62 protein-coding genes, 2 tRNA genes and 2 pseudogenes (2 of these 66 cut by a window edge) are annotated in these 57221 nt (G+C 37.6%); 38 read left to right on the plus strand and 28 right to left on the minus strand.

What is annotated here, in order from left to right; genetic code table 11:
- Positions 1 to 219 carry the beginning of a peptide-methionine (S)-S-oxide reductase MsrA gene (gene msrA / locus EZY12_22670; protein ID QSX67471.1) on the minus strand. Its footprint begins 447 nt before the window's first position, so the window shows 219 of its 666 coding nt (coding positions 1-219); the start codon lies at positions 217 to 219; its stop codon lies beyond the left edge, outside the window.
- 805 nt (positions 220 to 1024) lie between these two features.
- Entirely contained in the window at positions 1025 to 1720 is a 696-nt protein-coding gene (gene lipB, locus EZY12_22675) for a lipoyl(octanoyl) transferase LipB (protein QSX67472.1), read from the minus strand.
- Positions 1721 to 2279: 559 nt separating this feature from the next.
- Between lipB and raiA the strand changes: the two genes are divergently transcribed.
- Positions 2280 to 2924: a ribosome-associated translation inhibitor RaiA gene (gene raiA, locus EZY12_22680; protein ID QSX67473.1), complete on the plus strand. Its 645-nt coding sequence runs from the start codon at positions 2280 to 2282 to the stop codon at positions 2922 to 2924.
- 98 nt (positions 2925 to 3022) lie between these two features.
- On the opposite strand, the gene EZY12_22685 is transcribed toward raiA, so the two are convergent.
- Entirely contained in the window at positions 3023 to 3484 is a 462-nt protein-coding gene (locus EZY12_22685; GenBank protein QSX67474.1) for a peroxiredoxin, read from the minus strand.
- A gap of 126 nt (positions 3485 to 3610) precedes the next feature.
- On the opposite strand from EZY12_22685, the gene EZY12_22690 reads away from it, so the two are divergent.
- Positions 3611 to 4741, plus strand: coding sequence for an acyltransferase family protein (locus tag EZY12_22690; protein QSX67475.1), 1131 nt, complete (start codon positions 3611 to 3613; stop codon positions 4739 to 4741).
- Positions 4742 to 4815: 74 nt separating this feature from the next.
- Here the strand turns inward: EZY12_22690 and EZY12_22695 are convergent, their stop codons facing one another.
- The 6 genes from EZY12_22695 to EZY12_22720 all read right to left on the minus strand — a co-directional run bounded on the left by EZY12_22695 (position 4816) and on the right by EZY12_22720 (position 9167).
- Positions 4816 to 5400: a Uma2 family endonuclease gene (locus tag EZY12_22695; protein ID QSX67476.1), complete on the minus strand. Its 585-nt coding sequence runs from the start codon at positions 5398 to 5400 to the stop codon at positions 4816 to 4818.
- Between the two features lie 53 nt (positions 5401 to 5453).
- A complete protein-coding gene (locus tag EZY12_22700; protein QSX67477.1) occupies positions 5454 to 6437 on the minus strand; it encodes a hypothetical protein in 984 nt (327 codons plus the stop codon).
- Positions 6385 to 6765: a hypothetical protein gene (locus EZY12_22705; protein ID QSX67478.1), complete on the minus strand. Its 381-nt coding sequence runs from the start codon at positions 6763 to 6765 to the stop codon at positions 6385 to 6387. The genes EZY12_22700 and EZY12_22705 overlap by 53 nt, the downstream gene beginning before the upstream one ends.
- Before the next feature lie 94 nt (positions 6766 to 6859).
- Entirely contained in the window at positions 6860 to 7897 is a 1038-nt protein-coding gene (gene obgE / locus EZY12_22710) for a GTPase ObgE (GenBank protein ID QSX67479.1), read from the minus strand.
- Positions 7898 to 8044: 147 nt separating this feature from the next.
- Complete coding sequence (locus tag EZY12_22715) at positions 8045 to 8419, minus strand: four helix bundle protein (GenBank protein ID QSX67480.1); 375 nt, start codon at positions 8417 to 8419, stop codon at positions 8045 to 8047.
- Positions 8420 to 8492: 73 nt separating this feature from the next.
- A complete protein-coding gene (locus EZY12_22720) occupies positions 8493 to 9167 on the minus strand; it encodes a nitrogenase (protein ID QSX67481.1) in 675 nt (224 codons plus the stop codon).
- A 349-nt stretch (positions 9168 to 9516) separates the two neighbouring features.
- On the opposite strand from EZY12_22720, the gene EZY12_22725 reads away from it, so the two are divergent.
- Positions 9517 to 10620, plus strand: a complete 1104-nt coding sequence (locus EZY12_22725) for a glutamate--cysteine ligase (GenBank protein QSX67482.1) — start codon at positions 9517 to 9519, stop codon at positions 10618 to 10620.
- Here the strand turns inward: EZY12_22725 and EZY12_22730 are convergent.
- From EZY12_22730 to EZY12_22740, 3 genes are all read right to left on the minus strand, one after another.
- Complete coding sequence (locus EZY12_22730; GenBank protein QSX67483.1) at positions 10605 to 10898, minus strand: hypothetical protein; 294 nt, start codon at positions 10896 to 10898, stop codon at positions 10605 to 10607. The genes EZY12_22725 and EZY12_22730 overlap by 16 nt on opposite strands.
- Positions 10899 to 10930: 32 nt before the next feature.
- Positions 10931 to 12757, minus strand: a complete 1827-nt coding sequence (locus EZY12_22735) for a penicillin-binding protein 2 (protein ID QSX67484.1) — start codon at positions 12755 to 12757, stop codon at positions 10931 to 10933.
- A 284-nt stretch (positions 12758 to 13041) separates the two neighbouring features.
- The gene (locus EZY12_22740; GenBank protein ID QSX67485.1) at positions 13042 to 13707 is read right to left on the minus strand and encodes a hypothetical protein; all 666 of its coding nucleotides are present in this window, start codon (positions 13705 to 13707) and stop codon (positions 13042 to 13044) included.
- Between the two features lie 252 nt (positions 13708 to 13959).
- Between EZY12_22740 and EZY12_22745 the strand changes: the two genes are divergently transcribed.
- From EZY12_22745 to EZY12_22765, 5 genes are all read left to right on the plus strand, one after another.
- Positions 13960 to 14202 carry a hypothetical protein gene (locus EZY12_22745; protein ID QSX67486.1) on the plus strand — a complete coding sequence of 81 codons (243 nt, stop codon included), beginning with the start codon at positions 13960 to 13962 and terminating at the stop codon, positions 14200 to 14202.
- A gap of 285 nt (positions 14203 to 14487) precedes the next feature.
- Positions 14488 to 15156, plus strand: coding sequence for a glutathione S-transferase family protein (locus EZY12_22750; protein ID QSX67487.1), 669 nt, complete (start codon positions 14488 to 14490; stop codon positions 15154 to 15156).
- Positions 15157 to 15221: 65 nt separating this feature from the next.
- On the plus strand, positions 15222 to 15536 hold the full coding sequence (locus EZY12_22755) for a hypothetical protein (GenBank protein QSX67488.1): 315 nt from the start codon (positions 15222 to 15224) through the stop codon (positions 15534 to 15536).
- Positions 15537 to 15797: 261 nt separating this feature from the next.
- Positions 15798 to 18089, plus strand: a complete 2292-nt coding sequence (glgB, locus tag EZY12_22760) for a 1,4-alpha-glucan branching enzyme (GenBank protein QSX67489.1) — start codon at positions 15798 to 15800, stop codon at positions 18087 to 18089.
- Between the two features lie 800 nt (positions 18090 to 18889).
- A complete protein-coding gene (locus EZY12_22765; protein QSX67490.1) occupies positions 18890 to 20116 on the plus strand; it encodes an SAM-dependent DNA methyltransferase in 1227 nt (408 codons plus the stop codon).
- Here EZY12_22765 and EZY12_22770 read toward each other — a convergent pair.
- A pseudogene (locus tag EZY12_22770) lies at positions 20113 to 21658 on the minus strand (reverse transcriptase N-terminal domain-containing protein). The gene EZY12_22765 and the pseudogene EZY12_22770 sit on opposite strands and share 4 nt — an antisense overlap.
- A gap of 551 nt (positions 21659 to 22209) precedes the next feature.
- Here EZY12_22770 and EZY12_22775 point away from each other — a divergent pair.
- From EZY12_22775 to EZY12_22795, 5 genes and pseudogenes are all read left to right on the plus strand, one after another.
- Positions 22210 to 23289 (plus strand): annotated as a pseudogene (locus EZY12_22775) (N-6 DNA methylase).
- Positions 23290 to 23521: 232 nt separating this feature from the next.
- On the plus strand, positions 23522 to 24451 hold the full coding sequence (locus tag EZY12_22780) for a DUF4351 domain-containing protein (protein ID QSX67491.1): 930 nt from the start codon (positions 23522 to 23524) through the stop codon (positions 24449 to 24451).
- An 81-nt stretch (positions 24452 to 24532) separates the two neighbouring features.
- Positions 24533 to 24850, plus strand: coding sequence for a hypothetical protein (locus tag EZY12_22785; protein QSX67492.1), 318 nt, complete (start codon positions 24533 to 24535; stop codon positions 24848 to 24850).
- Positions 24843 to 25262: a type II toxin-antitoxin system VapC family toxin gene (locus EZY12_22790; protein ID QSX67493.1), complete on the plus strand. Its 420-nt coding sequence runs from the start codon at positions 24843 to 24845 to the stop codon at positions 25260 to 25262. The genes EZY12_22785 and EZY12_22790 overlap by 8 nt, the downstream gene beginning before the upstream one ends.
- Positions 25262 to 26071: a restriction endonuclease subunit S gene (locus EZY12_22795; protein QSX67494.1), complete on the plus strand. Its 810-nt coding sequence runs from the start codon at positions 25262 to 25264 to the stop codon at positions 26069 to 26071. Before EZY12_22790 ends, EZY12_22795 begins: the two co-directional genes overlap by 1 nt.
- 24 nt (positions 26072 to 26095) lie before the next feature.
- On the opposite strand, the gene EZY12_22800 is transcribed toward EZY12_22795, so the two are convergent.
- Positions 26096 to 27394: an IS4 family transposase gene (locus tag EZY12_22800; GenBank protein ID QSX70789.1), complete on the minus strand. Its 1299-nt coding sequence runs from the start codon at positions 27392 to 27394 to the stop codon at positions 26096 to 26098.
- Positions 27395 to 27907: 513 nt separating this feature from the next.
- Here EZY12_22800 and EZY12_22805 point away from each other — a divergent pair.
- The 6 genes from EZY12_22805 (at position 27908) to fba (ending at position 34064) form a co-directional block, all read left to right on the plus strand.
- Positions 27908 to 28084 carry a type I restriction endonuclease subunit S gene (locus tag EZY12_22805; GenBank protein ID QSX70790.1) on the plus strand — a complete coding sequence of 59 codons (177 nt, stop codon included), beginning with the start codon at positions 27908 to 27910 and terminating at the stop codon, positions 28082 to 28084.
- Between the two features lie 14 nt (positions 28085 to 28098).
- Positions 28099 to 28329, plus strand: coding sequence for a type II toxin-antitoxin system Phd/YefM family antitoxin (locus EZY12_22810; GenBank protein ID QSX67495.1), 231 nt, complete (start codon positions 28099 to 28101; stop codon positions 28327 to 28329).
- Positions 28330 to 28405: 76 nt separating this feature from the next.
- Positions 28406 to 28633: a hypothetical protein gene (locus EZY12_22815; protein QSX67496.1), complete on the plus strand. Its 228-nt coding sequence runs from the start codon at positions 28406 to 28408 to the stop codon at positions 28631 to 28633.
- A gap of 314 nt (positions 28634 to 28947) precedes the next feature.
- Entirely contained in the window at positions 28948 to 29187 is a 240-nt protein-coding gene (locus tag EZY12_22820; protein ID QSX70791.1) for a putative toxin-antitoxin system toxin component, PIN family, read from the plus strand.
- A 22-nt stretch (positions 29188 to 29209) separates the two neighbouring features.
- Positions 29210 to 32236, plus strand: a complete 3027-nt coding sequence (locus tag EZY12_22825; protein QSX67497.1) for a type I restriction endonuclease subunit R — start codon at positions 29210 to 29212, stop codon at positions 32234 to 32236.
- A 754-nt stretch (positions 32237 to 32990) separates the two neighbouring features.
- Complete coding sequence (gene fba, locus EZY12_22830; GenBank protein QSX67498.1) at positions 32991 to 34064, plus strand: fructose-bisphosphate aldolase class II; 1074 nt, start codon at positions 32991 to 32993, stop codon at positions 34062 to 34064.
- A gap of 83 nt (positions 34065 to 34147) precedes the next feature.
- On the opposite strand, the gene EZY12_22835 is transcribed toward fba, so the two are convergent.
- Positions 34148 to 34363, minus strand: a complete 216-nt coding sequence (locus EZY12_22835; protein ID QSX67499.1) for a hypothetical protein — start codon at positions 34361 to 34363, stop codon at positions 34148 to 34150.
- A gap of 109 nt (positions 34364 to 34472) precedes the next feature.
- Complete coding sequence (locus EZY12_22840; GenBank protein ID QSX67500.1) at positions 34473 to 35270, minus strand: hypothetical protein; 798 nt, start codon at positions 35268 to 35270, stop codon at positions 34473 to 34475.
- A 141-nt stretch (positions 35271 to 35411) separates the two neighbouring features.
- Between EZY12_22840 and cobU the strand changes: the two genes are divergently transcribed.
- The 4 genes from cobU (at position 35412) to EZY12_22860 (ending at position 36813) form a co-directional block, all read left to right on the plus strand.
- Positions 35412 to 35954 (plus strand): bifunctional adenosylcobinamide kinase/adenosylcobinamide-phosphate guanylyltransferase, encoded by a 543-nt coding sequence (gene cobU, locus EZY12_22845; GenBank protein ID QSX70792.1) that lies wholly within the window; start codon positions 35412 to 35414, stop codon positions 35952 to 35954.
- Between the two features lie 137 nt (positions 35955 to 36091).
- On the plus strand, positions 36092 to 36313 hold the full coding sequence (locus EZY12_22850; GenBank protein QSX67501.1) for a type II toxin-antitoxin system HicA family toxin: 222 nt from the start codon (positions 36092 to 36094) through the stop codon (positions 36311 to 36313).
- Positions 36313 to 36531: a type II toxin-antitoxin system HicB family antitoxin gene (locus EZY12_22855; protein QSX67502.1), complete on the plus strand. Its 219-nt coding sequence runs from the start codon at positions 36313 to 36315 to the stop codon at positions 36529 to 36531. The genes EZY12_22850 and EZY12_22855 overlap by 1 nt, the downstream gene beginning before the upstream one ends.
- Before the next feature lie 30 nt (positions 36532 to 36561).
- Entirely contained in the window at positions 36562 to 36813 is a 252-nt protein-coding gene (locus EZY12_22860) for a hypothetical protein (protein QSX67503.1), read from the plus strand.
- Positions 36814 to 37019: 206 nt separating this feature from the next.
- Here EZY12_22860 and EZY12_22865 read toward each other — a convergent pair whose 3' ends face one another.
- A complete protein-coding gene (locus EZY12_22865; protein ID QSX67504.1) occupies positions 37020 to 37451 on the minus strand; it encodes a DUF29 domain-containing protein in 432 nt (143 codons plus the stop codon).
- A 185-nt stretch (positions 37452 to 37636) separates the two neighbouring features.
- Positions 37637 to 37861, minus strand: a complete 225-nt coding sequence (locus EZY12_22870) for a hypothetical protein (GenBank protein ID QSX67505.1) — start codon at positions 37859 to 37861, stop codon at positions 37637 to 37639.
- Positions 37862 to 38060: 199 nt separating this feature from the next.
- On the opposite strand from EZY12_22870, the gene EZY12_22875 reads away from it, so the two are divergent.
- The 4 genes from EZY12_22875 (at position 38061) to EZY12_22890 (ending at position 40018) form a co-directional block, all read left to right on the plus strand.
- Positions 38061 to 38567, plus strand: a complete 507-nt coding sequence (locus EZY12_22875) for a hypothetical protein (GenBank protein QSX67506.1) — start codon at positions 38061 to 38063, stop codon at positions 38565 to 38567.
- 31 nt (positions 38568 to 38598) lie between these two features.
- Entirely contained in the window at positions 38599 to 39156 is a 558-nt protein-coding gene (locus EZY12_22880) for a hypothetical protein (protein QSX67507.1), read from the plus strand.
- Between the two features lie 351 nt (positions 39157 to 39507).
- The gene (locus tag EZY12_22885; GenBank protein ID QSX67508.1) at positions 39508 to 39750 is read left to right on the plus strand and encodes a CopG family transcriptional regulator; all 243 of its coding nucleotides are present in this window, start codon (positions 39508 to 39510) and stop codon (positions 39748 to 39750) included.
- Positions 39740 to 40018, plus strand: coding sequence for a type II toxin-antitoxin system RelE/ParE family toxin (locus tag EZY12_22890; protein ID QSX67509.1), 279 nt, complete (start codon positions 39740 to 39742; stop codon positions 40016 to 40018). The genes EZY12_22885 and EZY12_22890 overlap by 11 nt, the downstream gene beginning before the upstream one ends.
- Positions 40019 to 40247: 229 nt before the next feature.
- Here EZY12_22890 and EZY12_22895 read toward each other — a convergent pair whose 3' ends face one another.
- From EZY12_22895 to EZY12_22905, 3 genes are all read right to left on the minus strand, one after another.
- Complete coding sequence (locus EZY12_22895; protein ID QSX67510.1) at positions 40248 to 41051, minus strand: inositol monophosphatase; 804 nt, start codon at positions 41049 to 41051, stop codon at positions 40248 to 40250.
- Positions 41052 to 41116: 65 nt separating this feature from the next.
- Entirely contained in the window at positions 41117 to 41671 is a 555-nt protein-coding gene (locus tag EZY12_22900) for a thermonuclease family protein (protein ID QSX70793.1), read from the minus strand.
- A 40-nt stretch (positions 41672 to 41711) separates the two neighbouring features.
- Positions 41712 to 42080 (minus strand): 2Fe-2S iron-sulfur cluster binding domain-containing protein, encoded by a 369-nt coding sequence (locus EZY12_22905; GenBank protein ID QSX67511.1) that lies wholly within the window; start codon positions 42078 to 42080, stop codon positions 41712 to 41714.
- A gap of 159 nt (positions 42081 to 42239) precedes the next feature.
- Here EZY12_22905 and EZY12_22910 point away from each other — a divergent pair.
- The 3 genes from EZY12_22910 (at position 42240) to EZY12_22920 (ending at position 44373) form a co-directional block, all read left to right on the plus strand.
- Positions 42240 to 42326, plus strand: a tRNA-Ser gene (locus tag EZY12_22910).
- Positions 42327 to 42981: 655 nt separating this feature from the next.
- Complete coding sequence (locus tag EZY12_22915) at positions 42982 to 43692, plus strand: NYN domain-containing protein (protein ID QSX67512.1); 711 nt, start codon at positions 42982 to 42984, stop codon at positions 43690 to 43692.
- 357 nt (positions 43693 to 44049) lie between these two features.
- Positions 44050 to 44373 carry a hypothetical protein gene (locus EZY12_22920; GenBank protein ID QSX70794.1) on the plus strand — a complete coding sequence of 108 codons (324 nt, stop codon included), beginning with the start codon at positions 44050 to 44052 and terminating at the stop codon, positions 44371 to 44373.
- Between the two features lie 348 nt (positions 44374 to 44721).
- Here the strand turns inward: EZY12_22920 and EZY12_22925 are convergent.
- Positions 44722 to 44794 (minus strand) — tRNA-His (locus EZY12_22925).
- Positions 44795 to 45343: 549 nt separating this feature from the next.
- Here EZY12_22925 and EZY12_22930 point away from each other — a divergent pair.
- The 6 genes from EZY12_22930 to EZY12_22955 all read left to right on the plus strand — a co-directional run bounded on the left by EZY12_22930 (position 45344) and on the right by EZY12_22955 (position 49894).
- The gene (locus EZY12_22930; protein QSX67513.1) at positions 45344 to 45724 is read left to right on the plus strand and encodes a DUF4359 domain-containing protein; all 381 of its coding nucleotides are present in this window, start codon (positions 45344 to 45346) and stop codon (positions 45722 to 45724) included.
- A 149-nt stretch (positions 45725 to 45873) separates the two neighbouring features.
- The gene (locus tag EZY12_22935; protein ID QSX67514.1) at positions 45874 to 47226 is read left to right on the plus strand and encodes a GUN4 domain-containing protein; all 1353 of its coding nucleotides are present in this window, start codon (positions 45874 to 45876) and stop codon (positions 47224 to 47226) included.
- A gap of 145 nt (positions 47227 to 47371) precedes the next feature.
- Positions 47372 to 48190 carry a 16S rRNA (adenine(1518)-N(6)/adenine(1519)-N(6))-dimethyltransferase RsmA gene (gene rsmA / locus EZY12_22940; protein ID QSX67515.1) on the plus strand — a complete coding sequence of 273 codons (819 nt, stop codon included), beginning with the start codon at positions 47372 to 47374 and terminating at the stop codon, positions 48188 to 48190.
- Between the two features lie 49 nt (positions 48191 to 48239).
- On the plus strand, positions 48240 to 49184 hold the full coding sequence (locus EZY12_22945) for a 4-(cytidine 5'-diphospho)-2-C-methyl-D-erythritol kinase (protein ID QSX67516.1): 945 nt from the start codon (positions 48240 to 48242) through the stop codon (positions 49182 to 49184).
- A 212-nt stretch (positions 49185 to 49396) separates the two neighbouring features.
- Positions 49397 to 49720 carry a DUF3082 domain-containing protein gene (locus EZY12_22950; GenBank protein ID QSX70795.1) on the plus strand — a complete coding sequence of 108 codons (324 nt, stop codon included), beginning with the start codon at positions 49397 to 49399 and terminating at the stop codon, positions 49718 to 49720.
- Between the two features lie 21 nt (positions 49721 to 49741).
- Positions 49742 to 49894: a hypothetical protein gene (locus tag EZY12_22955; GenBank protein QSX70860.1), complete on the plus strand. Its 153-nt coding sequence runs from the start codon at positions 49742 to 49744 to the stop codon at positions 49892 to 49894.
- A gap of 7 nt (positions 49895 to 49901) precedes the next feature.
- Here the strand turns inward: EZY12_22955 and EZY12_22960 are convergent, their stop codons facing one another.
- Complete coding sequence (locus EZY12_22960) at positions 49902 to 50777, minus strand: response regulator (protein ID QSX70796.1); 876 nt, start codon at positions 50775 to 50777, stop codon at positions 49902 to 49904.
- A gap of 1176 nt (positions 50778 to 51953) precedes the next feature.
- On the opposite strand from EZY12_22960, the gene EZY12_22965 reads away from it, so the two are divergent.
- A complete protein-coding gene (locus EZY12_22965; protein QSX67517.1) occupies positions 51954 to 52175 on the plus strand; it encodes a HetP family heterocyst commitment protein in 222 nt (73 codons plus the stop codon).
- 151 nt (positions 52176 to 52326) lie between these two features.
- A complete protein-coding gene (locus tag EZY12_22970) occupies positions 52327 to 53202 on the plus strand; it encodes an indole-3-glycerol-phosphate synthase (GenBank protein ID QSX67518.1) in 876 nt (291 codons plus the stop codon).
- 21 nt (positions 53203 to 53223) lie between these two features.
- Here EZY12_22970 and rfbB read toward each other — a convergent pair whose 3' ends face one another.
- The 5 genes from rfbB to EZY12_22995 all read right to left on the minus strand — a co-directional run.
- Positions 53224 to 54246 carry a dTDP-glucose 4,6-dehydratase gene (gene rfbB / locus EZY12_22975; GenBank protein QSX67519.1) on the minus strand — a complete coding sequence of 341 codons (1023 nt, stop codon included), beginning with the start codon at positions 54244 to 54246 and terminating at the stop codon, positions 53224 to 53226.
- A gap of 8 nt (positions 54247 to 54254) precedes the next feature.
- On the minus strand, positions 54255 to 55256 hold the full coding sequence (locus tag EZY12_22980) for a glycosyltransferase (protein ID QSX67520.1): 1002 nt from the start codon (positions 55254 to 55256) through the stop codon (positions 54255 to 54257).
- 324 nt (positions 55257 to 55580) lie between these two features.
- Entirely contained in the window at positions 55581 to 56219 is a 639-nt protein-coding gene (locus EZY12_22985; protein QSX67521.1) for a hypothetical protein, read from the minus strand.
- A 393-nt stretch (positions 56220 to 56612) separates the two neighbouring features.
- On the minus strand, positions 56613 to 57134 hold the full coding sequence (locus tag EZY12_22990) for an FKBP-type peptidyl-prolyl cis-trans isomerase (protein ID QSX67522.1): 522 nt from the start codon (positions 57132 to 57134) through the stop codon (positions 56613 to 56615).
- A gap of 79 nt (positions 57135 to 57213) precedes the next feature.
- A protein-coding gene (locus tag EZY12_22995; protein QSX67523.1) for a phasin family protein crosses the window boundary here: on the minus strand, positions 57214 to 57221 show its end. It continues 316 nt past the right edge of the window; the window shows 8 of its 324 coding nt (coding positions 317-324); its start codon lies off the right edge, out of view; the stop codon is at positions 57214 to 57216.

A 57221-nucleotide genomic window follows, 5' to 3' on the forward strand; every position in this document is an offset into this window, starting at 1 on the left:
CGTGGTGTAAACTCCTGATAGTTGCCAGAATTTGCGTTCTGCACCCCAAAAACAGCCTAAACCAAACATAGCGGTTTCTAAGCCTGCGGGAAAAGGTGCTTTGAGGGGGTTTTTATTCACGTAATGATGTGCTGGCACTCGCATTATTTCTTCCCGTCCTTGTAAAGCTTGCTCTGGTGTAGGTAGACCCGACTTTTTACCAAATCCGAATATTCCCATGGTTTTTAATGTGTATTATCTATGATTGCTATTCCTATCTATTGTAAAGATTTTTGTAGCTAGTCGGAAGTTGCTGTCTAAATCAGGATGTCCACCGATTTAAGGATTAACAGGATTATAGCGGTATGCACTTAGATGAGATACAGTCATCAAACTACAAACCTTGTAGGGGCGGGGTTTCCCCGCCCTTAATTGTATTTCGTCCGACCGAGAACCGCTATAACACTGGGATTTTATTACCAATTACCAATTCCCATTACCAACGTCAACTAGATAACTAGCAACTTGGGTTAGCTTAATCAGCAGAAGCCCCACGTCTCACTATACCGGAGCGTGGGGATGCCAGTCGCCTGCGACGGGAAACCCGTCTACAACGCTGGCTCATGAATGCGCGTGAGTTGAGTTGCGTAGCCACAAATTGTATTTGAGCGTAGCGAAAACAAAGAAGGCTACAGCGACGAAACGTAGCTTGCTTCTCGCCCTGGGAGTACAAAATATTGATTTTATGTGATTATGACCAGAGTAGGTGTAGTCCAATTAAATGCTCCAAATGCAGCCTACAAAACAAAAAACAAATCCCAAAACCAAAGAACCGTGGGGCGCACGGTGTAGGGGCGTATTGCAATACGCCCCAAATCAGTTAATGTCCGGATTAGGAGTCACGCTCGTTGCCCACACTCACCTGAAAGGGAGTGTGTGGAGTACGTCACCTAGTCGTAGGATGTTTAAATTTAAAAGATAATTACTGCTAGGTTATGGATCAGTATTTATTCCTGATTTGTTTCTGGGCGCACGCCGTTCGCCCCTACTTGATGAAGTCTACTATATTATGATTATTAGCATCTACTAAATTTACGCCAAATACTTCTGCGAAGCATTGACTTACAAAATAACTCACTTGCTTACAGGTAAGATCGGGAATCCATGCGGCTAAACTACTGACTGGTTTATCAGCAATACCACAGGGGATAATTTGCTCAAATCCGGTCATGTCTGGACAAACATTTAAGGAAAAACCGTGCATGGTAATCCATTTGCTGACTTTTATCCCTATGGCTGCAACTTTGTATCCTTCTAACCAAACACCAGTAAAACCAGGAATCCTTTCTCCTTTCAAGTCATAATTTGCTAAAACGCGAATTAATACTTCCTCAAGCTGACGCAAGTACCAATGTAAATCTTGACGATAACGGCGTAAGTTTAAAATCGGATAACCTACTAATTGTCCAGGACAATGATATGTAACTTCACCACCTCTTTCAATGCGATGTACATCATAGTCACTTTTGTCAAGATTAAATTTTATAAATTCTGGGTTTGCTCCTTGTCCCAAGGTATAGACAGGGGGATGTTCTAGTACAATTAACACATCCTCTAATTCTGGGTTGTTAATTCGCTCTGTAACGAGCGATCGCTGCCACTGATGAGCAGTTTCATAAGGCATTAACCCAGGATTATATAGTAAACAACGATACTGATTAGATTGAGTGCTATAAATCATCAGTAATTAGGTAGTAGGTAATTGTCAAGCTATGCAAAGGATCTTAAAGGAACATCAAGGGAATATATTTTAGAATCCATAAGGTGCTAGTTTAAATATATAACCTCAATGGTGTTGAAAGGAGTTCTCTAAAACAAGCATTAAGGTAAAACAATACAAATTAATTTACTGATTGATGGCAGCTTAACAATTTGTTGGCATTAATCAGGAGCAAATTTTCCAAAAAGGTTGTATCCTCTATACAATAGTTAATAGGACAACAGAGGTAAAAAAAAGCAAGCATTCCTATTTTGGTAAAGTTCCATAGAAGTAGGCATTTAAAAGAACCACAAAAGCCTAATTCAAGGGTTTTGCTTGAATAGCCAATTGTTTGGCAAACAGTTGGAAACAATGATGGATAGTGCAATCTTTAAGATGCAAGAAGTGTTAAAAATGCTAAAAAGCAGTTTCTTAAGAATAGGTTACGATTTGTGTTGGTGGCAGTGATAGGCCTGACCGAAATTTCTATTCCTATCTGAAACATCACACATCATATATAATATTGAGCGGGAGAGTTTACATGAAGCTTGTCATCCACGGTAAAAATATTGAAATCACTGATGCAATTCGCGAATATGTACATCAGAAGATTGAAAAAGCAGTTAGTCACTTTCAGAACATCACAAATCAAGTGGATGTCCATTTAAGCGTAGCTCGCAATCCCCGAATAAGTACCAAGCAAGCAGCAGAAGTAACTATTTATGCTAATGGTAGTATTATCCGTGCAGAGGAAAGCAGCGAAAGCTTATACGCAAGTATTGACCTGGTTGCAGATAAAATTGCTCGGCAATTACGGAAATATAAAGAAAGAAGGCAGGATCATAAAACTCAACCTATATCAACTAACGAAGCAGTAGCACCAGAGATTGTTGCAGCGGATTTAATAGGCGATCGCACCGCTGAATTACCCGAAGAGGTTGTTCGCACCAAATACTTCTCTATGCCGCCAATGACACTAGCAGAAGCGCAAGAACAACTGCAACTGGTGGGACATGACTTTTATATGTTTCATAATGCAGAAAGCGGAGAGATTAACGTTATTTATGAACGTAATCACGGTGGTTATGGAGTAATACAACCCCGCAGTAACGGTAATTCTAACGGTAGGAATGGCAAAACAGCCCAGGGTAATGTCAGTGTTGCCGAAAAATCTCACTCTAAGTAAAGTCTGATTAGATTTTTTATCGGTAGAGACGTGACCTGGAACGTCTCTACTCGGCATATCTAATGTTATCTATGCAGATGTAATTTTTGGGGAATATCTCATTTCGTGGCTAGTTGTTGCAATGTTTTCAATGCTTCCTCAACGTGGCCTTTAAAGTTCAGCATGGAATCAAAAACATACTGAACCACACCGTTTTGGTCAATCACATAAGTTACTCGTCCAGGGATAAAACCAAAAGCGGTAGTTGCACCATATTGTTTTCGCACTTGGTCGCCTTGATCACTCAATAGTGTAAAAGGTAAATTGTATTTATTTGCAAACTTTTGGTGGGAGTCCCTAGAGTCACCACTCACACCAATCACTTCAGCGCCAGCGGCTTGAAATACTTCATATTGATCTCGAAAAGCGCAAGATTCCACAGTGCATCCTGGGGTGTCATCTTTAGGATAAAAATAGAGGACAACAGATTTTTGACCCCGAAAGTCTCTCAGGCTGATATTTGCACCATTTTGGGCGGTTAGGTTAAAATCAGGCGCGGTATCTCCAACTTTGATAGCCATAATTAAAAAATTTACTATTCAAACATTACTTAATAAAATTTTACCTTGTAACTTAGGTTATCAATTTTTCTTGATAAAGTGCATCGGGAGGAGTAAGGTGAGATTCTCAAATAAGATATTTTGTCTATGCGTCTGAGTTCACTTGATGTGTTTCGTGGTATTACCATCGCGGCAATGATTCTTGCTAATATGGCAGGAGTCGCAGATGATGTTTATCCTTTCCTCAGTCATGCCCAATGGCACGGTTGTACACCCACTGACTTAATATTTCCCTTCTTTTTATTCATTATTGGTGTGGCCATGACTTTTTCTCTGTCAAAATATACAGCAGAGAACAAACCCACCAAAGCAGTTTACTTGCGCGTCCTGCGCCGCGCTGCGATTCTGTTTATTTTAGGTTTACTGTTAAATGGTTTTTGGAATAAAGGTGTTTGGACTTTTGATTTAAGTAGTATCCGCTTGATGGGGGTATTACAACGGATTGCTTTAACTTACTTGTTTGCATCTTTGATTGTTTTAAAATTACCCCGCAAAACTCAATGGTTAGTAGCAGGGGGATTACTCATTGGTTATTGGCTGACAATGATGTATATTCCTGTTCCTGAATATGGTGCGGGAGTGCTGACGAGAGAAGGTAATTTTGGCGCATTTATTGACAGATTAATTATTCCCAAAGTACATCTTTATAAAGGTGATGGGTTTAATTTTATGGGAGATCCTGAAGGACTTTTCAGCACGATTCCGGCAATAGTTAGTGTTTTGGCTGGTTATTTTACTGGGGAATGGATTAAAGATAAAAAACAAGCTACTTCACACACCAGCATGGATTTAGTCTTATTTGGTTTGTGTTGTTTGGTAATTGCAATTATTTGGGATGTGGCTTTTCCCATGAATAAGAAAATTTGGACGAGTTCCTATGTTTTATTTACCTCTGGTTGGGCGTTAATGTTATTAGCAGCTTGTTATGAGTTGATAGAAGTGAGATTAATTAAACGCTGGAGTAAACCTTTTGAGATAATGGGCTTAAATGCGATCGCTCTTTTTGTAGCATCTGTATTATTAATCAAAATCACCGCAAAAACCCAACTTGGTACAGGTGAAACTGCCATTAGTATCTATAATTGGATTTATCAAAATATCTTTGCATCTTGGTCAGGAAAATTCAACGGCTCATTTTTATTTGCACTTGTGACGCTGTTATTATGGTACGGTGTTGCGGTATTGATGTATCAGAAACGCTGGTTTATTAAAGTGTAAATAAAACTCTTGTGGGACGGGCATCTTGCCTGTCCAAATTCTGTAAATTCATTAATGAAACCTTTTCACAGGATTCATTCTTTCGCTGCAAAATTAACTTTATTATAGATATCTTCCAGCGAAACTTGACAAGCAATTGAAGCTAAATTTAAAGAATCCTGACTATTTGAATATTCTGAAAAAATCCATTTGTTATGATCAGTTTTGGAATATTGTTCAACGTGCATTGTGTATTGGTCAATTAAAATATATTCTTGAAAACTAGGAATAGTTCGATAAGCAGCAAACTTTTCATCTTTATCATAGCTTTTAGTTGAATTTGATAACACCTCAGCAATCATCACAGGATTAGTAATAGTGTCTTTTCTACCTTCTTCAAAAACCAAGGGAGTTTGGACAACCATAATATCAGGATAAGTGTGAATGCGTCTATTAGGAATCCAAAGTCGTTGATCTGTAACAAAGACTTGATAAGGTTGACGTTTAAGCGCAAAATTTAGCACAGCATAAAAATTGCCAGCAACTTGGTTGTGATCTGGTGTTCCACCTGTCTTATGTATAATCAATCCATCAATATATTCATGTCGTATATCTGAATTTACTTCAAATTCTAGATATTCTGCGGGTGAATAGTAGCGTGTTTCCTGTGCAATAGTCATAATATTTCAACTCCCAAGGCTACATCATAGATTGTGTTGGAATGTGAGAAAATCTATCTTTTTGGACGTTTTACACCACCAGGGCGTTTTACCCCAAATCCATACATATAAATTTCAGGCATATTAACACGCTTATCAGAACGCCTGTCAATAATTCCCAGTTGTAGCAAATATCGCATAATTTCCTCCGGGTTTAAAGTGGGTGGTTGTTTTCCAAGTTCTTCACTCCATGTTGTATTTTTAAGTTTATCTAGAAAAATTTCTTCTGCAACAGGAACTTTCAAGCCATTCAAGCTGTTCTTCAGAGGTGCTAACCAAGGATATTCATCTACTAATTCTCCAATTCTATATTTGGAAATATCAACAAGTGCGCCTTGTAAATCAGAAGGAGTTAGGAGGGTATCTCCAGTTAAATTTGGTATATCAGATTCATCTATTCTCCTCTGTGCTGGTAATGAAAACAGCTTTAAAAATGCGCGGGGATAAATTCTTCCTCCAGCATCTTTAAGATGATTAGGAATCCAAAGATGTGTATATCCCTTTCTAGGATTATCACCCATAAATCTACTAATTATTCTGCCGATCATAAATTCGTGAGAAAGTTCATTGGCAGTGATAATTATTCCCAAAGGTGTGTTAGTTTCTTTGAGAAAATTTGGTGATATACTACGCAAATATTCAGCCATTTCGTGACCAGAATTTGCTAATCTCTTGAAAAGTAGTTGATATAACCATGAATCTTTCCATTCCAAATTAATCTGGTAAGCTTTTAACTTAGAAGCATCAGGAAAATTTAAAAAATCTTCTCGAAAAAGATCGGTACGTAAAAAAATCTTGGGTCTAATTCTTTCCCAACGCCGCCAATTATCTAACCAAAAAGCTAAAAGTTGACGAATAGGAGCAGCTAATTGATGATATGAAGATCCTAATCTATCTAATTCATCATAAGTGATAAATAACCATTCATCTGATTCAATTAATTTTTTATCTAACCTTGCTGTTTCTCGCACACTGGGAGACATAGCATGAACTAGCATAGCGTCGCTCTGGATGATTTCGACTTAGGATAGTTCCCTGTATTCGAGAAGTTGGAAGTTGCATATCAAGCACCGGATACATTAAGCGTAGCCTATTCATTGCTTTACCTTGAAGTTTTTTTAAATCATGACCATGGGTTTTTATTTCTTCTATATCTTCAGAAAGATATACTGTAACTAATACCTTAAATGAACATTCAACGACATAACCAGCTAGATATACTGCATTATCCAATCGTTCCTCTCGTTCCTCATTCAACACATTCAACAAAATTTTTGCATCATGTAAATGCCTTGCTGCTGCTTGTGGAAAAGACGCTTCTAACAAAATTATTCCTTACTTATTGTTTTCCAAAAACTACAAAAATCCTAAAAATGAGTCCGCATTCGCGGACTTTTATTCAACAGAATCAACCCATCAATTAAACCGCAATCTCCGCAGCTTCCGTAGCTTCTAAGGCATTAATCTCATCTAAAATCCGCCAAATTTCCTGCATCATTGCATCTAAACCAGTGCGAGTTACAGCCGAAATTATGAAAACAGGTGCTAAAGCCAGATGATTTAATTGAGTAGCTAAAGCCTCCAAATCAACAGTTTCTCTATCAACAGCATCTATTTTATTCAACGCCAAAACTTGCGGACGTTTAGTTAAACCCCGTCCATAAGCCTTGAGTTCTTCTTGAATAGTATGAAAATCAGCAATGACATTTTCACTTGTCGCATCAATTAAATGTAATAAAACCCTAGTCCGTTCAATATGACGAAGGAAATCATAACCTAAACCAGCACCATGAGAAGCACCTTCAATTAAACCGGGAATATCCGCAAAAACAGTACCATCACCCGTGGGTTTTTTCACTACACCCAAATTAGGAATTAAGGTAGTAAAAGGATAATCAGCAATTTTTGGACGTGCAGCCGATAAAGAAGAAATCAAAGTGGATTTACCCGCATTTGGTAAACCAATAATTCCCACTTCTGCTAACAATTTCAATTCTAAACGTAAGACCTTTTTTTCACCTTCTAAACCAGGAAGTGAATATTCAGGAACGCGGTTACTGTTACTTAAAAAATGTTGATTTCCTAACCCACCTTTACCACCTTTAGCAACTTGAAAGCTTTGTCCAGGTTCAACTATATCGCATAGCAAAGCACTTGTTTGCCCGTCATAAACAGCAGTACCACAGGGAACTTCAACAATTAAATCTTTTCCACCTGCACCAGTGCAATTATTTGGACCGCCACGTTCTCCATTTTGGGCCTTAAACAGATGTTTATAGCGAAAATCTAGCAAGGTTTGGAGGTTAGAATCACCGACAAAAATGATTGAACCACCTCTGCCACCATTTCCACCAGATGGACCACCTGCTGGGACATATTTTTCTCTGCGGAAAGCAACAATACCATCACCTCCGTCACCTGCTTCTACTTCAATTATTGATTGGTCTATGAATTGCATAATTTAGTTATTAGTCATTAGTTATTAGTCATTAGTCATTAGTCATTAGTCATTAGTCATTAGTCATTAGTCATTAGTCATTAGTCATTAGTCATTAGTCATTAGTCATTAGTCATTAGTCATTAGTCATTAGTCATTGGTTATTGGTTATTGGTTATCTGAAACATGACCGATGGATTTTAGGTAGGCGTTTAATTGGGGTGCTAAGTTATTGATGGTAATTTTCAGGGTGACTACTTGTTCATCTGTTAACAGATTACGTGTATACGCTCGTCTTAGCCAGTGTTGAGTTTCATATAATGACCCTCTAGCTATTCTAACAAATCGCCGATTGTCTTGATAACTACCTCTTCCTACGCCCTCTGCTATATTCGCACCAATGCTGTCTGCTGAACGGATTATCTGTTTACCTAATGTATTTTTTGGTAATGACTCCCATTGGTTAACAATTTTCCAAATATCATCAGCCAATTTTTCTGACAATTGATATACCCGTAATTCTTGAAACCTCCCACCACTCATTATCTCACCTCACCTAATTAATGACCAATAACTAATGACTAATGACCAATGACCAATAACTAATGACTAATGACTAAATATAAGGTGTAACATCCTCACCACAATCATCTGCTAGGTAGGAGAGGGCGCGGAAGCGTAAGCCTACCATTTGTTCATAAAGGGGGTTGATTTTACACATCGGTGGGATATGGACAATTTTCCGTCCAAATAGAGTTACATCTCTTTCAAAGGGACACTGGGAAGGAATCATCTTACACAAAAATCTGGCAACTCTGGGATCTTGAATATCTAACCCGTCTAACCAGTGACGCAAGGGAGTTAAAGCGTCTGGGTGTGGGGCTTGAAGTCCAGTAGCGGAAAAATCGTTTGTTTGTGCGGTATCTTGTAGGGTCTGACGTAAGGCCGTGAGTAAATTCTCTTGCAGTTCTAATTTTTGACACAATTGCTGAAGCAGATCATCCTCACTAGGAGAATATATACCATCAGCGATCGCTACCATTACCGCTGTCCGTAAGAAATTTTCCGCTACAGGCGTACCTTTACCCAATATGGCCGCTAGTTCATCAGGTTCAATTATCTCTAAAGAATTCCAGTCAATAGCAGGGGCTAATTCATCTTTGGTAAGATTAGTAATTACTTCCTGTTCTTGAGTATCAAAATTACCATCAGCCCAAGCAATAGTCAGTAATCCCCGTAACCAAGCAATAATTTGTTCGCTACTGTAAGGAGTTTGAGTAGTAGTTGTCATAAAAACTCAGGCCTTGTAATTTTTATTAGTCAATATTAAGTTATCTTGAAAATAATTAAACTTCTGTATATTTAATCCATTCAGATCCCCAACTTATTCATATCCCCGACTTCTTTAAGAAGTCGGGGATCTAAACCTCATCCATTTTGAAACCTGAAGTAATGCGAGCATCTTGCTCGCTACTTAACAGCAGGGAGCTTAACAGCAGGGAGCTTAACAGCAGGGAGCAAGATGCTCCCACTACTTTCAATAACTATGGTTTTCATCTTAGACGGGGTTTATCTCTATCTCCAAGATTATTGAAAATAGATATAATTGATGATATTTATCATTAACTAAGGGATAAAGTATGTTTTGCTTTGGGATTGAACATGAAGTTGCTTTTCTCAATCATCAAGGAAAGTTTGCAGATTTCCATAATACAAAATTTGCCGATTTTCAGCAAATTATTGACAAATTACCTATCTATTCCACTGATTACCCACAATTAAGAGTTGGTGATGCTGGGATTAAAAAAAAGCGTTGGTATATTGAAGGATTTGAAAGATTTAACGAATCTGAAGAAGTAATTGACTGTGTAGCTAAAGGCATCGAAATTAGAACAACTATCCACTCTAGCATTCAAGGAGCAATTGATGAATTAACCGCAAGTTTTATTTTATTAAAAGAGGTTGCTGCTAGTTTTGGATTTTCGCCTGTTTTAGCCAGTTTTAACCCCTATACTTGCGTATTTAAACCACAACCTCCATTAAATAATTTTGAAATTAAGCAATTACAAGCTTATCCAGATGAACAAACTGCTCATATCTATATGGTTTCCTATGGCCCAGATTTAAATATTTCCCTAGCAAATTTGTCTACTGAAAAATTAATTGATATTGGTAAAAAGTTGACTTACTATAGCCCTTACATCATTCCTTTTAGTTATAGTTCTCCTTTTTATAATGGTGATTTATGGGAAGGTTTATCAGTAAGGACATTTATCAGAACCGGAAAAAGATCCGCAACATTAGTTTTTTTGGAAAAAACAGAAGAACTAATCAAAAGTGTGCCTTCATTAACTAAAATTGCCCGCATTCCCTCGGAAGTAGGACGAATAGAATTTAAAGCTTGTGATAGTTGTGATAATTTCTCTATTTATGCAGGTTTATTAGCTTTACTAAAAGGTTTAGTGTTAGATGAAACCTTACCAGGTAGAGCAATTATACCTGATGCTGATTTACACCAAGTTTCTGCAAAATACGGTTTTGAAAATGAAGATATTTTTGTTAATACAACCAAAATTTTCCAATCTGCTGAAATCGCCCTGAAAGATGATCCTGATATTGAATTTTTAACCCCATTAAAAGTTATTTTATCAGAGCAAAAAACCAAATCTCATGAATTAATTAAGTTGTTCCAAAATTTAGGTTCAATTGAAGCCACACTCAAACAAACTTATAATAGGGAATAGGGAATAGGGAATAGGGAATAGGGAATAGGGAATAGGGAATAGGGAATAGGTAATAGGTAATAGGTAATAGGTAATAGGTAATAGGTAATAGGTAATAGGTAATAGGTAATAGGTAATAGGTAATAGGTAATGTAATAGGTAATAGGTAATAGGTAATAGGTAATAGGTAATAGGTAATAGGTAATAGGTAATAGGTAATAGGTAATAGGTAATAGGTAATAGGTAATAGGTAATAGGTAATAGGTAATAGGTAATAGGTAATAGGTAATAGGTGACAATTGACCAATGACTACTGACCAATGACCAATGACTACTCCTTTTCCTTATTTACAGTTGGTGGAATTTGTTCAATAGGAATGAGTGCTTCCATGACAGTCTTAACAATTGGTGCAGCTACTGTAGAACCATAGGCATTTTCTCCCTTTGGTTCATCGACAACTGCAAAAACTACATAACGGGGAGATTCCACTGGCAAAATAGCAACAAAACTGGTAATTCTTGCACCTTTAATATATCCACCATTAGGACTAGCTTTTTGGGCTGTTCCTGTTTTCCCACCAATTCGATATCCAGAAATTCTAGCCGCTTTCCCAGTACCTTGACTTACCACTGTTTCCATCATTTCCACAACTTTTTGGGTGGTTGTAGCTGAGAAAATTTGCCGTGGTTCTGGGAGAGTAATTGAATAATGCATTCCCCCTTCACTATCAATTAGTCCTCGGACTACGTGAGGTGTAACTAATTTGCCCCCATTGGCTAATGCACCATGTAGTTGTACCAGTTGTAATGGAGTCAGAGAGAACCCTTGTCCAAAAGATGTAGTAGCTGGTTCAATAGCTGAAGAGATAAATTGTTCTTGACTTTTGAGTTGACCTCTGACTTCAAAGGGTAAATCCGTCTCAACTTTTTGTCCTAGCCCTAAACGTTCTAGCCAGTTGTAATATATGGATGGTTTTAATCGTTGAATGATTCTCACCATACCAATGTTACTAGAAGTTTGTAAAATCTCAGGAATAGTTAACTGGCGATAACCTGTTTTTTCCGCATTTTTGATAGTATGTGTACCGATTTTAATAGAACCAGGATCTGTAAATGTATCATCTGGTTTAATTGCACCATTTTCTAGAGCGATCGCCACATTCACAGGTTTAAAAGTGGATCCCGGCTCATACAAATCAGCTACAGTCCAGTTTTTAAACAGGGAAATATCAGATTTAGAATATTGATTCGGGTTATAAGTAGGTTGAGAAACCAAAGCCAATAAAGAACCATCAACTGCATCCATGACAATCACTGCGCCCCGTTTGGCACTAAATTTAGTCATCTGTTCTTTTAACGCCGCACGAGCAATCCGTTGCACACGGCTATCAATAGTTAATTGCAGTTTTAAATCATCAAAATGCAGAAATCCCTCAGTCGCATAATCCGGCATTAACGACCCATTACCAGATTTACTCATCCGAACTGTTTGTCCAGAACGTTCTAGCAACTTCTCCTGACTATATTCCACACCAGCTTGGCCACGACGGTCAAGATTAACATAGCCCACCACATCAGCCACCAAATCATCTTGGGGATAGAATCGGGAGTATTTTTGGATAAACTCGAACCCATTCAAGCGGAGTGATATCAACTTATCAGTAATATCTTCAGAGATACCCGAAGCTAGTAAAATTCCACTCCGTTTACTTTGGAATATTTTGACTAGATCAGCCTTTTCTTTGCCGATAATTGGACCAATTGTCTCGGCAATTTCCTCTTGAGAATGATCAAACAACTTGGGATGGCTATATACATTATAAACAGGACGGTCAATAGCCAAGACATTATTACCCCGATCTACTACCGGACGACGAGGCATATAAGGGCGTAAATTGACCATTTGCTGGTTTCGCGCCCTCTGAGTCAGCTTTTTTCCCTGAACAATTTGTAACTGATATAAATTAAATGCCAACCCTACCATAGCAATCATTAGCACACCCCACACAGCAAACAGTCGTAATCGAATGTTGGGTGAGTTTTCTGGTGTTTTTGAATCAATGCTTCCTGGTTCAGCTTGTCTAGAAAACTTGCGTTGTCGTTTGAATTCTAAATTACGTAAATTTCTGAGTTTTGTTTTAATTGATGACTTCAGCATGAGAGCAACATATAGTTAGGGTTTGCATCAAAGAAAGCAAAAGCGTTGATAAACAAAGGTTTACAGAGTTTTATCAGCAAACAAGTGCCAGATTATTGACAATAGATGTTAAAAACCCTTGCATTCTAACTAAAAATAACCGCGCAAATTCGAGGGCTAATTGCCCAACTCTTCTCTTCCTTCCTTCTTCTTCCTTCCTTCTTCTTCCTTTCTTCTTCTTGCTTCTTGCTTCTTGCTTCTTCCTTCTTCTTTCTTTCTCCTGACTCGGTGACTCGGTGACTCCTTTAATATCCCAGTGGAGAAGGTGGTTCTGGTTGCGATTCTGGTTGAGAAGTTGAGAATGACGACTTGGGATAATTATTAGATGTTGGTGGTAAGAAAATTGTCCCCTTAGAAGTCGGTGATACCAATTCAGTACCAGGCTGTTCTGCTTCCTGTGCCATTTTGCTAGTCAGTGTCGCATTGGCAGTATTTAACTGTCGCTCATGACGTTGCAGGCTTTGTAGTTTGCGGTAAGAATCACTCCAAAGCTCTTGCGAATATACTGTCCAACCATAAACTATTAATGTCGCTGCTACTAATAAAAATACTAAAATTGACGAATAGCGATTGAGTATATACATACGTAGCAACCATACAGGCATGATTGAAGTATCGTTCATTCTATGTATAGAAGTATTTAATTGTCTATTAATATCAGTAGTTTGTTTTTTACCTGCTTCTAAGTTTGAGGTACGAACTGCTGTCTTATTTCTGCGAGAACCTAAAAAATTTAGCCAAGCATTCCGGGGACTAGGCGATTTAACTGCTATCGGTTCACTATGCAGTCGGGAGGAACTCTGTGTTTTTTTATTCAGACTTCGAGAACGTCGTCTAGTGAATGAGAAGGGAGACTTGCCCCCAAACCAAGTATTTTTTGCGGAAAATGCTGATTTACGTTCAAAAACCATGATTTTATTGATAATAAATACTGTATTTTTGACTTGATAAGATCTTGCCTCAAGTTACATTTTCAGATCAAGAATTGAAGCCATTCTAACCCTTAATCATGATCTATTCGTATTACATATAATCTACAAAAATGTTACAAGTGGACATGGGTTGAAATAAGTAATCAGAAAACCCTAAAAAAAAATCAATAAATAAGGTATCTTATTCAACAGGTGAAAGATTTTATTACCACAATTGGTGAAAGAGGAGTTATGAAGACAAAAATTTTTGGTTTGGCTCTAATGTTAAGTTTGGCTACCATGCTTGGAGCTTGTGATGGTGGTAGTGAACCAGCGGGTACTACAAGTTCTCCAGCCGCAACAACAGGTGGCGAACCAGCAGATACTGGTGCTACCCCTGCGGCTACAACCTCCCCTAAAGCGACAACCTCTCCTGCGGCGACAACCTCTCCTGCGGCGACAACCTCTCCCGCAGCGACTCCCAAAAAGCCATAGTATAGGGCTATATATCTCCCCTCATGGGTAATTGACATCTTTGAAAATTATTTTCTACAAAACTCTACTGAGAAAGTTAGGATAATTTGTAGCTAAAGACTAAAGATTCAACTACCTAATGTTGTCAAGTTGGGTAAAAACAGGAACATTCATCAAGTTTTGCTTCTGGGCTAGATTCAGTTCTCGCCCAGCTTGATTTTTTAATTCTTGTCCTTAGAATCTGAGTGACTTGGTTTCCTGAAAGTGTCAAGTTGGTTTTGTCAGTAACCAAATTAATATCAATGTATGTTGTTACTGCAATTTAGTACATCTCATTATTGTCGCAAAGCCAGATTAGCCTTGGGTTATAAGGGAATTAGTTATCAAACTGAAAATCTAACTCCAGGGTTACATATTTTGAAGGTAAAGCCCTTAACTGGGTTAACAACATTACCTGTTCTATTACCCCAAATTGTCGGACAACCTCAATCTGTTGCTGATTCTACGGAAATTTTTAAATTTTTAGAAAGCTATCAACCCGAACCTGCTTTATTTTTACCCAATTTAGAGCAGCAAACTCAAGCGGCGATGTTAGAAGATTGGTTAGATGAAAGTATAGGGACTGCTACCAGGTTTGTATATTATCAATTTCGCGCTCATGAGGGTAAAGTAATTGACCCCTCATTCCCAAGCCAAATGGTGATTAAAGTAGTCAGACAACAATATGGAATTAATGATACTACCGTTGAATTAGCGCGAAAGAGACTCGCCAATGCTTTGTTAATATTATCAGCATATTGGCAAAAAAGTGACTATTTAGTGGGTAGTCGCTTGAGTATAGCTGATATTACCGCAGCGGCTTTGTTGAGTCCTTTAGCACTGATTCCTGATTATCGTCAGCAATATCCACAGGTTTTTGAACGGATTATCAATATTCATCAGCTATGCGCTGAAACATTACCACCAGGACTTTAGACTTTAGAATTTAGAATTTAGAATTTAGAATAAAAAAACAGGACTGATAACTTCAACAGAAATTAATGAAACGGATACTGCTGATTATTTTGAGTGTTACCACTAGTATTTTAGTGGGGTTAAGTGGTCAAAGTGGTAAAGCAGTGATAGCATTACCACCACAAGCAGATATACCAGAGGAGATATTGCGGACAGAGATTATTCTAACAGCGCGATCGCCTATTGATGGTAAAGTCCTTACACCCGCAGAATATGCCGAATTGCAAGCACAAATACAAATAAGTCCACCTCCACGCCTAAGCTCTGGTATCCGCGATAAAATATTCTTGCTGCAACTACGCAAAACGTTATTACAACTTTTCCCCTTTTTAAACATTTAGTCAGTTATCCGTTGTTCAAGAAAAGGAAATGACTATTAGACATCTGGTGGAATGAATGTAGAGACGTTCCAGGTCACGTCTCTACAAGGGTTTCCAATCACGCATATTTAATTTTCACCAGATGACCAATGACCAATGACTAATGACCAATGACCAACGACTAATAACTAATATAGGATAACGGTGGCGACAAAGATGCAAGAATATAACATAGATAAAAAGTAGATTTAGTCAATCATCATATATCACATAGGTAGCTTCATGTCCATAACCACGGTCGCCCCTGAACAGGTTAATCGCATCATTCACAATCAACATCACGATCCGTTTGAAATCCTGGGTTCTCATCTCATCGAGCAAAATGGCAAAACGGTTTGGGCAGTGCGAGCCTATCTACCAAATGCAAGTGCTGCATGGGTAGTAGTGCCAGAGGAACGGAAAGAATATCCAATGGACACAGTGCATGATCCTCATTTTTTTGAATGTACTATTGAAACCGCAGAACTGCAAAACTATCAGTTACGCATTAAAGAAGGGGAACATGAGCGGGTAGTCAATGATCCCTACGCTTTCCGCTCTGCCCACTTAACAGAATTTGATCTACATTTATTTAGTGAAGGCAACCATCACCGCATTTATGAGAAATTAGGAGCGCACACCACAGAAGTTGATGGTGTCAAAGGAGTTTATTTTGCCGTTTGGGCGCCTAATGCCCGCAACGTTTCCTTATTGGGAGATTTTAACCTGTGGGATGGACGCAAGCACCAAATGCGGAAAGGACACACAGGAGTTTGGGAATTATTTATTCCGGAGATAGGTGTAGGAGAACATTACAAATACGAAATCAAAAATATTGAAGGGCATATTTATGAAAAATCTGATCCTTATGGTTTCCAGCAAGAACCACGTCCCAAAACAGCATCTATAGTTACTGACTTAAATTCCTATACTTGGAATGACGCAGACTGGATGGAAAAGCGGAGACATAGTGATCCTCTCAGCCAACCTATCTCCGTATATGAAGTGCATTTAGGATCTTGGTTGCACACTGCTAGTGCTGAACCTGCCAAATTACCCAATGGAGAAACTGAAGCTGTAGTTGTGGTTTCCGAACTCAAAACCGGCGCACGATTTCTGACTTACCGGGAACTAGCAGATAAACTCATTCCCTATGTCAAGAAATTAGGATATACCCATTTAGAACTTTTACCAATTGCGGAACATCCCTATGATGGTTCTTGGGGTTATCAAGTAACTGGTTACTATGCTCCTACTTCCCGTTTTGGCACTCCCGAAGACTTCATGTATTTTGTGGACGAATGCCATAAAAACGATATTGGCGTAATTGTAGACTGGGTTCCTGGTCATTTCCCTAAAGATGGTCACGGTTTAGCCTTCTTTGATGGTAGTCACTTATACGAACACTCTGACTCCCGCAAAGGTGAACATAAGGAATGGGGGACTTTAGTATTTAACTACAATCGCCATGAAGTCCGTAATTTCTTGGTAGCCAATGCCCTGTTCTGGTTCGATAAATACCACATTGACGGAATTCGCGTTGATGCGGTTGCTTCCATGATCTACCTTGACTATTGCCGAGAAGCAGGAGAATGGTTGCCTAATGAATACGGTGGTAGAGAAAATTTAGAAGCTGCGGATTTTTTACGTCAAGTTAATAGCTTGCTGTTTAGTTATTATCCTGGTGCGCTTTCCATTGCGGAAGAGTCCACATCTTGGCCAATGGTATCTTGGCCTACCTATACAGGTGGATTAGGTTTTAACTTAAAATGGAATATGGGCTGGATGCACGATATGCTGGACTACTTCAGCATGGATCCTTGGTTTCGTCAGTTCCATCAAAATAATATTACCTTTAGTATGTGGTACAACCACAGCGAGAATTTCATGTTAGCTCTGTCCCATGATGAAATAGTCCATGGTAAGAGTAATATGATTGGTAAGATGCCGGGTGATGAATGGCAGAAGTTAGCTAATATTCGTTGTTTGTTCGCTTATATGTTTGCCCACCCAGGCAAAAAAACCATGTTTATGAGCATGGAATTTGGCCAGTGGAGTGAGTGGAATGCTTGGGCTGATTTGGAATGGCATCTATTACAGTTTGAACCACACCGACAGTTAAAGGATTTTTTCCAGTCTCTTAACCATTTTTACCGTTCTGAACCAGCTTTATATACTCAAGATTTTGACCAAGCCGGGTTTGAGTGGATTGACTGTACTGATAACCGCCATAGCGTAGTTTCTTTTGTCCGTCGTGACAAGAATTCTGATGAGTTTATTGTCGTGGTTTGTAACTTTACCCCTCAACCCCATTCTCATTATCGCATTGGTGTGCCAGAAAAGGGCTTTTATACTGAGATATTCAACAGTGATGCCCGTCAGTATGGCGGTAGCAACATGGGCAATTTAGGTGGTAAGTGGACTGATGATTGGTCTTTACACAATCGTCCTTATTCTTTGGATTTGTGTTTACCTCCTTTGGGTGTGTTAATGCTCAAGTTGGATAAACAAAAGTCTGCACAGGTGATGGAATAGGCTAAAACGCACCTACAGCGATTTCCAATCATATAAGGTACATCTTAGCCCCCTCATCGCTTGCGGGGAGGGGGTTGCTGACAGGTGTAGGTTTTTAATATTCTCTGTAAAGGCAAGACCAGGAAGACAAGGAGGGATAGTAGACAAGGAAGATTTTATCCATAAAATACCCAATTTATGGTTTGTTTTATGACCAATCATCCATTTCTTGTCCGGTTTTCCTCCCTTGTCACCTTGTCTGCCTTGTCTTCCAAGTCCTGTCCTCACCCAATTGTAAAAAACCTACACCTGTCAGGGAGGGGGTTGGGGGTGGGGTTCTTGTTCCAGGTTTGATGACAATTTGCTGTAATTTAAATATTCGGGCGGGCAAGATGCCCACCCCACAATATTTAGACTCCTAACGGGTTATACAATTTAAATGCCCAATAGCTTAATAGTTTAGGGTAGGCATCGCTTACCTGTATTGGACTAGACTTGTAGTGAGATTGTCCTTGGTATGGCGTTATACCAATTGACGAAAATTGTGATACTTATAGATTTATCCTAGGGGTAAAGCAAGAGCTTCATTGGTGTCAACTTAACGTAAAACCCATGGACCCCCTGGAAATGATAGCGAAGCGTGGCGTAAGCCATAATTCATTTCTGGGCGGGTGTGGAAGCTAACAGATAAGTAGGGGCGTATTGTAATACGCCCCTACTTAAGTTGACACCAATGAGCATTGCTAAACCCCTACCTAAATATTTGTATCATCATTAAAGTAAATCAGTATTATCTATTAAATTCATTACTAAAAATTACTATGGTTGCAAATACAGAAAATTCTCAAAATCAAGACTTAATTGGTTTTATTTGGAGTGTTGCTGACAAACTCCGAGGTCCCTACCGTCCTCCTCAATATCGTCGGGTAATGTTGCCTTTGATTGTATTGCGTCGTTTGGATGCTGTTTTAGAACCGACTAAGAAGGCTGTACTTGAGGCGAGAACGAAATATGAGGCCATGGGTTTAAAGGGTGATGCCTTTGAGAAAGCGATCGCTAAAGTTGCTATTGGCGGAGAGCGCACACAGCCGTTATATAATTTGAGTGAGTTTACTTTTCCCAAATTATTAGATGATGCTGATGGTATCGCTAGTAATTTAATCAAGTATATCAATAGTTTCTCGCCTAAAGCCAGGGATATTTTTGAGAAGTTTGAATTTGAAAGCGAGATTCAAAAACTTGATGAAAATAATCGTTTATATCTAATTATCAAAGAATTTTGTAAACCAGAATTAGATTTATCTCCTGCCAAAATTTCTAACCTCCAAATGGGTTATCTATTTGAGGAGTTAGTCAGAAAATTTAATGAACAGGCTAACGAAGAAGCCGGAGATCACTTTACACCCCGTGAGGTAATTAAACTCATGGTAAATCTGGTTTTTTGCGAAAAAAAAGATATCTTTAAACAAGGGATTTACCGGACCGTATATGACCCCACAGCCGGAACAGGGGGAATGTTATCAGTAGCAGAGGAATATATTAAAAAGCAAAATCCTGAAGCCAATTTAGGGTTATTTGGTCAAGAATATAATTCCGAATCCTATGCTATTTGTTGTTCTGATTTATTGATTAAAGATGAACCGATTAACAATCTTGTTTATGGTGATACTTTAGGAGTTAAAAACGCCAAAAGTAAAAGTAATAATTTTTTACCCTATGATGGTCATCCTGGTAAACAATTTCATTATATGTTTGCAAATCCGCCTTTTGGGGTGGAGTGGAAACCGGAAGAAGATTTTGTTAAAGATGAGTATGAAAGTTTAGGATTTAATGGCAGATTTGGCGCAGGTTTACCACGTATTAATGATGGTTCATTGTTGTTTCTCCAACATAAGATATCAAAAATGCACCCTTCCCCAGAAAATGGTGGTGATGGTTCACGTATTGCGATAGTGTTTGGTAGAGTCGAAGGCGGGTATTATCCCGCGCTCCTCTCTGTTAAATCTGGGCGTGCGACTTTCACCGCACCCAGCTTCCGACGTTCTTAGCTTACGCTTTTGCTCTTATGGATATAATCGTGGCAGCTTTCATGAATTGCTAGAAGGTTTTTTGGTTTCCAATTGTTATGATTGGCATCAACATGATGAAGATGTACCTTCTCATCATTGAGCAATTTCAGTCCACAATGACCACATTTATGGTTTTGCCGTTTAAGGGCTTTAGAGGTGATATCGTCATATAACTTACTGTTGCGTTCGCTCCAATAAGTTAAATCTCCGTCGTAGGGTGATTTCTCACCTTTGACATTGATGTGTTTGTTTTCGGAGTAAGGAACTGCTGGGAACGCCTTATCTAGTAATTGCTTGCTAGTATAGCGATTTTGCTTTGTTTCCTTGTTGAATACCCTGAAAGCTCTTGTTCTGATGTGGAATAACGAGTTTCTTGACCCGTCCATCTTGCAGAAGCGGTGGTAATTCCTCCAGCCTCTAACTACAGGAGCTAATTTCATAGCCTTTGTGGTAGAACCATAATTCGAGTTGTTGACGATGTGTTTTACTTTCTTGCGAAAAGATTTATAATTGTCCACTGATGGAACGCATCTAAACTTCCCGTTTTTCTGGACTTTGAAGTGCCAGCCGAGGAAATCAAACCCATCTGTCGTGGCGGTTAGCTTTGTCTTTTTCTCACTGACTTTCATTCCCCGCTCTGCTAGGAACTGGCTGATTTTGTCGAGTATTTCTGTGGCATCGTCTTGAGGTCTGAGTATTATTACCATGTCATCCGCGTAACGGATTGATGGTTCTCTTATTGACCCTCCGGCATCTTTATATGTATGGATACTTTCGATACCGTTTAAGGCGATGTTGGCTAATAGTGGACTTACCACCCCACCTTGAGGTGTCCCTTGTTCGGGAAACTCTGGATTAACTCCGGCTTTGAGACAGCGGAATATTCCCTGTCTTATGCTGTAAGGAGCTATGAGTTTATCCATAATGGCGGTGTGGTTTATCCTATCGAAGCATTTTTCGATATCGAGTTCTATAACTCGTTTATCTATTCCGTTGGCTTGAGAACTTAGGTTAAGAAACAGGATTTTCTGAGCGTCATGCGCCGAGCGTCCCGTCCTAAACCCAAAGCTGTAGGCGTGGAAAGTTGCCTCGTGGGCTGGTTCTAATGCGTATTTGATAAGGCATTGGTAAGCCCTATCAGCAATAGTGGGGATTTTCAACATCCTGGTAGTGCCGTCCTTTTTGGGGATGGGTATTTCTCTTAGTCCCTGGTGTTTCCAGTTGCTAACGGATGCTTTTAGCAGTTCATTAAGCTCAAAGCGTTCCTTATAGTTAAGGGACTTTTTGCCGTCAATTCCTGCGGTCTAATTCCTGTGCGTTTAGCTGTGATACTTGACGGATAGCCAGTAATCTCGCTGCGGTAGACTTCAGAATCAGCTTTTGTAGTGACTTCGCTTTGTGCTTGTCTCCAACTTGAACCGCTTTATACACTCGTTTTTGTAGGCGGAATGAGCTACGGCGGAATTTCTTCCAGGGCAACGTCTTCCAAGATTCACTAGAGTTTTCTCTGTGTCCAATCATGCTCTGCTCCGATTTGTGTATTCTGAACACCTCAGACCAATTACGGTCTGTCCTACCCGAATTGAAGGAGTTCCGCTGCTCGTCCAGCCTACTTATGGGATTCGACCGCCCCTAGACCTTCAATCCGTTTTTATTCGTTCCCTCGGTTGATTGTTCGTTCCGTTAGGTGTAGCCAATTCAACTACTGGATTCCCTAGACTCTTGCCGCTATTTCCAACAGAATGCGGCGGGAATTAATTCCAGTGGAGTCAGGTTTTATTGTTGTGTCCTACTCTGGAGTGAGTTGCTTTTCTAGGCTCTGATTTCACCGTGGGAACTCCCCATTAGCACCAGTGTCACCTCACAACGGATGTCTGATTGCGCCTTCTAGCTTCGACCTCCCGAAACCGAGTCGGGTCATCGTAGGCAGATAGGGAGTCATACCTGAGTCTGGTAGATGGGACTTACACCCATATCAGACCGAGAGTTCAACCTTTCCTCTATTACTAGAATTGGGTTGGTTAGCTTATGTACGGGCTGGATACCGTGATTCAACTAACAACGAATCGCACAATGGTTCTCCATTGTTTACAGGAGATGCTGGGAGTGGTGAAAGTAATATTCGCCGTTGGATTATTGAAAATGACTGGTTAGATGCGGTGGTAGCATTACCAGACCAGATGTTTTATAACACGGGAATTTTTACTTATATTTGGTTGGTAACGAATAAAAAAGCAGATCATCGCAAAGGTAAAGTACAGCTTATTGATGCTACTCATCATTATCAGAAAATGAAAAAAAGTCTCGGTAATAAACGTAATGAATTATCAGATGCACATATTACCGAACTGGTGCGACTTTATGGAGATTGTGAGCAAAATGGTATTAGTGAAGTGCAAAGGGATGGACAGACCCAAAAGCCGATTTGTTCTAAGATTTTTAATAATCGGGAATTTGGGTTTTTAAAGATTACTATAGAACGTCCATTAAGGTTGAATTTTCAAGGGAATGAAGAGCGTTTGGCGCGGTTGTGGGAACAAACAGCATTTCAGAATTTAGCAACTACTAAAAAGCGGAAGGATGAAAAAGTTCAACAATTAGAAATTTTAGCAGGTGAAAATATTCAAAGTCTGATTTTAGATGCTTTGCAGAAATTAGATGCAAATAAACTTTATTTGTGCCGGAATGAGTTTGAAAAGGACTTGAATCGGGTTTTAAAAAATGCGGGATTAAATTTAAAAGCACCTGTAAAAAAAGCGATTTTAGCCGCATTGGGAGAAGCAGATCCAGACGCGGAAATTTGTAAAGATAGTAAGGGGAATCCTGAACCAGATAGTAATTTACGAGATACTGAAATTGTCCCTTTACCAGATGATATTGCTTTACCTTTACCCTTGGGATATGACAAGGATGGGAGTGCAGATGAGTTGATTAAGTTGGTAAAGAGGCATTGCGAAGAGTATTTAAAAAAGGAAGTTTTGCCTCATGTACCAGATGCTTGGATTGATTTTGATAAGACTAAGGTAGGATATGAAATTCCGTTAAATCGGCATTTTTATATTTATCAGCCTCCTCGGGCTTTGGATGCAATTGAGAATGATATTAAGACTCTGGAATCCGATATTATGGAGATGTTGGGGGAAGTTGTTTAATGATAGTATGTTGATTTTTTGGACTTAGGGTTGCAGAGCAATAAGTAGATGAGATGAAATAATATCAAAATAATATTGTTGACTCTGGGGAGACCAGAATCCCACCCCACAATAAGTATAATATTCTTGTGGGGTGGGCAACATGAGCGCCCATATTATATTTAATTGTGCCTACTTAGCATGAAAGTCAACACCCCTAGATTAAAAACAAAATGAGAAAATTAACAACAAAATGAGTGAAGTAACAGCCAACTATGATGAATCATGGAAAGAAGCATTAAACGAATATTTTGAGAGTTTTTTATCTTTCTTCTTTCCGACAGTCTACGGATTAATTGACTGGGAAAAACCACCCGAACCACTAGATAAAGAACTGCAAGAAATTACAGCTTCATCAGAAACAGAAAACCGATTTGCAGATAAACTTTATAAAGTTTGGTTGCTAGATAAACAACAAATATGGATCTTGATTCATATTGAGATTCAAAGTCAATATGATGCGGACTTTCCTGAACGAATATTTATTTACAACTACCGGGCTTTTGATCTTTATCATAACAACGTACTTAGCCTAGCAATTTTAGGTGATGATAGACCAAATTGGCGACCTGATCGTTATCATTATGCTATTGGTGGTGGTGAAATTTTGCTTAAATTTCCCACTGTCAAACTTCTTGATTATGAATCTCGGCTGCATGAGTTAGAATTGAGTAACAACCCTTTTGCTATCATTACGACTGCACACCTAAAAACTAAGGCCACAACCAGTAATCTTACTGAACGGGAGCAATGGAAATGGAAGTTAATTAGAGAACTTTACGAACGGGGTTTAACAAAAGAACAAATAGTTAAACTGTTCAAAATCATTGATACAATGATGGCATTACCTAAGCATTTACAAACAGCATTAATTACTAAGGTTAAAAATTTCGAGGAGGAAAGAAAAATGCCTTTAGTTAGCCCAACAGAACAACTAGCAATGGAACGTGGTGAACAACGATTAGTTATCAGACAACTTAATCGGCGATTTGGTGTAATTTCAGTTTCTCTAACTGAGAAAATACATCAATTATCTATTGAACAATTGGAGTTATTGGGTGAAGCTCTTTTGGATTTTTCTACTATAACTGAGTTGGAACAATGGTTAGAAAATACGATGTAGTTTGTTAGCTTTTAGCCTACCAGGGAATTAATTCCCTGGTTTTATAAAGTTAAAATCATAGAGTTAGGAGATTTTGAAATTATGCAAATTACAATTAATTTACCAGATAATTTAACAGATAAAATACCTGATGAATGGGGTAATTTATCCCAAAAAATCTTGGCTAATCTTGTATTGGATGCTTTTAAAGATGGCTTGATTGATTTTGATGAGATGAAAGATATGCTCAACTTTTTTTCTGATACTGATTTCCAGGAATTTTTAAAGCAAAAAAATATGCTTCATTCTCAGGGGATACTTAATTTATATGGTGCTTGTGCTGATATTGAGTTTAAGGAAGATGATCTAGGAATTTCTGATGATATGGATGATGAATTAATTGGGGTATTTGATGAGTAATAATTCTTTAATTTATTTACTAGATACAAATGTATGTATCATGTATCTCAAGGGTAAATCTCTTAGTATTAATCGTTATATTGACAATCTAGAGGTTGATAAAATTGCAGTCTGTTCTGTGGTGAAAGCTGAGTTATTTTTTGGATCAATGAGGAGTAATAACCCTCAAAAAAGTTTGAAGATTCAAAAATCATTTTTACAGCAGTTTGTATCTTTACCCTTTGATGATTCCTGTATAGAAATCTATGGTAAGATTCGGGCTGATTTAGCAAATACTGGAACTCCTATTGGTTCAAATGATATCCAAATTGCTGCTATTGCTTTAGCGAATAATTTAATATTAGTGACTCATAATGTGAGAGAGTTTAGCAGAGTTAAAGGGTTAAAAATTGAAGATTGGGAAGGGGAATAATGGGTAATTATCAGGGTTATCAAAAGTATAAAGATTCTGGTGTTGAGTGGTTGGGTGATATTCCTGAACATTGGAAAGCATCAAAAGCAAAGTTTGTATCTGAGATTTTTATCCCTCAAAGAAATAAGCCAGAATTGAATTTAGATGATGGATTACCTTGGCTCACTATGGATGATATGTTAGGAGATAGAGTTAGTCAAACTAAGTTTAAGGTCACAAAAGAAGCATCTATAAAAGCTGGTTCTAAAAGTTTGAAGAAAGGTTCTATTATAGCTAGTTGTATTGGTAATTTCAGTGTATGTGCAATCAATGATATTGATGTGATAATAAATCAACAATTACAAGCATTTATTCCCAATACTCATATAATTCCTGAATATTTGCGCGAACTTGTCAAAATTTCTAGTGATTATTTTCAAATGATTGCAACAGCAGCAACAGTAGTTTATGTAAATCAAGCTGGCTTTGCTAATATGCCTATATCATTACCTCCACTAGATGAACAAGAAAAGATCGCTCAATTTCTCGACTATAAAACCAAACAAATAGACGAACTCATCAAAAAGAAAGAAACCCTCATTGAAAAACTCGACGAAAAACGCACCGCGCTTATTAGTCACGCTGTCACCAAAGGACTAGATTCAAGCGTACCAATGAAAGATTCTGGTATTGAGTGGTTAGGTGAAATACCGAAACATTGGGAAGTTATTTCTATAAAGAGATGTTTTGATATTAGAGATGGAACACATGATACACCTCAATATGTCCAAGAAATTGAAGGAGCAGTTCCATTGATAACACATTGGTGACAAGTTAAGGCTGTAAGTCTTTTGTCAAGAGACTTTTGGATAATTATTGAAAAAAAACTCGTCAGACCCCCGCTGGAGATCAGGAAAAGGCGCGACAATTAACTTAACATTTGGTTTTCGTTTCTGTTTGATAATACCTAAATCTCGATTTTGAGGGTCAGCAAAATACTTAACAGGATCTGTTGCCTTACCTTTTTGATGAGCCATAGTAAAATGATAAAGACCACGATAAATCATTTCTAATGAAATATCATCAAAGGGGAGAGAAAGTTCGTCAGCTACAGCATCACCTAAATCGACTAAAACCGCATAAAATATCCAAGTTGCCCAAATCTGTAATTTAATTCCATTAATTGAACCTGTCCATAAATAACTTAACCCCAAGAGTCTTTTTACTATATTAAAAGCATCTTCAATCCGCCAACGTCGCCGATATAAATCCGCTACCACATAAGGAGGTAAAACATTAGGATCTAACACGCTGGTTAAATAAGAATGCCATGTTTTTCCTGACCGCACTTCAATCAAACGTAAAGTGATAAATGGAGTCTTTTTAGTGCCAGAACCCAGACTTATCTTTCGGTCTCGCAATCCATAACTATCTGTAAATATTTGTTCTACCTTGATTGCTGCTCCTTTTTTTATTCTCGTAATAAAGTCCACTTTTTTATCAATTAATTGTAACCAAAAATTAAAGTGATAAAACCCTCTATCTAACAACAATAGGGTACTCTCTGTCACTAAATTCAAAATATTTTCTTCAAGTTTAGTATCAGAAGCTTTGGGATTCTCTGCAAACCAAATCTCTACAGGTAATCTGGTCATTAAATCAATGACTGTACTCATCTTGCCTGCTAATTGTCCATAATGAGCTTCTTCCAAACTTTGTAATTTCCTAAACAATGCCTCCAATGTTGATCCGTCTACTATCCAAATTTTCTCAAATCTTGATAAGGTAAATTGAATACTTTCTGGCAAGGGACGTTTATTTCTACTGTGCCAAGCTGTTCTCAAACTAGGCAATAAATCTTTAAATACTTTTTCAAATAATTCCGATGGAAATGTCAAAAATCTCTGTGATACGGCTTGTTGACTAACTTTTGTGGGATTACACCACAGAAAACCATCTCTGGCTAACATTCTTGTCACTTCTCTCACTCCTGCTACATCTCTCCACAGCAGGGTTAACACCGCCGCCATCATCAACGGCAAATTCAGTATCCTTTCTCTGAGTCCTAGTTTTCGGTAGTAATTTTCTTGATTTGTAATCGCTGGTGTCAGTAATCTTTCCAATTGCTTGGCTATTACTTCGTCTTCCACCATTGGTCGCTGTTTCTTTTTTGCGTGGTCTCTGTTGGTTTTTTTACTGGTTGTCATGGCTGGACTCAATCGCTCAATTACCTGTCTAGACTGAGTTTCCCATGTTTTGACCACTACAAATACCACCCTTGACAATTTCCCCTTTTCCTTAACTTGTCACCAATGTTGATAACATCAAAAGATTTTGAAAATGGAACAATCAATTTTCAACAAGCTAAATATATTTCCATCATAGATCATCAAGAAATAAATAAAAGATCGAAGGTAGACTATGGGGATGTTTTAATGTCAATGATTGGTGGGAATATTGGAAAATCGTTAATTATCAAAACTTACCAAAAATTCTCAATAAAAAACGTGGCATTGTTTAAAGCAAATAATGACTTAGAACTTAGCAGCCTTCTATTATATTATTTGTCAAGTGGGCTATTAGACATCCAAATATCTTTAAAGAATAGAGGTGGAGCACAAGGATTTTTGTCATTGAATGACATTAGAAATCTTGTTTTCTTTAAAATACCAGACTTTGAGCGCAAAAAAAATGTTGATTACTTGGATCGTAAAACATCTGATATTGACCAACAAAAAGCCAAAATTAAAGAAGCCATAGAACTATTAAAAGAATATCGCACCTCCCTAATTACCAACGCCGTCACAGGTAAAATAGATGTAAGACAAGTTGCTATTCCCTAACACCAGAAACCACCATGACACAAATAACCCTTGCAGAACTTCCTCAAAACCTACAAACCCTACTCAACCAAGCCCAAAAAACAGGAGAACCCCTTACCATCATCCAAAATGGTATCCCCTTCGCCATTATATCCCCCATCCATAAAAAATCCCTCCTGCAAACCTTTTCCACCCTTGAACCACTGGACGAAGACTTTGCAGATGTTGACGCAGGATTATTACCCTTAGATGATATTGAATTGTAAAAATGACTTATTTATACTTGTTAGATACAAACATCATTTCCGAACTAATTAAAAAACCTAACCCCAAAAAACAACCATGATACAAAAAACCTATCCACTCCCCCTAACCTTCAATCAAATTCTTAATCTTGTTCTACAACTTCCAGAACAAGAACAGGAACAACTCATTCAAGAAATCAAGAAAACATCTCATAAAAATAAAGATGAAGATTTACTAAATGTTTTTGACAAAATCGGTAGAAATGCTCAAGCTAAAGGACTAACAGCAGACATCCTAGAAGAATTATTAGCGAATGAATCATAAACTAATTGTCATTGACACAAATATATTAATTAGTGCTGCCCTAAGTCCACATGGAACAGCACGTAAAGCCCTAAATAAAGTCTATAAAGAGTTTAAAATTGCTCAAAGTGAGGAAACTTATCAAGAATTAAGTACACGAATTTACAAACATAAGAGAACTACACAAAAAAGATGAACTGCTTGCAGCAGCGCTTCGCTATCCATTGTGGGATGGGCATCTTGCCCGTCCTTGTATTATTAGGGGACCAGATGCCCGCACCACAAAAAATTTTGGGCTATTTTTTTAATTGTAAGTCTCTAAATTTGATAAATATATCTCAGACGCAGAACGACAAGAATTTTTGGATGTAGTCAATAAATACAGTCAATTCATAGAAATTACATCTCAAATAAATATCTGTAGAGATGCAGATGATAACAAATTTTTAGACCTTACTCAAGATACCAATGCCGAATTTTTAATTACAGGAGATCAAGACCTTTTATCACTCAAGGTTTTGCCCGAATATCAAAACAAAATTATTACTCCTAGAGAATTTATAACTCTCGATTGATTCACATTAATACTTTATAATCATGCACACAGAAATAAACTTTGAAAACATCATAGAAAAAGAACTCATTCAATACAGTGGCTATGAAAAAGGCAACGTCACCAACTACGACCCAGAAACCGCCCTTTTTCCCACAGAAATCATTAAATTTATCCAAGAAACTCAACCCAAACAATGGCAAAATTTAGCCAAAACCAGCCCCAATGATGCCGAAAAAATCATCATAGATAGTCTTACCAAAGAACTCAAAAGCCGGGGAATGTTAGATGTTTTGAGAAATGGTTTTAAATGCTATGGTAAAACCTTTAAAATCGCCTATTTCCAGCCTAACACCGGCATGAACTCAGATACCTTGGAACTGTACCAAAAAAATCGCCTTACTGTTACCCGTCAAGTCACCATCAAAACCGGACGTATTCCTGATATTCTCCTTAGTATCAACGGTTTACCCATTGCTACCATTGAATTAAAAAACCCCTTCACAGAACAAACTTACCAAAACGCCATCCATCAATATCAAAACGATAGAGACCCCAAAGATCCCCTATTTGTCTTTAAACAACGGTGCTTAGTCCATTTCGCAGTAGATACAGAACAAGTCTGGATGACCACCAAATTAGCTGGAGAAAGTACCTATTTTTTACCATTTAATCAGGGAAATAATCACGGTTCTGGTAATTCATTAGGAGACAATGAAGAATATCGCACCAGTTATTTGTGGTTAGAAGTATTACAAAAAGATAGCCTTTTAGACATCTTAGCCAGATTCCTACACATCAAAATTGAAGAAACCAAAATTACCACCGACACAGGTATTAAACATCAGAAAAAAGAAACCCTAATTTTCCCCCGTTATCATCAACTTGATGTGGTGCGAAAACTAATAAATCATACTAAAGAATATAAAGCCGGACATAATTATTTAATTCAACATTCCGCCGGTTCAGGAAAATCTAACTCTATTGCTTGGTTAGCACATCGGTTAGCAAATCTCCATGATCACCAAGATGAAAAAATATTTCATAGCGTTATTGTGATCACAGACCGCACTGTATTAGATCAACAATTACAAAATACTATTTATCAATTTGACCATAAAGCCGGAGTCGTGCAAAAAATTGATGAAAATACCCAACAATTAGCCACAGCTTTAAATGATGGTGTCCAAATTATTATTTCTACTATTCAAAAATTCCCTTTTATTACTAAAGCTATCGAGACTTTAGCTAAAAAAGGTAAAACCATAGATATTAATACTAAAAATAAACGTTTTGCTATTATTGTTGATGAGGCACATAGTTCACAAACGGGAGAAACCGCCACAGAATTGCGGAAGATTCTCAATAAAGAAGGTATTGAATCTGCGATCGCTTCCCAACTTTTAGAAGATGAAGAAGAGGATATAAGTGATGCAGCTAAAGCAGAATTATTAACAAAACAATTGACCCGTACAAAACAACCAAACTTGAGTTATTTCGCTTTTACCGCTACTCCCAAACATAAAACCCTCCTCCTATTTGATGAACCTGGAGAAAATGGTCAATCTCCTTTTCATCTTTACACCATGCGTCAAGCTATTGAAGAAAATTATATTAAAGATGTTTTGGCAAATTACACCTGCTATGAACGATATTATGAACTTGTTCGCACCTCAGAAGATGACCCAAATTTACCCCGTCGTCAAACAGCCAAAGCGATCGCTAGATTTGTAGAACTCCATCCCCACAACATCGCCCAAAAGGTAGAAATTATTATTGAACATTTTCGCAACCATACCCGCCATAAAATCGGCGGTAGAGCTAAAGCAATGGTTGTTACTCGTAGTCGTGAACACGCTGTAAAATATAAACTTGCTTTTGATAAATACATCAAAGACAAAGGTTATCAAGATATAAAATCTCTAGTAGCTTTTTCTGGTTCAATTACCCTTGATGAATTTCCTGATGAAACATTTACAGAAGCCAATATGAACGGCATCAAAACATCAGAAATTCCCGAAAAATTTGCCACAGAAGCCTATCAAGTCCTATTAGTTGCTAACAAATTTCAAACCGGATTTGACCAACCATTATTACATACAATGTTTGTAGACAACAGACTGGATGGAGTCCAAGCCGTGCAAACCTTATCCCGACTCAACCGCACCACCACAGGGAAAGATGACACCTTTGTCCTCGATTTTGTCAATAAATCAGAGGACATTTACAAAGCCTTTAAACCCTACTATGAAGAAACTCCCATTGGCGAAAATGCCGACCCACAACAGTTAAATGATTTATCCTATCAACTTTATCAATGGCAACTTTTTAGCCAGGATCATATTAACCAATGGTGTGAAATTTGGTTTCGTCCCAAAACTTCTTTAACTGGTAGTGAACACAAAAAATTAAATACTTTATTAGATCCTGTAGTTGATAGTTATTTGAAACTAGCAGAAACAGAAAAAGAAGAATTTAAAAACCAACTTACCAGCTTCCGTAATTTGTATTTATTTCTGTCCCAAATTATTCCTTATCAAGATTCAGAACTAGAAAAACTTTATGCTTATGGACGTTTTTTACTGAAAAAATTACCCCGCAATCTGCAAACACCAAAAGTAGATTTATCTGGAGATATAGAACTAAAATTTTATCGTTTAGAAAAAATCAGTGCCGGGAAAATTGATTTAAACTCAGGACAAGCAGAACCATTATCAGGATCTACCGCAGTGGGAACTCGCAAGCCTGATCAAGAAGTACCCCTATCTCAACTGATTAATGCTCTCAATGAAAGGTTTAGTACAGATTTTACCTTAGCAGATCAACTATTTTTTGAACAAATCACTGAAACAGCGATCGCTAATGATGCCATCAAACAAGCAGCCCAGGTAAACACAAAAGAAAACTTTGCCCCTGTTCTAGATCAACATCTGGAAGACCTCTTTCTTGAACGCATGGATGGCAACGAAAAAATATTTATGGAATTCATGAATAACGAAGAATTTAGAGCAATGGTATTTGAAAAATTATTATCTAATATTTATGAAACTATTAAAAGGGAAAAGTTGTGATCATAGCCCCCTCTCGAAGAGCCTACGGTGTACACACAAGTCTTCTAGAGTTGCCCCACAACGTTTAGATCCCCCCAACCCCCCTTAAAAAGGGGGGCTAAATTCTTCAAAGTCCCCCTTTTTAAGGGGGATTTAGGGGGATCGGATCACGTTTAGCATCCTGTCTAGAGATGTGTGTACACCGTAGCTCGAAGAGCGGGGAGGGGGTTGGGGGTGCTGACAAGTGTAGGTTTTTTACATTGAGATTGATAATAGGGGCCAGACTTGGCAGACAAGGAGGGAAAGTGGACAAGGAGGAAGGAGAAAGAAGAATTAAAACCTATGAAGATAGGGAACATATCGGGCAGAATTTTCCGGTTCTTTTTCTTCATACTCCCTTGTCTACTTTCCTTCCTTGTCTTCTTTCGTCCAGCATAAAACCCAATTGTAAAAAACCTACACCTGTCAGGGTTGGGGGTGGGGTTCTTCTCACTCAAGAAAAGAACCTCCATAAGGATATTTTTAATTAAAGGTTGTGGTTTTTCCCTTGGATTTGACCAAATGTACAGCTTAATACTTAGTAGTTTAATTGACTTTAGCACTACATAGCCTGAGAATATCAGCTACCAAAGTTTTTAAACATAAGCACCCGCTACTAGATATAATTTCCTATAAGTTGAAAAAACTCTTAAGATTAGCGTAAAAATTACATTAAAATAAAGATTACGCTGCGATTAAACTGATTAGCTAAATACCCAAATTAGGAGGAATATATATGGCTCTTGTCCCACTGCGGTTGCTTTTGGATCACGCTGCTGAACACGGTTATGGCATCCCCGCTTTTAACGTCAATAACTTAGAGCAGATTCAAGCCATCATGAAAGCGGCTGTTGACACAGATAGCCCTGTAATTTTACAAGCTTCTCGCGGCGCTCGTAATTATGCTGGAGAAAACTTCCTGCGCCACCTGATTTTGGCAGCGGTAGAAACCTATCCTCAGATTCCCATTGTCATGCACCAAGATCATGGTAATGCTCCTTCTACTTGCTATTCAGCCATTAAGAACAACTTCACCAGTGTGATGATGGATGGTTCTTTGGAAGCTGATGCTAAAACCCCTGCCAGCTTTGAGTATAACGTTAGAGTTACCAGCGAAGTTGTCAACGTAGCTCACTCTTTGGGTGTCAGCGTTGAAGGTGAATTAGGCTGTTTAGGTTCTCTGGAAACTGGTGCTGGTGAAGCTGAAGATGGTCACGGTTTTGAAGGTACACTAGACCATTCTCAACTGTTAACTGACCCTGACGAAGCTGTTGACTTCGTAGAAGCTACTCAAGTAGATGCTTTGGCTGTGGCTATCGGTACAAGTCATGGTGCTTACAAGTTTACTCGTAAGCCTACAGGTGAAATTTTGGCTATTAGCCGCATTGAAGAAATTCACCGCCGTTTACCTAACACCCATTTGGTAATGCACGGTTCTTCTTCTGTTCCTGAAGATTTATTAGCAATCATTAACCAATATGGTGGCGCTATTCCTGAAACCTACGGTGTACCTGTAGAAGAAATTCAAAAGGGTATCAAGAGTGGTGTTCGTAAGGTAAATATTGACACCGACAACCGTTTGGCGATTACTGCGGCTGTGCGTGAAGCTCTGGCTAAAAATCCCAAGGAATTCGATCCCCGTCACTTCCTCAAGCCTTCTATTGTTTATATGCAAAAGGTTTGTGCTGACCGTTATGTACAGTTTGGTACTGCTGGTAATGCAAGCAAAATTAAGCAAGTTTCTTTAGAAGATTTTGCTGCTAAGTATGCTAAGGGCGAATTAGTAATGAGAGCTGCTGCTAAAGTTTAATTTAGCACAATCATAATTAAGTATAGCTAGGCTATATTCTTAATAAGCCGGGGATCTTAAAGTTTCCCGGTTTTTTTATTTTTTTATAGTGACAATAGGGTAGAAAAGGCCAAAAAATAGGGGGAAGTTGAACTTTCCCCCTGGTTATTGTTGTGATGATCATTTGGCTTTTGATTTTCTTTGAGTTTCTGTCTGAGCATCTGTCTTTGTTTTTTCAGTTGTCGTTTTCTAGCAGAACCACCTCGGCCTTTATCGTTTCTGCCTTCTCGACGTGGGGATTCCCAGCGTTTAAGCTGCATAGTTTTTAGTGGTAAATTTCATGGTGTAATTTTACAGTAGCATAGTTTTTCCTCAATGGCTACTGTATTTTTGATCAATGAGAAAATATTTCAATCTGGAGGTAATTTTTTACCCTTGTTGAATATGACTATGTAACATCACCAAGGTTTCTGCTAATTGACTTAACCGATTTTCTAGGTCTTGTTTGCGTGCTAAGAGTTGCCGTAATCTTTGGTGACGAGCGATCGCTATACTCACACTAGGAACTTGTTCAACTGGACAGGGACGAGACCAAACCTGACCGGCTGTATCTACGCCACACAATCGGTAGTCAGTGTGTAGTGGTTTGTAAGATTCTTTTTCATCACCAGCGCAAATTTCCTCTACATAGTCCATAAGCCTGTCTACTTCAGCATGGCGGAGAGTAGCTGTTCCACCTATTTCTGGTTCTTGGGCATTGGATTCTAACCAACCATTAATAATTGAACCTTCTAAGTAAATATCTTGAATATTCTGGACTATTCTTTGCAATTCTATTTGCCAACTCGCAACTTTTTCTTGAATTTCTTGGAGCATATTCATGGCCAGGGCTGGGTTAGCACCGTGACGATGATTGCTAAAGGCAGGAGTTTTAAATTTAGGGAGAGTTGGTGTTTTTTCTCCATTCTCTTGGGCTGGAAAAGCTTGGACCCAATCATGGTGAGGAAATAAATTTGCCTCTGGAGTTTCCTGACTAAATGTATCTACTTCTAAGTTATTATCAGTTTCTGCTGTAGTTTGGGAATTTGCCGGAAATTCTTGGGGACGGATACTAATGCGAAAGGAAAAAGGACGTTTTGTTTCATCACCCATTTCTGTAGTGACATCATGATTGCGATTCCCTAAATCATGTAATGTAGCCTCGATCCGTTTTAACCCTGGTTTCATAAAAATATTCTAAAATTTATGGTCTTTATCAAGAAAGAATTGGGGAGTACAGAATGAATTTTTTCTCAGACTGGCAAATGTAGCTAGTTTACTTTATTTAGCTCGTATATTCTTCCTGCTGAAACATTATATGATCAAATGATGAATAAAGCGATTTTGGTAACAGGTGCAGCCCGATCTGGTAAAAGTGAATGGGCGGAAGATTTGGCGATAAATTCAGGCAAAGCTGTTGTGTATGTTGCTACTGCTACACAAAATCCAGATGATCCAGAATGGCAACAGCGCATTGAAAAACATCAAAAACGTCGTCCTCAAGATTGGATTACTCTATCTGTCCCTGTGGAACTGACTGCTACTTTAGCTCAGTCCCAGTCTAATACTTGCTTGTTGGTTGATTCTTTGGGAACTTGGGTGGCTAATTTTCTGGAAGATGATGATTTAGTCTGGGAAAATACTGTGACGGAGTTGCTGGAAACCTTGCCGTTAGTTGGGGCTGATGTGATATTTGTGGCGGAGGAAACAGGTTGGGGTGTAGTTCCAGCTTATCCTATGGGGCGCAAATTCCGTGATCGCCTGGGTGCTTTAATGCGACAATTAGGGGGAATTTGTGAACCTGTCTATTTGGTTACAGGTGGCCATGCTCTTAATTTGAGTTTACTGGGTGTACCATTACCTAAATCTTAATGCAACTTACAAATTGAATTAATAAACAATACTGCCATTCATCTCTAAAACTAGGTGCATGACCACCAAAAATTCTGACTTAGTTGATCTTTTCGCTAAAAATTAGAGAAAATAGGGTAGAGAAGTAGACAAAATAAATGCCCAGAAAAATTCGGGAGTTAAAAGCTCAAATTATCCGTTCAGGGTTTGTATATCTACCTAAACGGGGTAAAGGTAGTCATGAAAGATGGCGACATCCTTTACTAAGGAAAACATTAACTATTCCTGGTAAAGATGGTGATGATGTTCCACAATACTTAGAAAAGCAGTTAACAAAGTTATTAGCTGAATTAGAACAGTTAGGGGAGGATGAGGATTAATGAGTCAATATAGTATGATTGTGCAATGGTCAGAGGAAGATGGGCTTTTCTTAGTCACAATTCCAGAATTTAGCGATCGCGTAATTATGCCATGTACTCACGGTAAAACTCGTGAAGAAGCCATTCGTCATGGAGAAGAAGTTATTGAAATGTATTTAGAATCTTGGGAAGCAGAAGGTGAATCCATTCCTGAACCGAGGTTACTAAAAATTGCCTAATGTTTTAATTTTTATATAGGAGAAAATTGGATGTCAAATCATAGCGGTAGCTATATGTTAAATGAATTGATTACAATCTTGATACGTGAGCATTGTTTTGATCATTTAGCAAAGGAAAAGAAGCAAAATCTCATTGAAGAAATTGTCAAACTAGCTCGTGACGAAGATGATTGTAATTCGGGAGAAATTTTAGAAGGACATACAGACTATTTTGAGATATGTTATTGCTGTTTGGCAAAAACTAATGATCTTGAATCAGGTCTTTGTGTAAAATGCAGGTAATTACCTTGTTTTTTCTATCATGATATGTGTTCACCAAAATACCTTATTTCAGGGTGCAAGGAATTATATTGTTACCGATAAATCAACCGTGGGGTAGGGGTTTAGCAGTGCTAAACCCCTACTACTACGATAAATGTAATTTTTACAGCATATATATTTGATATTTTTTGTCAATGCGTAAGTGCTATGAATATTGATTAATACATCTATTCTGGCAACCGGGTTTCATCTAAAATTAACTCTAAAGAATAAAGACATTCTTCGGGAAAGATAGAAATATCCATTCCTGCTTGTTTAGCTGCTTGACGACGTGCTTTTTCATAGCTTTCCTCCAATTGTTCTTGAGGATAGTTTTTAAGACTGGGACTATCTTTAATAGTTAATTCAATTTGAGTCCGAGCATCTGTGATAGAATCTAGCCAACTGTCTGAACGTCTTTGAGGTTGATATTGCCATTTAAGTAAGTGTAAAAGTAGACGAATTAATTGACTAGAGATAGCGCGTCTTTCACTTTTACCCAAGTCGGAAATCTCCTCAATTAAATGTTCTTTATCAATTTCCTGCCAGCGATTTTCTAGTAATAGTTGGGCTGTTTTTTCTATCCACAAATTGAAGTCTGTTTGATAGGTTACAGTCATTTTTAGTTTACCTCATTTTTTACATTTCTATCAGCCCCATAGCCTCCTCATTACCCCAATACTGGTAATTTTTTTACCTTTTTATTATCTATAAACTAGGATTATTCAATTCAGCGATAGCTACTTTAACACAAGTACGAACACCAAGCCAATCACGTTCTGACAAGTGACCAATTAAAATCAAATTAGCAGAAAGTGGAAGCGTAACAAAAAGATGTGAGTTCAAGTTGGTCTTGTTCTGTCCAAGTATCATTATCATCAATAATAAATAAATTTCTCTCCACTAAATTAGTTTCTAACGCTTTGAGGATAAGTTGAGCAATTATATCTTGTTCGGTTTCAGGAAGTTGTTTTATTTGTGCGTTAGCGAAGCTTACCGGAGGTATCGCTTGTTCAAGTAACTGAGTCATAACCGTTAAGCTCCTGTGAATAAGACTTGTCAACTATTGTACTGTTCTACGAGAGAATATCGTCTATGTTACCTTTAAACTCATATTTATCTGTAGTGTAATTTCGTAGCAAAACAGTATTTTTACTGTTGCGGGTTTTGACTAGACTATGTTATTTTTGTGTTTATTTGAATTTTGAACAGTTAAGGGGAAGATACTTATGGAAGCTGGAAAGATATCTGTAACACAGGCCAGGTTGAAAATGACCCTTTGGAATGCAGACGCAGAAGCCACTGCGAGTAGTGATTTTTACTTATTGTTGCAAGAGATGGGTTTACCTGAAGAAGTTGTAACGAGATTACACCAACTGATTAGTAATACTATAAAAGTTGGGGAAAAAGTCGTTTCCATAGGTAAGGTCGTACTGAAAAAAATTTTTGAGTTTGTTAAAGCACACCCTTTTCTAGTCACAAGTGTTGGAATATCTGCTGTTGTAGCATCTGCTATCTACAGCTTAATAGTTTCGATTCCATTTTTAGGTCAATTTTTAGAACCTGTAGCTAGAGCTTTAGGAATTGGCATTGTAGTGACTGGAGCAGTTATAGGACATACACTTGATAAAAAATATGCAGATGTAGGACAAAATATTGTTGAAGTTGCAAACGAGTTTTTCAAACTTCTAATTGATGTTTTTAGTGCGGTTTCCTATCAAGTAGCTTTTAGCTAAATTTACTCAAACATTTAAACTGGGAGATTTTATGACAAAGAAGAAACCTAATAAAGAAGAGTTGCTGAAAGCAATTGAGCAGCTAGAAAAGAATCCTCATGATAGAATCAATTTCTTAACAGATATTGGTGTTATTGGTGTTGGTGCTGTAGGAGCAGGTGCAGCAGCATTTGCATTTGGAGGAACAACAGCTTCTATTTTATTTGGGTTAGTTACTCTACCAGTTGCAGCCCCAGTTGCAGTAGTTGCTGGTGCTGCGGTATTAGGTGGAGCAGCGCTCTTTGGTGCGAAAAGGTTTCTAGTAGATGGAACATCTCAGCAAGGTAAACGAGAAGAAATGCTGAGACAGTGGAAAGATAAACTACGAGAAATAGAAACGGAAGAAAAAAAATCTACTATTAGTCACAAAGACAAAACTGATTTTTATAGTTTCTTAAAAGAGCCGTTAAAGCTTGATCTTATTACTGCTGAGGATGCTCAGAATTTAATGAAACTTGTAGAAGCAGGTGAACTTGCAATGAGTGATGCTTATAAACTTGTAATAGATATCTTATCTGAAGCAAGAGGATTACCACCATCTAAAAGTTAGGGATTTAATTTTTATCATTTACAAAGCCTGCTTTTGCAGGCTTTATTTATTGTATTTAACTTAGAGGGTGTTTGAAAAGTCTAATTTGTTACTCCGCCTGGCGACTGTAAGTCGCGGCTACACAGACAAAACCCACCTTCGTGGGTTCAGAAACCTTGATTTTTCATTAGTCCACGAAGGTGGACTTCGCTTGTGTAGTAGCGAATTATATTCGCCCAAAACTTTTCAAACATCCTCTAAGAGAAGTATGAATTGATATGTCAAATAATTGGATATCCAGAAAATAAATTCTAATATCTGACAATGCAATATACGATAATATAATGCAAGACAAATTACTCCCACAAAACCATGAGTAAAGAAAATATTACCTTTCGCATAGACAGCAGCAAAAAAGTCGCAATTGACGCATTAGCACAAGGAATAAACCGCGACAGAAGCTATATTCTTAATGAAGCAGTAAACGCTTATTTAGAAATGTACCAATGGCAAATAGAAGAAATCCAAAAAGGTATTGCTGAAGCGGATGCTGGAGATTTTGCTAGTGATGAAGAAGTAAAAGAGACATTTGCCAGACTTATCCATGCAGATTAAATGGCTACGTCAGGCGCTACGTAACTTAGAGCAAGCGCATAAATACATAACTAAAGATAATCCCACCGCAGCACAGGAACTAATATTAAAGATTCAAAATGCTGCAAATCAATTAGAAAATTATCCCTTGATTGGAAAGTCTGGACGAGTAGAAGGGACAAGAGAACTGATAATTTCTAATTCACCGTATATTATTATTTATCGAGTCAAGGAAGAATCAATAGAAATTCTCCGAATTCTTCACACCTCAAAACGCTATCCAGATTAAAGATCCCCGACTTCTTTGATAAAGAGAACTACACAAAAAAGATGAACTGCTTGCAGCAGCGCTTCGCTATCCAATATTGTGGGATGGGCATCCTGCCCGTCCTTGTATTATTAGGGGACCAGATGCCCGCGCCACAAAAAATTTTGGGACATTTTTTTAATTGGAAGTCTCAAAGATCATTATTTCTCAAATTGAAGTTGTAGAAGTCGGGGATCTAAAACCCACGAAATTATGTCCAACTTGATAAACGGGGAACTTGCATCAATTCTTGACTGAGGCTGTTGTGAACATAACCATTAGTAGCCAGAATTCTCCCCGAATCAATCTTCATGGGACTACCATCATAAGCGGTGACATTACCTCCCGCTTCCTGAACCAATATTATCCCAGCCACAACATCCCAAGGCGCAATTCCCCTTTCCCAATAACCATCAACTCGGCCACAGGCTACATAAGCTAAATCCAACGCTGCTGCACCATCACGGCGCACACCTTGGGTAAGATGGGTAAGATGGCAAAATTCCGCGTAATTATTATCAGCAGTTTCCCGGCGGTCATAAGCAAATCCACTTACTAATAGGCTTTTACTTAATTCCGCTGTTTGAGAAACCCGAATAGGACGACGGTTACGAGTTGCACCTAAACCAGCAGCAGCCCGAAATAATTCATCACGGAAAGGATCATAAATTACTCCCACCTTGGGTACACCGTTAATCAGCAAGCCAATAGAAACGGCAAAACAGGGATATTGATGGGCGTAATTAGTTGTCCCATCGAGAGGGTCAATAGCCCAGAGAAATTCATTATCTTGATTTCCCAGTTTTCCCGACTCTTCAGCCAGGATAGAATGTTGGGGAAAATGGCGACCCAGTATTTCTAAAATTACCTGTTCAGAAGCTTTATCAGCAATGGTAACTAAATCACCAGGACGGCCTTTTTCGGTGATTGCGTCTTCTAATTTACCTAAATAATCTTGTAAAACTACACCTGCGGCTAAAGCGGCTTCTGTAGCAATATCTAGAAAAATTTGCATATTTGTTAGTTGTCAGTGGTCAGTTGTTAGTTGTTGTTCTTCAACAGATGATATATTATGTACATTTAACGAGAGAGCCGGCGAAATTCTCCAGGAGTCATCCGCATAGGTTTATCAGCGTTCCAGATGCCTTTTCCCATAATTCTTGCCCATTGTTGGGCGCGTTCTAAACGTTGGTTGTATTTGTGATTAGGCGATCGCGCTACAAATAAAGCATATCCTTGTTTGACTATTTCTTCATTTAACAACAGTTTATCTTTCCATACATAAGCTAAGGTGCGGTTAAATTTATCCTTAGCTTCTAAGTCAAATTCCAGATTTACAGCTTGATTTGCACCACCAATTAAAGTTTCTACTAATTGTTTAGCATCCTCACCCCAAGGAAGTTGACGGATATCTGGTGCATCTAAACCAATTAACCGCACTTGGGAAATTAAATTTGCTTGTGCTTCCATTCCCAATACTTCCAAACTTTGTCCACTCACAACCCGTGCTACCTTGACACTAGCGGGAACAATAGCAGAATTGTTTTGGCTTTGACAACTCACCAACAATAACAAACTGCCTAATATAATTATTTTTCGCACAAAAATGCGAAGATGAACTACCATGGCAGCCATCCTCGCTGTTAAAGTCATGCACCTGAACACAAAAAAAATCTTAGTCCTCATCTAAAGGTAAACCCGCTTTAACTTTGCCCTTACCAAAAAAGCGCCCAAACTGAAGTTCATAAACTTCATCTTCATCTTGTGTTTCTACTTCCAAATCAGAACGAGCATAACTTACACATAATAAAGCGTAACCTTGACGACGTAAATCTGGAGAAAGTCCAATGGCTTCCGGTTGGTGAATTTCTCCCGATACAACTCTAACAGCGCAAGTTGTGCAAGCCCCATTGCGGCAAGAAAAGGGCAGTTCTGTGCCATTGTGTTCAGCAGTATGCAGGATATAACGGTCTTCAGGAACTTCGAGAGTATGTGATGTACCAGTTTGACGATTGTAAACTTTAATAGTGTGGGTTTGAACCATCTTAATTTTGAGATTTTCGGATTTGGGGTTTCACACTTTATTATAAGAATAGTCGTTGAAAACCCCGCACTTTCAGGTCAGGGAGTTGTGAAAAAATATCTTTTCTGGAAAGGTTGCTTTTTTTTGAATTCTATTGTACTATAACAAAGCGAGACACCTGGAGAGATGGCCGAGTGGTTGAAGGCGCAGACCTGGAAAGTCTGTAATGGGGTGACTTATTCGGGGGTTCGAATCCCCCTCTCTCCATTTTCCCTTGCTGGGTAAGGGTTCTAAACCTTTAGGATTATAAGCAAGTTTTAAAAGTTGGTTTAATGAATTGGTTTAAATAATTTTTTCTGTGATAATTTACACTCATTTACTTACTGACTTCAATTTTTGATGACATCTGGTAAGTTTATCTTTTCTATATCTAGTTTAACATATCGCGGAAGTCCCCACATTCAATGTATAAGGTGGGGATTGTGATAACTTGTTCTCCATACACCATTTAACGCCTGTTGAGACATTGGCAAACCTTTCTTATTAAGGAATACAAAACTTTTGTTACTTGTATTTCTGTCTCGACATATAACTAATAAGTTATGCAGAAATGTATACGAGGGTTTGAATCCCTCTCTCTCCATTACCCAGTAATAATCAAGTTCGATTTAACAATCCTGATTTGCCAGTACAACTTAAATCCAATTTCTGGATATAAATAGTGGATTTTGCTCAAGAGTGAGCATTTTGTGTACAGTATATGCAGGTAAACGGCAAAATATCAGATTCACCTACAAGAAATTGGCTAAAATCTACCTGATAGGTATTAATCCAACTAGTGCAGCATCAGGAAATTAGTTAAAATTTAGCTATTGTCAATTTACCTACAACAACATCCCCACTTTAATATTTAGAGGTATCAATGCAGTTTGACAATTTTAACAAAAAAACAAACGAATATAAAGAACTGAAAGAAAAACCTCATTGGCAAGGTTCAGCAACTAAAGGCAGCCTTAAAGCTAAAGAACCCAATCCAGCTAATCATATCGGCTTGAATGAGGATGACAATCGTGGTAGAGTCGCAATTTTTATTGATGGTTTAAATCTATTTCATGCCGCATTACAACTGGGAATTGAAATTGATTATGTTAAATTGCTGTGTCGGTTAACGAAAACCTCTCGGTTATTACGTGCTTTCTTTTACACGGGAATTGATAGTGGCAACGAAAAGCAACAGGGATTTCTGTTATGGATGCGTCGTAATGGTTATCGTGTAGTTACTAAAGATATGAGTGTAGTTGTCGATAATTACAAAAAACCAAATCTGAATGTAGAAATTGCCGTAGATATGATTACTTTAGCACCCTATTATGATACCGCTATTTTGGTCAGTGGAGATGGCGATCTATCCTATGCTATCCATGCAGTTAGTAATTTGGGTGCTAGAGTAGAAGTAATTGGGTTACAAACAACAACTAGCGATAGTGAAACCCGATCTAGAAATCATCTAATTGATGTAGCTGATGAATTTATAGATTTTGACAGTATTAAACAATACATTCAAAAAGATGCTTCTATTGGCTATAGTGATCGAACTTCTGCAAATTACCATCTGCAAATTCCCAATATATAAATTTTTCTCGCTTTTTTGCAATTTATAGTAACCACAAAAATGGTTATGATACCAATTAATAATGAAAATCCGCTCTGAAAACAGAGTGTCAATCCTGACCTATGACATATTATACCAATCTCAAATTATTTTAAATTTGAGGGCTTTTAGTGTTGCATTTTATTTGGCATTTTTCTAATATCTATGCTATACCAGTGTAGAAACAGCTAATCGGCATTAACAAGTATAATTACCATCATTTAAAATCAAATTTTAAATCAAGGATGATTGCTGATTAATGTGTTTTTAGCATTTACTTAAAATATATCTTTTTAAGATATATTTATGAGAAACTATATTGTTAAGGGAGTAAATGCTGTGAATCAAATCCAGTTAACTTTATTTATTAGCTATGTCCTCATGACTGGCTATTTTTTTACAAATTGGTTAACTTTTTCCCTTCGTCACCCAACGTCTTCTCCAGAGGATAAATTTTTATCCTTTATTATGTTTATCATTACCACTATTTTGTGGCCTGTAGTTATCATGATCTCTTGCTTAGAAACTTTAAAGAAAGGCAAGTTAGAATTCACTACCGTAGTTCCTGTACTTTTAGCAATATTTGCTGTTGGTCTTTCCTACTATTTAAGTTCTGTCCATGAACATTGGCTGTGTTATTACGATCTATTTTGCCATATTTAAATTCATATCAGCAGCAGGTTTAAATTTTAGATTGGGTTTTTCAAAGTCTACATTCTGAAACTTGATTCCCTAAATTCAAACCTTAATCATCTTTACCTTCTGCCCGATAATTAGCAGCTTGGGAGATAACAACTTTAAGTTTTACTAATATTTAATTTTTGAGATATTACTTTTGGTGGGCATTGCCCACTCTACAATACTTTTTCCTTCTTCCTGTTGACCTTGGTTGTGGGGATATTTTGACTTTTTTGACCAACTTGGGAAAATTTGGATTTGTTGGTTACGGTTACAGATAATCTATTAGCTTTGACTAAGTTGATGAGAGTTTGATTCAGCAATATACAATAGGGCGAACGATGGGAATTGAACCCACGAATGGTGGTACCACAAACCACTGCCTTAACCACTTGGCTACGCTCGCCATTCATTTCTATGAGTATAGCACTACCTGAGAAAAATAATCAAGCTTTTTTTTCCAGAAATTAGATAATTTTCTTGGTAGTCTTTAAAAGAGTAAAAACTAGACCAGATAGAGCTAGAATTGACACTCTCAGGGAAGACAGCCACTGAGATTCTACTGACAGAATTAAATTAAGAGTTTAGCTCAATCTAATCTCGCTGCGACCGTCAAACGCCGCCTAAACGCTCAAAACAACTGCCAATCAAGGTGTCGAAATTGCGCTTACTTTTATGGTTTTCAGTGTTTTTAGAATCCATCACTAAGGCAAGACGCGGTACGCTCCACAACCTGCCATTACTCGCTCTTTCTTGTCAATACTGCCGTTAGGACTTAAACCTAACCGTTGTTTCTTATGAGCCGGAATTTCTCCGGACTAGGATGCTTCAACACGTAGATGTTTTTTGTTCTTACTCACAATTTAATTCTAACATACCACAGGGATTAAAATCCCTCGTGCCGTTTCCCTCTCAGGTCTAAAGACGCTGAGTTTCCCACTTACCGCGAGGTCTTATGAAACCTTTAACTTTCATTATATGCGTAGGAGCAGCGGGCGTTACTGTTCTAGGGGCAATTATGGCGAAAACCAACCCCAATCAGGATGAATATGAAAAGTATGCAGTCCAAAAGCTGACAACCTACTTGGAAACAGATGTATGTAAAAAGACACCAAGTTTTTTAGAAAAATTAATCAAGGTTAATTGTCAGCAAATGCTTCAGTCCGCTACACCGCATATCAAGGAACTGATTACTACTACCACTAACCGACAAGACTATATAATCTTTAGTATTTACCGAACGGAAATCAAACTTGATTCTTGGATACCAGGGTATAAATTTGAAACGGTGGGAGCATTAAATCAATTCTATACTTACAATGCTGAAGAAAAATAAATTGGCATCAATGAAGACCTAAGATACAAGTAGTTCCGAAAAATAACTACTACCGCAGGGCGGAATTTAGAATTTAGAATGAATACAGCATCAGCTTTTCACAGATTGGGAATGCTTCATTAACTTACGCCATACTGTACTACTATTTGATGAGTTTTTGTACTAACTGTTTGTATCCGCAAAATCCTAATAATGCGCTGTTTTGTCTCAAATGTGGTAAATCAATTTTACTTAAAGATCGTTATCGTCCTCTTTATCCTCTAGGTAAGGGTGGTTTTGGGAGAACATTACTAGGGGTGGATGAACATATCCCTTCCCAACCTCAATGCGCGATTAAACAATTCTGTTTTCCAGAAGAAGATCCAATCATTTTGATGAAAGCGGTGGACTTATTTCGGCAGGAGGCAGTGCGTTTAGATGAGTTGCGCCATCCCCAAATACCCCAACTACTGGCATATTTTGAACAAGAAAATAAGTTGTATTTAATACAAGAGTTAATTTCAGGACAGACTTTAGCGCAAGAACTATTACAACAAGGGGTTTTTAATCAGGAAAAAATCCAGAAACTACTGCAAGATTTATTACCTGTGTTGGAATTTGTTCATACTCATCATGTCATTCACAGGGATATTAAGCCGGAAAATATCATGAGGAAATCCCCAGGAGGAGATTTAGTATTGATTGATTTTGGTGTTGCTAAGTTTATTTCTGCCACTGGGGTGATGAAAACAGGAACAACTATTGGTAGTCCTGAATATATGGCTCCTGAACAAATGCGGGGTAAGGTTTTACCAGCTAGTGATCTTTATAGTTTGGGTGTCAGTTGTATTCAGTTATTAACGGGGATTTCTCCTTTTGATTTATATGATGACACAAGCGTTCGCTGGGTGTGGCGAGATTATTTACCTCCGGGAAATCAGGTTACACCGCATCTAAGTGAAATTCTGGATAAATTAATTCATAATGCTCTTGCCCAACGCTACAAATCTGCTCAGGAAGTCTTAGCAGCAATCGAAATTAAAACCCAAGCAGGGAAAAAACAGCCAATTACCACTCTTCGTTCTACTATTGGTTTAGATTACACAGATTTAAGTAATTTACTGACATGGAAACAGTGGCAAAAGGCAGATGAAAAAACTTGGGCGTTAATGTGTCAAGCTTTATCTAAACGGGTAGGTAGTTATTTATCTAATGATGATTTGGAAAGTTTACCTTGTCAGGATTTTCAAATAATTGACCAATTGTGGACAAAATCTAGTCAAGGACATTTTGGTTTTAGCATCCAAACTCAAATTTATAATAACTGTGATACGGACTATGCACAATTTTGCAGTACAGTAGGTTGGTATTTACCTAATGCTACTTCTGTCCGGCAACAATTATCTTTTAAGTTATCTGCACCAACAGGCCATTTACCTTCTCACTTTTGGGTTAGTGGTAATCAGTTTGGAAGACACATGAAAGCTTTAGCGGCAAAGGTAGCAAGCTGTTACAATAATTGAATTCGTTCTGATACTTTGTATGGGCATGACTTCTCGAAAGTGCTGCTTTTAATTGTATCCGAGGCTCTGCCTCTATGATAGCATTCCCAGTCAGAGACTGGGAACGAGATATTTTGGAAAAGGTCTAATTTTTAATTTTAATAAGATGATTCAACCCCGTAAACAGTTTGCTCAACATTGGTTAAAAAGTGATAAAGCTCTCAATGCAATTGTCCAAGCGGCTAATTGTCAAGAAACTGATCAAGTTCTAGAAATTGGCCCAGGTACGGGAATTTTGACTCGTCGATTATTACCATTAGTGAAATCTTTATTAGCGGTGGAAATTGATAGAGATTTATGTAAGTTACTGGTTGAGAGAATGAGAGAAAAAGAAAATTTCTTGTTGCTGCAAGGAGATTTTCTGACTCTTGATTTACCATCCCAACTAACAGGATTTACTAATTTCCAAAAGCAAAATAAAGTGGTTGCTAATATTCCTTATAATATTACTGGTCCAATTATTGAAAAGTTATTGGGGACGATTTCTCATCCCAACCCAGAACCTTTTGATTCTATTGTTTTGTTGGTACAGAAGGAAGTAGCAGAAAGATTATATGCTAAACCCGGTTCAAGAACTTTTGGGGCGTTGTCTGTGCGGGTGCAATATTTGGCAGATTGTGAGTTAATTTGTCCAGTTCCGGCTGCGGCATTTGTGCCACCACCCAAGGTAGATTCGGCTGTGGTGCGGTTGAGTCCCAAAAATATAAAAGTTCCGGCTAATGACCCTAAAAGGCTAGAAAATCTGGTGAAATTGGGTTTTGCGTCAAAGCGAAAAATGTTAAGAAATAATTTACAATCGGTAGTTGAACGCGATAGCTTGACTCAATTACTGGAACAATTAGAAATAAATCCCCAAGTTCGCGCTGAAGACCTCGGTGTGGCAGAATGGGTATCACTGGTAAATATGATCGGCATTAAAATTTAGCTTTTCTTTGTCATAATTGTATTTCTTGATTTTGAATTTTTAATTGCTTATGCGTTTTTATCGTTTAATTGCACCTGCAAAAATCAATTTGTATTTAGAAATTATCGGTAGTCGTATTGACGGGTATCATGAATTAGCAATGATCCTCCAAAGTATAGATTTGTCTGATGAAATTGATATCCATGCTGCCAGCACGGAGAATATCCGCGTTTATTGTGATCATCCTCAAGTACCCACAGATCAAACTAATTTAGTTTACAAAGCAGCGGCATTAATGGCTCAGGAATTTCCTAAAGCTTATAGTAATTTTGGTGGTGTTGATATTACTATCAAAAAGCATATTCCTGTTGCTGCTGGTTTAGCCGGAGGTTCTACCAATGCCGCAGCGGTGTTAGTGGGAATAGATTTACTTTGGAACTTAGGATTAACTCAATCAGAATTAGAAGAGTTTGGCGCAAGTCTCGGTTCTGATGTACCATTTTGTATTGCTGGAGGAACGGCAATTGCTACTGGTAGAGGTGAAGAACTTTCTCCTTTACAAAGTTTGGATAATTTACATCTAGTCTTAGGTAAATATCGTAGTTTAGAAGTTTCCACACCTTGGGCTTATAAAACCTATCGGCAACAATTTGGGATTAATTATATTCAAGATTCAGAAGGTTTAGCAGCTCGTACCAGTGCTTTTCATTCAGAAGGGATGGTAAAAGCTATCTTAAATCAGAATACCGGAAAAATTGTCCAAGAATTACATAATGATTTAGAGAAAGTTGTCTTACCAGCTTATCCCCAAGTATTGCAACTGCGGGAATTATTTGCTAGTCAGGCAGGAGTTTTAGGGACAATGATGTCAGGTTCTGGACCTTCAGTATTTGCCATTGTTGAATCTCAAACTCAAGCAGAAATAGTCAAGCAGCAAATACGTGAGGCCATTCCTAACGATGATTTAGAATTGTTTGTCACGCACACGATTAAACATGGAATTAAAATCGCCTAATTTATGTAATAATTTGTCAGAATCAGGATGTCCACCGATTTAATGATTAACAGGACTAAAACTGGAATTTTATGACCATTCTACTTAATTAACATGAAATTCAAATTGTCTAATTCATGTGATAATTTGTCAGAATCAGGATGTCCACCGATTTAAAGATTAACAGGATTAAAATGGGGATTTTATGACCATTCTACTTAATTAATATTGTGATGAATCAACCAAAAGAACCGCCATTAGCAGATAGTTCTACTACAGTAAAAGCAACTCCTTTACGTTGTATAATTGGCTCAACAATTTCGGGAGGATTTGCATTTGCTACCTATTCTCTAATGATAGCGATCGCCACCACTTTTGCCAATAAAACTACCCATTCTGATAACCAAACTGTAATCAACATCGCTGCCGCTGTCCGGACTTTAGTGGTAGGTATAGTAGCCTTGGGAGCAGGAATATTTGGGTTAGTTGCATTAGGTTTATTCGCTTTATCAATACAACTTCTTATCCAGCAATTCAGCAATCCTAAAAGTAGTTAATTAGTCATTGGTCATTGGTCATTGGTCATTGGTCATTGGTCATTGGTCATTGGTCATTGGTCATTGGTCATTGGTCATTGGTCATTGGTCATTGGTCATTGGTCATTAGTTATTAGTCATTGGTCATTGGTCATTAGTCATTGGTCATTGGGGAGAGGCAGAAGTTTTTTTTAATTTTTAATTAATTTGTACTCCCTACAGGTATAGGTTTGACTAATTGTGAGCGATTTTTGATAAATTGCAATTTAGTATTTGTTGAGCCTGAATTTAACTGATGTTTTTTTCGCCAATTTGCCGGAGATAAACCATGATGTTGGCGAAACTGTCGGGAGAAATAACAAGTGTGTTGATAACCAATATTAGTAGCAATTTCCTCAATTGTTTGGGTAGTATTTTTTAGTAAAGTCAGGGCTGCTACCATTCTTCGTTTCACAATCCAAACATTTATTGGCTCTCCTGTTTGTTTAGCAACTTGGTTAGTTAAATAAGCAGAAGAATAACCCACAGCTTCCGCAACATCAGATGCAGTGATTCCTTCTTGATAATTCTCTTCAATATAATCAAAAATCTTTTTTAAATGGGGAATAGTCGGAAAAATTGATTGAGAATTTACTTCTGTATTCGGTAATTCTGGTTTTGCTAATTGATGGGTATTTGTCGTATACCAATATCTAAAAAGAGCTTGTTTTTGTAGTCTAATAGTAATAGCTCGCAATAACTCATCCGTTGTTGCCGGTTTAGTTAAATAATCATCTGCTCCCAATTCCATTGCTTTTCGTAAAGATTCTTTTGTATTAATAGCGGTCAGAAAAATAAAAGGAATAATTGCTGTTAATGAATATTCCCGCAGATTACTTAATACAGTATAACCATCCATGTCTGGCATTACCAGATCACAAATTACCAAATCAGGTAAATATTTTTTGATTAATTGCAGTCCAATAATACCATTTTCTGCACCTATAGCATGATAGCCCTCGGACTCAAGATAATCTATAACAAAATTGCGGTTCACAACGTCATTATCAATGACGATAATTTGTTTTGTTTCGTACATAATTATGCCAATCATTAAATTTTGGTATTTTTAGCCACTACTAAGTTCTGTACCGATTTACGGACAAATCTAGATATAAACAAAAGCAATAGGAAACACAGAATTCGAGTAAAGAGTTAATAAAATCTTGATAATTGCTATTATCTGAATTAGTAATTCATCTTTCACCGATTTATATTTAAGCTTGAATAAATCTAATTTTATCAATAAAAAGTAAATACTTTCAACTTAGTTGCATGAAAAAAATAATGGTTGTTTTTATTACTTTTGACTTGAGTCACCCTGAAAATTGAACTTAAAAACATAAGATTGCAATATTGTCAATTAATATTTGTTTGAATCTGGGGATTGTCAGATTTGATAAATAGGTAAATTGTGAGTTATTTACCTGATTTCACTAAATTTAGTGCTTTTTTCATTCAACTACGAAAGAATATACAAAGTCATCCGTCTCCGGGAATATCTTTTTGCCTCAAATTGGCGATTAATAATTTAGCATCCTCCCTAGGGAGGATAAAAGACTGGTTAAAGTTATATATAACTGTCATCAAAGAATCCTTTAACAACAAAATTAGGAAATCTGGAATAAGTAGGTTGGCGTTAAAAATTGTCGTTGGGGCAAGGGAACAGGGAACAGGGAACAGGGAACAGGAAGAGAGTCTTGGGCGATTTTACTTTTCTTCACATACATTTAAATTTTTCGGTTCACCTACTTAGATAAAAGTTAAGAGCTTGCAGCGGGCACTAGTTCCCTCCGGGACGCTCTCGCGTTCGCTATTCAATCTTGGGATGGGCATCCTCCCCGTCCTGATATTATTAGCAGGGCCAGATACCTGCACCACAAGAAATTTTGGGATATTCTTTTTATTTGGAAGTCTCCAATTAGTAAATTAAGCTAAATAACTCGTAACTTGATGATACAAAAAAATTAACCTAAAAAGAGATAAAAATACTATATAATTGCTGCTACTAAATTTATGCTTGAAAATCCAATATTCTGACAGTTAATTAAATGTAAAAAAATAAGAGCGAAAAAATCATCAAGTTAATCAAAAAATAATTCATGCCTTGAAAGGGTAACTTTGGGTAGTCTTAAAAAAGGGTCTTTGGCTGATGAATATCAGGAAAATTCTCAAACCCATTAGATGATTCTTATTCTAAAGAGGAGTGCATATTATGAGTCAAAATTTTAGCGGTTATCATTCATCTGTTAACAAAAAAATTAAGACTGAACAAATAGAACAAATAATCAAAGCAATTATGGCAGGAAAATATTCTTGGGCTTGTGTTCTAGTTTTACAATTTGCTGGTTATAATCCTATGGACTATATACCCTATCGTACTTATATCAGATTACTTAAAACTAACTGCTTACTTGGTAATTCTCAGCAAAATTAACCACCTATCAGAAAAGTGGACAGATTTGATTGAAAATCACAGTAGTTGGGGTTTTAAACCTGGATTTGTGAGAATTTTTTCTAAAAAATAAAGAAAAATAAAAAGGAAGGTGAAGATACATCAAAAAATTGATTACTAATATGCAGATTTTATGAGCTACCCAACCACAATTTATAATCATCAAATGCAAGCAATTATTAAAGAAATTGTGTGGCATAAAAAACTAGAAGTTGCCCAAATGCAACAAGATATGTCTTGGGCTTCCTTGCAACGTCAGTTAACTGCTGCTCCTACTGTCCGGGACTTTTTGACGGCTTTGCAGTTGAGTATTTATAAACCTAGTTTAATTGCAGAAGTGAAAAAAGCATCACTTTATCATAGTGTAATTAGACCAGATTTTGACCCAGTTACTATTGCTCAAGCCTATAAACGAGGCGGAGCATCTTGTGTAGCTGTTGTCACTGATCAAAAGTTTTTTCATGGTGGTTTCGATCATCTCCGGGCTATTAGATGTCGGGTAGGAATACCTCTACTTTGCAAAGATTTTATCATTGATCCTTGCCAAATTTATTTAGCCCGTTCGGCTGGTGCAGATGCGATATCATTAATTGCTGCTATTCTTACAGACAGGCAATTACAAAACTTTTTACGAGTGATTCATTACTTAGGCATGAATGCTGTAATCGAAGTTCATAACTTAAATGATTTGGACAGAGTTCTCGCATTAGCAGATGTCAGGATAGTTTCCATTAATAACCAAAATTTAGGTGATTTTAGCATCAATATTCACACAACTGAGGAATTATTGGCAACCAGGCGATCGCAACTGCAAAAATTAGGAATTTTAGTGATCAGTGAATCGGGAATAGAAACTGCTGATGATTTATCTCTAATGGCTGAAGCTGGTGTTCAAACAGTGATCATCGGAGAATCTTTACTCAAAGAACATGATTTAGAACTAGCTGTAAAAAATTTACTCCAATCCAAATTTCCCATTCATTACTCAGAGAAATTAGAGATTGGGTAGTAATTTATAATTACGAATTCCTTATAGCAAAGGTTTCCACCAATCAGGATGACTGAGATACCATTCTACAGTTAAACGTAAACCTTCAGTAATTGTCACCGATGGAGTCCAACCAAATTCTGTTTTTAGCTTATTGGCATTAATTGCATATCTTCGATCATGTCCAGGTCTATCCTGAACAAAAGTAATTAATTTTTCCGCTGGATATACTGGTAAATTTGGTGCTAACTCATTCATAATTTCACATAAATTTTGTACCAGGCTGATATTTTCAACTTCGTTATTACCACCAATGTTATAATTTTCTCCTGGTTTTCCTTGATGGATTACCACATCTAAAGCCCGACAGTGATCAACTACATATAACCAATCTCGAACATTTTTACCATCACCATAAATAGGTAATTCTTTACCTGTCAAAATATGAATACACATTAGAGGAATGAGCTTTTCTGGAAATTGAAAAGCGCCATAATTGTTAGAGCAATTTGTGATAATTGTCGGTAATTTATAAGTATGATAATAAGCCCGAACTAAATGATCACTCCCAGCTTTTGAGGCTGAATAAGGACTATTGGGACTATAGGCTGTAGTTTCTGAAAATGCTGGTTCATCTGAAGTGAGACTACCATAAACTTCATCTGTAGAAACATGAAGAAATAGGTAATTACTAGGTTGTGTATTTGCTTGCCAATGTTGACGAAAAGCTTCTAAAAGGGTAAAAGTTCCCACCACATTAGTTTGAACAAATGCAGCAGGTCCAGTAATTGAACGATCAACGTGAGACTCGGCAGCAAAATGGGCTATAGTATCTATATTTTCTTCTAACAGTAGTTTATCAACTAAAGAGCGATCGCTTATGTCTCCTTGCACAAATCGGAAATTCTCTTTTTCGGCAACCGAGGCTAAATTATGGAGATTTCCAGCGTAGGTAAGAGCATCCAACACGACTAGTCTATCATTTGGATAAGATTGACACCAATGATGGACAAAATTTGCACCAATAAACCCAGCACCCCCTGTAACCAATAATCGTCTATTCATCAAATTTCCTAATGACCTTGTAAATATTTCTTCTTGATTTTAGCAAATATTCTCTGTGTCAATAACTTTGCTAACCGGATTTTTGTAAAATCGGGGATTTTAGCTGAGTAATTATTTTTATAGTCAAAGAAATCATTAATTTCCGTCAAAATTACCCGCAAGCGGTGGACAATATTCTCAGTTCTATATTCTGATAACACAGTCTCTGATAAAGTCAATGATGCTGAAGATTCTAAAACTTTCAAAATCTTAGCTACATCATATTCTAAGGCATGACCAGCAATTTTATGACAATTAAATCCTGGGTCTAAATAATCAGATAATCCACCATTAACACTAGAAAAAACTTGACAACCACAGGCTAATGCTTCCATTGGTTGTAAACCAAATCCTTCGCTGACTCCTTGTAATTTCCAGTATTCCGCTGAATCATAGAGATAGACTTTAGCGCGGTTAAATAAAGCTGGTAAATTGTCTACATAACTATCAATAACTAAGACTTGACATTTTTTTTCTAAAGCCGGAATTAAGGATTTAATTAAATATTCCGAAGATTTCCGTGTTTGGACTAAAACATCAATATCTCGACTTTGATGTAAATTAATAAATTCTGCACTAATTTGATTTGGTAAATAATAAAGTAGAGAATTTGGGGCTTGTTGTCCCCAATAGCCTAAAGTATTTCTGCTAACAGTAATTATAGGAATACTAGATGGTAAATTAATTTGATAACCTGAACTGTGAGCATGATAAATTACATGATATTTTTGTAATTTAGCCGCCAACTTACCAACATCAAATCCCCAACTAATCACAAAAATTACATCATCTAAATTTTTCTCTTTTAATAAATCATCTAAAAATAATTTACCTGATTCCCGCTGACGATAAGTTACCACTTCAGCATCACAAATCTGTTGAGCTAAAGCAACTGTTTTCAACTCCGCCCAAAGACCACCACAAGCAAACTTACCATCTGTTCCCGGAACTAAAAAATAAAGTTTTCTCATAATATTAAATATCTAAAAAATTAATTGTGAACCCTTAACCCATCATAGAACTTGAAAAAAACCTTCTTCCTTCTTCCTTCTTCCTTCGTGTCCTTCGTTCCTTCGTGGTTCATTAACTCCTGATTGGGCGCAGACCCTGCGCCCCTACAAAGTTAATTGTAAACCTTTAGCCCATCCTCAAACTTGAAAAAAACCTACTTCCTACTTCCTTCTTCCTACTTCCTTCTTCCTTCTTCCTTCTTCCTTCTTCCTTCTTACTTCGTGTCCTTCGTTCCTTCGTGGTTCATTAACTCCTGATTGGGCGCAGACCCTGCGCCCCTACGTTTAATCTTCCCAACATACTTTGACAAAATGACTTTCCTTACCCCAAAAATCGCGGGCAATAATAATATTTTCAACAGCTAAATTAAAAGGAATAGAAGTTGTAAGATAACGCTGAGTGAGCATTCCTAAATCCGGTGCAATTTCTGCTGCTGCTGTTGCTGCTAAACCGAAACCAATAAGTTGTTCAACTGGTCGAAATGGGAGGATAAAAGACAAAGTTGCTGCTAGTCCTGCTGTTAATAGCACAGACACAGATACATTTGTGCCACAGCGGGGATGTACAGCTAAATCCCATTCTCCACTGATAAGACGATGTTTAGCTAATGTTACTGCTCGTCGCAAATCACTAATATTCACATCACCATAGAGAAAAAATCCCTGTTCGGTAGACAAACCACCTAATAATTCATCATCTAACGGCATCTTAGTGGTTGTTTCTGGTGGTGAATAGGATTTTTTATTTTCTCCTAGCACCCAAACGGTAGCGTGTTCTAGAGCATGAACTTGACGTAACAGGAGGAACTCTTTCAATCCAGGGATAAAAGATAGCTGTTGGAGTAAATCAGCATCTTGACTGGGTTGAGGTGGGATAAACTCAAAGTTAAAAGGAGACGAGTCACGATAATCAGAAGTATTCATAAAACCTCGCGGTAAGTGGGAAACTCAGTTACGAAGCGTGTTGAGAGGGAAAATATACGAACAAGATTCTGAAGAGTGCGGTTTTGATCGCCTAAAAGTATTTGGCAAAAACATAATAGTTTCGCTATAATTTTAAACAAAGTAAGCACAATGCAATGCTTTAAGCGGAGTGTCTAGTGGTTGTTTGGCTCAACCTTTACGAGTGAAAATCTCTTAAGAATCTCAATTTCTAAAGACGGTGAGAGTGTCAAATCACACTCAATTGATGAAGTGCTGTATATTTTTTAACTAGAATCATGGCAGGCTAGAAGCCCACCCCACAATAAATATATAATTTTTATATAGCTTTTGTGGGGTGGGCATCCTGCTTGCCCATTTTATATTTAGCTATCGCTATTTAACGCCTAACAATTCTACGTCAAAAATTAAAGTAGCGTTGGCAGGAATAACACCACCAGCACCACGCGCACCATAACCTAAGTCTGGAGGGATAGTTAATATCCGACGGCCACCTACTTTCATTGTGCTTAGTCCTTCGTCCCAACCTTTAATTACTTGTCCTTTGCCGATTGTAAAGCTAAAGGGCTGACCGCGATCGCGTGAACTATCAAATTTAGTGCCATTTTCTAAAGTGCCAATGTAGTGAACATTAACGGTTTGTCCAGTTTTGGGAGTTTCGCCTGTTCCCTCTACTAGTTCTACATATTTCAATCCAGAGGGGGTAGTAACAGTTTTGGCTTCAGACATAGTATTGCTCGGTATTAGAGTATTGTTTTCTTGAGTAACAGTGGTGGTTGGTTGTGTTGGGGATGATTGAGTACCTATAACAGTATCTTTGTTACCGCTAATTTGCGTAAATACTAAAACGCCAACACACACTAGCATCAACACCACGCTGAGGAAAATTCCTTTCAAAATCAGCCCTCTTGAGTTTTAATTACTGATGATCAGATTACTGACAGAATACAAATTAGTTTAAATCAGAAATGATCTTTTAGCGCC

Origin of the sequence: Dolichospermum sp. DET69, assembly GCA_017355425.1 — a bacterium.
Lineage (GTDB): Bacteria > Cyanobacteriota > Cyanobacteriia > Cyanobacteriales > Nostocaceae > Dolichospermum.

Bases quoted from the DNA above. Each gene is read 5' to 3' on its own strand.
- lipB (QSX67472.1), bottom strand. From the start codon at position 1,720: ATGATTTATAGCACTCAATCTAATCAGTATCGTTGTTTACTATATAAT.
- EZY12_22800 (QSX70789.1), bottom strand. From the start codon at position 27,394: ATGGTGGAAGACGAAGTAATAGCCAAGCAATTGGAAAGATTACTGACA.
- EZY12_22735 (QSX67484.1), bottom strand. From the start codon at position 12,757: ATGCTGAAGTCATCAATTAAAACAAAACTCAGAAATTTACGTAATTTA.
- EZY12_22935 (QSX67514.1), top strand. From the start codon at position 45,874: ATGAGTTTTTGTACTAACTGTTTGTATCCGCAAAATCCTAATAATGCG.
- glgB (QSX67489.1), top strand. From the start codon at position 15,798: ATGTCCATAACCACGGTCGCCCCTGAACAGGTTAATCGCATCATTCAC.
- EZY12_22815 (QSX67496.1), top strand. From the start codon at position 28,406: ATGATACAAAAAACCTATCCACTCCCCCTAACCTTCAATCAAATTCTT.
- EZY12_22750 (QSX67487.1), top strand. From the start codon at position 14,488: ATGTTGTTACTGCAATTTAGTACATCTCATTATTGTCGCAAAGCCAGA.
- EZY12_22895 (QSX67510.1), bottom strand. From the start codon at position 41,051: ATGCAAATTTTTCTAGATATTGCTACAGAAGCCGCTTTAGCCGCAGGT.
- EZY12_22840 (QSX67500.1), bottom strand. From the start codon at position 35,270: ATGAAACCAGGGTTAAAACGGATCGAGGCTACATTACATGATTTAGGG.
- raiA (QSX67473.1), top strand. From the start codon at position 2,280: ATGAAGCTTGTCATCCACGGTAAAAATATTGAAATCACTGATGCAATT.
- EZY12_22690 (QSX67475.1), top strand. From the start codon at position 3,611: ATGCGTCTGAGTTCACTTGATGTGTTTCGTGGTATTACCATCGCGGCA.
- EZY12_22985 (QSX67521.1), bottom strand. From the start codon at position 56,219: ATGAATACTTCTGATTATCGTGACTCGTCTCCTTTTAACTTTGAGTTT.
- EZY12_22780 (QSX67491.1), top strand. From the start codon at position 23,522: ATGAGTGAAGTAACAGCCAACTATGATGAATCATGGAAAGAAGCATTA.
- EZY12_22930 (QSX67513.1), top strand. From the start codon at position 45,344: ATGAAACCTTTAACTTTCATTATATGCGTAGGAGCAGCGGGCGTTACT.
- cobU (QSX70792.1), top strand. From the start codon at position 35,412: ATGAATAAAGCGATTTTGGTAACAGGTGCAGCCCGATCTGGTAAAAGT.
- EZY12_22740 (QSX67485.1), bottom strand. From the start codon at position 13,707: ATGGTTTTTGAACGTAAATCAGCATTTTCCGCAAAAAATACTTGGTTT.
- EZY12_22980 (QSX67520.1), bottom strand. From the start codon at position 55,256: ATGAGAAAACTTTATTTTTTAGTTCCGGGAACAGATGGTAAGTTTGCT.
- EZY12_22825 (QSX67497.1), top strand. From the start codon at position 29,210: ATGCACACAGAAATAAACTTTGAAAACATCATAGAAAAAGAACTCATT.
- EZY12_22685 (QSX67474.1), bottom strand. From the start codon at position 3,484: ATGGCTATCAAAGTTGGAGATACCGCGCCTGATTTTAACCTAACCGCC.
- EZY12_22915 (QSX67512.1), top strand. From the start codon at position 42,982: ATGCAGTTTGACAATTTTAACAAAAAAACAAACGAATATAAAGAACTG.
- obgE (QSX67479.1), bottom strand. From the start codon at position 7,897: ATGCAATTCATAGACCAATCAATAATTGAAGTAGAAGCAGGTGACGGA.
- EZY12_22880 (QSX67507.1), top strand. From the start codon at position 38,599: ATGACAAAGAAGAAACCTAATAAAGAAGAGTTGCTGAAAGCAATTGAG.
- EZY12_22725 (QSX67482.1), top strand. From the start codon at position 9,517: ATGTTTTGCTTTGGGATTGAACATGAAGTTGCTTTTCTCAATCATCAA.
- EZY12_22695 (QSX67476.1), bottom strand. From the start codon at position 5,400: ATGACTATTGCACAGGAAACACGCTACTATTCACCCGCAGAATATCTA.
- EZY12_22745 (QSX67486.1), top strand. From the start codon at position 13,960: ATGAAGACAAAAATTTTTGGTTTGGCTCTAATGTTAAGTTTGGCTACC.
- EZY12_22870 (QSX67505.1), bottom strand. From the start codon at position 37,861: ATGACTCAGTTACTTGAACAAGCGATACCTCCGGTAAGCTTCGCTAAC.
- EZY12_22865 (QSX67504.1), bottom strand. From the start codon at position 37,451: ATGACTGTAACCTATCAAACAGACTTCAATTTGTGGATAGAAAAAACA.
- EZY12_22810 (QSX67495.1), top strand. From the start codon at position 28,099: ATGACACAAATAACCCTTGCAGAACTTCCTCAAAACCTACAAACCCTA.
- fba (QSX67498.1), top strand. From the start codon at position 32,991: ATGGCTCTTGTCCCACTGCGGTTGCTTTTGGATCACGCTGCTGAACAC.
- EZY12_22785 (QSX67492.1), top strand. From the start codon at position 24,533: ATGCAAATTACAATTAATTTACCAGATAATTTAACAGATAAAATACCT.
- EZY12_22950 (QSX70795.1), top strand. From the start codon at position 49,397: ATGAATCAACCAAAAGAACCGCCATTAGCAGATAGTTCTACTACAGTA.
- EZY12_22790 (QSX67493.1), top strand. From the start codon at position 24,843: ATGAGTAATAATTCTTTAATTTATTTACTAGATACAAATGTATGTATC.
- EZY12_22890 (QSX67509.1), top strand. From the start codon at position 39,740: ATGCAGATTAAATGGCTACGTCAGGCGCTACGTAACTTAGAGCAAGCG.
- EZY12_22960 (QSX70796.1), bottom strand. From the start codon at position 50,777: ATGTACGAAACAAAACAAATTATCGTCATTGATAATGACGTTGTGAAC.
- EZY12_22945 (QSX67516.1), top strand. From the start codon at position 48,240: ATGCGTTTTTATCGTTTAATTGCACCTGCAAAAATCAATTTGTATTTA.
- EZY12_22715 (QSX67480.1), bottom strand. From the start codon at position 8,419: ATGAGTGGTGGGAGGTTTCAAGAATTACGGGTATATCAATTGTCAGAA.
- EZY12_22835 (QSX67499.1), bottom strand. From the start codon at position 34,363: ATGCAGCTTAAACGCTGGGAATCCCCACGTCGAGAAGGCAGAAACGAT.
- EZY12_22720 (QSX67481.1), bottom strand. From the start codon at position 9,167: ATGACAACTACTACTCAAACTCCTTACAGTAGCGAACAAATTATTGCT.
- EZY12_22970 (QSX67518.1), top strand. From the start codon at position 52,327: ATGAGCTACCCAACCACAATTTATAATCATCAAATGCAAGCAATTATT.
- EZY12_22875 (QSX67506.1), top strand. From the start codon at position 38,061: ATGGAAGCTGGAAAGATATCTGTAACACAGGCCAGGTTGAAAATGACC.
- EZY12_22860 (QSX67503.1), top strand. From the start codon at position 36,562: ATGTCAAATCATAGCGGTAGCTATATGTTAAATGAATTGATTACAATC.
- EZY12_22850 (QSX67501.1), top strand. From the start codon at position 36,092: ATGCCCAGAAAAATTCGGGAGTTAAAAGCTCAAATTATCCGTTCAGGG.
- EZY12_22700 (QSX67477.1), bottom strand. From the start codon at position 6,437: ATGCTAGTTCATGCTATGTCTCCCAGTGTGCGAGAAACAGCAAGGTTA.
- EZY12_22905 (QSX67511.1), bottom strand. From the start codon at position 42,080: ATGGTTCAAACCCACACTATTAAAGTTTACAATCGTCAAACTGGTACA.
- EZY12_22965 (QSX67517.1), top strand. From the start codon at position 51,954: ATGAGTCAAAATTTTAGCGGTTATCATTCATCTGTTAACAAAAAAATT.
- rsmA (QSX67515.1), top strand. From the start codon at position 47,372: ATGATTCAACCCCGTAAACAGTTTGCTCAACATTGGTTAAAAAGTGAT.
- rfbB (QSX67519.1), bottom strand. From the start codon at position 54,246: ATGAATAGACGATTATTGGTTACAGGGGGTGCTGGGTTTATTGGTGCA.
- EZY12_22885 (QSX67508.1), top strand. From the start codon at position 39,508: ATGAGTAAAGAAAATATTACCTTTCGCATAGACAGCAGCAAAAAAGTC.
- EZY12_22765 (QSX67490.1), top strand. From the start codon at position 18,890: ATGGTTGCAAATACAGAAAATTCTCAAAATCAAGACTTAATTGGTTTT.
- EZY12_22900 (QSX70793.1), bottom strand. From the start codon at position 41,671: ATGGCTGCCATGGTAGTTCATCTTCGCATTTTTGTGCGAAAAATAATT.
- EZY12_22795 (QSX67494.1), top strand. From the start codon at position 25,262: ATGGGTAATTATCAGGGTTATCAAAAGTATAAAGATTCTGGTGTTGAG.
- EZY12_22755 (QSX67488.1), top strand. From the start codon at position 15,222: ATGAAACGGATACTGCTGATTATTTTGAGTGTTACCACTAGTATTTTA.
- EZY12_22855 (QSX67502.1), top strand. From the start codon at position 36,313: ATGAGTCAATATAGTATGATTGTGCAATGGTCAGAGGAAGATGGGCTT.